General features: G+C 70.8%; 45 protein-coding genes and 1 pseudogene (2 of these 46 running past the window's edge). 20 read left to right on the forward strand and 26 right to left on the reverse strand.

Features of this window, described 5'->3' with window-relative positions; all coding sequences use genetic code 11:
* Positions 1-1156 carry the 5' portion of a xylose isomerase gene (gene xylA, locus HF576_RS11510; protein WP_168912963.1) on the reverse strand. It extends 32 nt beyond the left edge of the window, so the window shows 1156 of its 1188 coding nt (coding positions 1-1156); the start codon lies at positions 1154-1156; its stop codon lies beyond the left edge, outside the window.
* Positions 1157-1323: 167 nt separating this feature from the next.
* Here xylA and HF576_RS11515 point away from each other — a divergent pair, with 167 nt between their 5' ends.
* Positions 1324-3243, forward strand: a complete 1920-nt coding sequence (locus HF576_RS11515; protein WP_168912964.1) for a glycoside hydrolase — start codon at positions 1324-1326, stop codon at positions 3241-3243.
* A 72-nt stretch (positions 3244-3315) separates the two neighbouring features.
* Positions 3316-4428 carry a COG1361 family protein gene (locus HF576_RS11520; protein ID WP_168912965.1) on the forward strand — a complete coding sequence of 371 codons (1113 nt, stop codon included), beginning with the start codon at positions 3316-3318 and terminating at the stop codon, positions 4426-4428.
* A gap of 82 nt (positions 4429-4510) precedes the next feature.
* Here HF576_RS11520 and HF576_RS11525 read toward each other — a convergent pair whose 3' ends face one another.
* A complete protein-coding gene (locus HF576_RS11525; RefSeq protein WP_168912966.1) occupies positions 4511-5521 on the reverse strand; it encodes a substrate-binding domain-containing protein in 1011 nt (336 codons plus the stop codon).
* A gap of 144 nt (positions 5522-5665) precedes the next feature.
* On the opposite strand from HF576_RS11525, the gene uxaC reads away from it, so the two are divergent.
* Genes uxaC through HF576_RS11540 form a run of 3 tightly spaced genes read left to right on the forward strand, consistent with a single transcriptional unit; the run spans position 5666 to position 10386 of the window.
* A complete protein-coding gene (uxaC, locus tag HF576_RS11530; protein WP_168912967.1) occupies positions 5666-7144 on the forward strand; it encodes a glucuronate isomerase in 1479 nt (492 codons plus the stop codon).
* Positions 7141-8385: a D-mannonate dehydratase ManD gene (gene manD, locus HF576_RS11535; RefSeq protein WP_168912968.1), complete on the forward strand. Its 1245-nt coding sequence runs from the start codon at positions 7141-7143 to the stop codon at positions 8383-8385. Before uxaC ends, manD (HF576_RS11535) begins: the two co-directional genes overlap by 4 nt.
* Before the next feature lie 36 nt (positions 8386-8421).
* Positions 8422-10386 carry an alpha-glucuronidase gene (locus HF576_RS11540; protein WP_205835180.1) on the forward strand — a complete coding sequence of 655 codons (1965 nt, stop codon included), beginning with the start codon at positions 8422-8424 and terminating at the stop codon, positions 10384-10386.
* 174 nt (positions 10387-10560) lie between these two features.
* Here HF576_RS11540 and HF576_RS11545 read toward each other — a convergent pair whose 3' ends face one another.
* The 5 genes from HF576_RS11545 to HF576_RS11565 all read right to left on the reverse strand — a co-directional run bounded on the left by HF576_RS11545 (position 10561) and on the right by HF576_RS11565 (position 17166).
* Positions 10561-11349 carry a DUF624 domain-containing protein gene (locus tag HF576_RS11545; RefSeq protein WP_168912970.1) on the reverse strand — a complete coding sequence of 263 codons (789 nt, stop codon included), beginning with the start codon at positions 11347-11349 and terminating at the stop codon, positions 10561-10563.
* Complete coding sequence (locus HF576_RS11550; RefSeq protein WP_240948870.1) at positions 11346-13358, reverse strand: beta-galactosidase; 2013 nt, start codon at positions 13356-13358, stop codon at positions 11346-11348. The genes HF576_RS11545 and HF576_RS11550 overlap by 4 nt, the downstream gene beginning before the upstream one ends.
* A 100-nt stretch (positions 13359-13458) precedes the next feature.
* Positions 13459-15141, reverse strand: coding sequence for an ABC transporter substrate-binding protein (locus HF576_RS11555; RefSeq protein ID WP_240948871.1), 1683 nt, complete (start codon positions 15139-15141; stop codon positions 13459-13461).
* 52 nt (positions 15142-15193) lie between these two features.
* The gene (locus HF576_RS11560; RefSeq protein WP_425522994.1) at positions 15194-16081 is read right to left on the reverse strand and encodes a carbohydrate ABC transporter permease; all 888 of its coding nucleotides are present in this window, start codon (positions 16079-16081) and stop codon (positions 15194-15196) included.
* 56 nt (positions 16082-16137) lie between these two features.
* Positions 16138-17166 (reverse strand): ABC transporter permease, encoded by a 1029-nt coding sequence (locus HF576_RS11565; RefSeq protein WP_168912972.1) that lies wholly within the window; start codon positions 17164-17166, stop codon positions 16138-16140.
* A gap of 192 nt (positions 17167-17358) precedes the next feature.
* On the opposite strand from HF576_RS11565, the gene HF576_RS11570 reads away from it, so the two are divergent.
* From HF576_RS11570 to HF576_RS11590, 5 genes are all read left to right on the forward strand, one after another.
* Positions 17359-18342, forward strand: a complete 984-nt coding sequence (locus tag HF576_RS11570) for an acetylxylan esterase (RefSeq protein WP_343234250.1) — start codon at positions 17359-17361, stop codon at positions 18340-18342.
* Positions 18339-19661, forward strand: a complete 1323-nt coding sequence (locus HF576_RS11575; protein WP_168912974.1) for a mannitol dehydrogenase family protein — start codon at positions 18339-18341, stop codon at positions 19659-19661. The genes HF576_RS11570 and HF576_RS11575 overlap by 4 nt, the downstream gene beginning before the upstream one ends.
* 51 nt (positions 19662-19712) lie before the next feature.
* Positions 19713-20951, forward strand: coding sequence for a D-mannonate dehydratase ManD (gene manD / locus HF576_RS11580; protein ID WP_168912975.1), 1239 nt, complete (start codon positions 19713-19715; stop codon positions 20949-20951).
* Between the two features lie 47 nt (positions 20952-20998).
* Positions 20999-22006 carry a LacI family DNA-binding transcriptional regulator gene (locus tag HF576_RS11585; protein ID WP_168912976.1) on the forward strand — a complete coding sequence of 336 codons (1008 nt, stop codon included), beginning with the start codon at positions 20999-21001 and terminating at the stop codon, positions 22004-22006.
* A gap of 135 nt (positions 22007-22141) precedes the next feature.
* Positions 22142-25507: an endo-1,4-beta-xylanase gene (locus HF576_RS11590; RefSeq protein WP_168912977.1), complete on the forward strand. Its 3366-nt coding sequence runs from the start codon at positions 22142-22144 to the stop codon at positions 25505-25507.
* A 73-nt stretch (positions 25508-25580) separates the two neighbouring features.
* On the opposite strand, the gene HF576_RS11595 is transcribed toward HF576_RS11590, so the two are convergent.
* Genes HF576_RS11595 through HF576_RS11610 form a run of 4 tightly spaced genes read right to left on the reverse strand, consistent with a single transcriptional unit; the run spans position 25581 to position 31181 of the window.
* Positions 25581-27953, reverse strand: coding sequence for a beta-xylosidase/alpha-l-arabinosidase (locus HF576_RS11595; RefSeq protein ID WP_168912978.1), 2373 nt, complete (start codon positions 27951-27953; stop codon positions 25581-25583).
* Positions 27950-28846: a carbohydrate ABC transporter permease gene (locus HF576_RS11600; RefSeq protein ID WP_168912979.1), complete on the reverse strand. Its 897-nt coding sequence runs from the start codon at positions 28844-28846 to the stop codon at positions 27950-27952. The genes HF576_RS11595 and HF576_RS11600 overlap by 4 nt, the downstream gene beginning before the upstream one ends.
* Before the next feature lies 1 nt (position 28847).
* On the reverse strand, positions 28848-29885 hold the full coding sequence (locus HF576_RS11605) for a carbohydrate ABC transporter permease (RefSeq protein ID WP_168912980.1): 1038 nt from the start codon (positions 29883-29885) through the stop codon (positions 28848-28850).
* Between the two features lie 3 nt (positions 29886-29888).
* Positions 29889-31181 carry an ABC transporter substrate-binding protein gene (locus HF576_RS11610; RefSeq protein WP_168912981.1) on the reverse strand — a complete coding sequence of 431 codons (1293 nt, stop codon included), beginning with the start codon at positions 31179-31181 and terminating at the stop codon, positions 29889-29891.
* Positions 31182-31315: 134 nt separating this feature from the next.
* Here HF576_RS11610 and HF576_RS11615 point away from each other — a divergent pair, with 134 nt between their 5' ends.
* Positions 31316-32473, forward strand: coding sequence for an ROK family protein (locus HF576_RS11615; protein ID WP_343234251.1), 1158 nt, complete (start codon positions 31316-31318; stop codon positions 32471-32473).
* A 49-nt stretch (positions 32474-32522) separates the two neighbouring features.
* On the opposite strand, the gene HF576_RS11620 is transcribed toward HF576_RS11615, so the two are convergent.
* Together HF576_RS11620 and HF576_RS11625 are read right to left on the reverse strand one after the other, a co-directional pair.
* Positions 32523-33635, reverse strand: a complete 1113-nt coding sequence (locus tag HF576_RS11620) for a Gfo/Idh/MocA family protein (protein WP_168912983.1) — start codon at positions 33633-33635, stop codon at positions 32523-32525.
* Entirely contained in the window at positions 33614-34312 is a 699-nt protein-coding gene (locus tag HF576_RS11625) for a ThuA domain-containing protein (RefSeq protein ID WP_168912984.1), read from the reverse strand. Before HF576_RS11625 ends, HF576_RS11620 begins: the two co-directional genes overlap by 22 nt.
* 232 nt (positions 34313-34544) lie before the next feature.
* Between HF576_RS11625 and HF576_RS11630 the strand changes: the two genes are divergently transcribed.
* The 3 genes and pseudogenes from HF576_RS11630 to HF576_RS11640 form a co-directional block, all read left to right on the forward strand.
* Positions 34545-35543 (forward strand): LacI family DNA-binding transcriptional regulator, encoded by a 999-nt coding sequence (locus HF576_RS11630; protein ID WP_343234252.1) that lies wholly within the window; start codon positions 34545-34547, stop codon positions 35541-35543.
* A gap of 107 nt (positions 35544-35650) precedes the next feature.
* Entirely contained in the window at positions 35651-37072 is a 1422-nt protein-coding gene (locus tag HF576_RS11635) for an aspartate aminotransferase family protein (protein WP_168912986.1), read from the forward strand.
* A gap of 80 nt (positions 37073-37152) precedes the next feature.
* A pseudogene (locus HF576_RS11640) lies at positions 37153-37452 on the forward strand (DUF7882 family protein); the annotation flags it as partial.
* A gap of 220 nt (positions 37453-37672) precedes the next feature.
* Here HF576_RS11640 and HF576_RS11645 read toward each other — a convergent pair.
* Complete coding sequence (locus HF576_RS11645; RefSeq protein WP_168912987.1) at positions 37673-37990, reverse strand: DUF7882 family protein; 318 nt, start codon at positions 37988-37990, stop codon at positions 37673-37675.
* 9 nt (positions 37991-37999) lie between these two features.
* On the reverse strand, positions 38000-38590 hold the full coding sequence (locus tag HF576_RS11650) for a TetR family transcriptional regulator (protein ID WP_168912988.1): 591 nt from the start codon (positions 38588-38590) through the stop codon (positions 38000-38002).
* A gap of 48 nt (positions 38591-38638) precedes the next feature.
* On the opposite strand from HF576_RS11650, the gene HF576_RS11655 reads away from it, so the two are divergent.
* Entirely contained in the window at positions 38639-39697 is a 1059-nt protein-coding gene (locus HF576_RS11655) for an SDR family NAD(P)-dependent oxidoreductase (RefSeq protein ID WP_168912989.1), read from the forward strand.
* Between the two features lie 104 nt (positions 39698-39801).
* On the opposite strand, the gene HF576_RS11660 is transcribed toward HF576_RS11655, so the two are convergent.
* The 7 genes from HF576_RS11660 to HF576_RS11690 all read right to left on the reverse strand — a co-directional run bounded on the left by HF576_RS11660 (position 39802) and on the right by HF576_RS11690 (position 49661).
* On the reverse strand, positions 39802-41361 hold the full coding sequence (locus HF576_RS11660) for an SLC13 family permease (RefSeq protein WP_168912990.1): 1560 nt from the start codon (positions 41359-41361) through the stop codon (positions 39802-39804).
* A gap of 63 nt (positions 41362-41424) precedes the next feature.
* Positions 41425-43503 carry an oxidoreductase gene (locus tag HF576_RS11665; protein WP_168912991.1) on the reverse strand — a complete coding sequence of 693 codons (2079 nt, stop codon included), beginning with the start codon at positions 43501-43503 and terminating at the stop codon, positions 41425-41427.
* 25 nt (positions 43504-43528) lie between these two features.
* On the reverse strand, positions 43529-44689 hold the full coding sequence (locus HF576_RS11670) for a cystathionine gamma-synthase (protein ID WP_168912992.1): 1161 nt from the start codon (positions 44687-44689) through the stop codon (positions 43529-43531).
* A complete protein-coding gene (locus HF576_RS11675) occupies positions 44686-45711 on the reverse strand; it encodes a pyridoxal-phosphate dependent enzyme (RefSeq protein ID WP_425522992.1) in 1026 nt (341 codons plus the stop codon). Before HF576_RS11675 ends, HF576_RS11670 begins: the two co-directional genes overlap by 4 nt.
* Positions 45712-45985: 274 nt before the next feature.
* Positions 45986-46456 (reverse strand): helix-turn-helix domain-containing protein, encoded by a 471-nt coding sequence (locus HF576_RS11680; RefSeq protein ID WP_168912993.1) that lies wholly within the window; start codon positions 46454-46456, stop codon positions 45986-45988.
* A 130-nt stretch (positions 46457-46586) separates the two neighbouring features.
* Positions 46587-47447: a sulfurtransferase gene (locus HF576_RS11685; RefSeq protein WP_168912994.1), complete on the reverse strand. Its 861-nt coding sequence runs from the start codon at positions 47445-47447 to the stop codon at positions 46587-46589.
* A 111-nt stretch (positions 47448-47558) separates the two neighbouring features.
* Positions 47559-49661 carry a RecQ family ATP-dependent DNA helicase gene (locus HF576_RS11690; RefSeq protein ID WP_168912995.1) on the reverse strand — a complete coding sequence of 701 codons (2103 nt, stop codon included), beginning with the start codon at positions 49659-49661 and terminating at the stop codon, positions 47559-47561.
* 233 nt (positions 49662-49894) lie between these two features.
* Here HF576_RS11690 and HF576_RS11695 point away from each other — a divergent pair, with 233 nt between their 5' ends.
* Both HF576_RS11695 and HF576_RS11700 read left to right on the forward strand, forming a co-directional pair.
* Positions 49895-50287: a PPOX class F420-dependent oxidoreductase gene (locus HF576_RS11695; RefSeq protein WP_168912996.1), complete on the forward strand. Its 393-nt coding sequence runs from the start codon at positions 49895-49897 to the stop codon at positions 50285-50287.
* Positions 50288-50399: 112 nt separating this feature from the next.
* Positions 50400-51509: a YbdK family carboxylate-amine ligase gene (locus tag HF576_RS11700; protein ID WP_168912997.1), complete on the forward strand. Its 1110-nt coding sequence runs from the start codon at positions 50400-50402 to the stop codon at positions 51507-51509.
* A 71-nt stretch (positions 51510-51580) separates the two neighbouring features.
* Here the strand turns inward: HF576_RS11700 and HF576_RS11705 are convergent, their stop codons facing one another.
* Positions 51581-52189, reverse strand: a complete 609-nt coding sequence (locus HF576_RS11705) for a TetR/AcrR family transcriptional regulator (protein ID WP_168912998.1) — start codon at positions 52187-52189, stop codon at positions 51581-51583.
* Positions 52190-52298: 109 nt separating this feature from the next.
* Here HF576_RS11705 and HF576_RS11710 point away from each other — a divergent pair, with 109 nt between their 5' ends.
* Entirely contained in the window at positions 52299-53135 is an 837-nt protein-coding gene (locus HF576_RS11710) for a sugar phosphate isomerase/epimerase family protein (protein WP_168912999.1), read from the forward strand.
* Complete coding sequence (locus HF576_RS11715; protein ID WP_168913000.1) at positions 53135-54265, forward strand: Gfo/Idh/MocA family protein; 1131 nt, start codon at positions 53135-53137, stop codon at positions 54263-54265. The genes HF576_RS11710 and HF576_RS11715 overlap by 1 nt, the downstream gene beginning before the upstream one ends.
* A gap of 134 nt (positions 54266-54399) precedes the next feature.
* Here the strand turns inward: HF576_RS11715 and panB are convergent, their stop codons facing one another.
* From panB to HF576_RS11730, 3 genes are read right to left on the reverse strand one after another with little or no spacing between them, the layout of a single operon-like run.
* Positions 54400-55257, reverse strand: coding sequence for a 3-methyl-2-oxobutanoate hydroxymethyltransferase (gene panB / locus HF576_RS11720; protein WP_168913001.1), 858 nt, complete (start codon positions 55255-55257; stop codon positions 54400-54402).
* Positions 55257-56108, reverse strand: a complete 852-nt coding sequence (gene panC / locus HF576_RS11725) for a pantoate--beta-alanine ligase (RefSeq protein WP_168913002.1) — start codon at positions 56106-56108, stop codon at positions 55257-55259. The genes panB and panC overlap by 1 nt, the downstream gene beginning before the upstream one ends.
* Positions 56105-56860 carry a Rossmann-like and DUF2520 domain-containing protein gene (locus HF576_RS11730; protein WP_168913003.1) on the reverse strand — a complete coding sequence of 252 codons (756 nt, stop codon included), beginning with the start codon at positions 56858-56860 and terminating at the stop codon, positions 56105-56107. The genes panC and HF576_RS11730 overlap by 4 nt, the downstream gene beginning before the upstream one ends.
* 198 nt (positions 56861-57058) lie before the next feature.
* Here HF576_RS11730 and helR point away from each other — a divergent pair, with 198 nt between their 5' ends.
* Positions 57059-57671 carry the start of an RNA polymerase recycling motor ATPase HelR gene (gene helR, locus HF576_RS11735; protein WP_168913004.1) on the forward strand. Its footprint extends 1553 nt past the window's final position, so 613 of the gene's 2166 nt are visible here — the first part of the coding sequence; the start codon lies at positions 57059-57061; the stop codon falls past the right edge of the window.

The following is a 57671-nucleotide window of genomic DNA, read 5'->3' on the forward strand; positions in this document are numbered from 1 at the left end:
GCTGCTGCAGGCGCACGAAGCCGAAGCCCTTGCCGCCGAGGTACGCGTTCGCGTCGAAGTCCTCGTAGGCGGAGCGGTCGGCGAGGAAGTCGTCGTACGACTCACCCGGGTTGAGCGTGGGCACCGAGAGCTCGTCGACCTTCGCGGCGGCGAGCGCCTCCTGGACCTCGGGGTCGGCGCGGAAGGCCGCGGCGCGCTCCTTGAGCAGCAGGTAGGTGCTCATGTTCGCCGCCGCCGACTCCCACACGCCCTTCTCGTCCTCGGTGCGCGAGGGCTTGTAGTCGAAGTGACGCGGGCCCTCGTATGCGGGCACGCCACCGGGGCCGCCGTTCTCGAGCAGGTCGACCAGCGCGAACGCGTTGTGCAGGTCGCCGTGGCCGAACACGAGGTCCTGGTCGTACTTGATGCCGCGCTGGCCGTTCAGATCGATGTGGAAGAGCTTGCCGTGGTACAGCGCCTGCGCGATGCCGGCGGCGAAGTTGAGGCCCGCCATCTGCTCGTGTCCGACCTCGGGGTTCAGGCCGACCAGCTCGGGACGCTCGAGCGAGTCGATGAACGCGATCGCGTGACCCAGGGTCGGCAGCAGGATGTCGCCGCGGGGCTCGTTCGGCTTGGGCTCGATGGCGAAGCGGATGTCGTAGCCCTTGTCGGTGACGTAGTCGCCGAGCAGGTTGACGGCCTCGCGGTAGCGCTCGAGCGCGGCACGGATGTCCTTGGCCGAGTCGTACTCAGCACCCTCGCGGCCACCCCACATGACGAAGGTCTTCGCGCCGAGCTCGGCGCCGAGGTCGAGCTGGCGGAAGACCTTGCGCAGCGCGTAGCGGCGCACGTCACGGTCGTTGGAGGTGAAGCCGCCGTCCTTGAAGACGGGGGCGGAGAAGAGGTTGGTCGTCACCATCGGCACGATCAGGCCGGTGTCGGCCAGCGCGCCCTTCAGGCGATCGATCTGGTTCTGGCGCTCGGCGTCGCTCGAGCCGAACGCGAACAGGTCGTCGTCGTGGAACGTGAGTCCGTAGGCGCCGAGCTCGGCGAGCTTCTCGACGACGTGCACGACGTCGAGAGCGTTGCGGGTCGGCCCGCCGAACGGGTCGGTGCCGTTGTAGCCGACGGTCCAGAGGCCGAACGAGAACTTGTCGGCGGGAGTGGGGGTGGGCATGGCGCTCCTTCGCGGGGAATTGTTGCTGAAGACAACCTATACCACATCGGTCGCTACGGCTACTCCCGGTGCGACCGCTTGACGCTCACGTGGGTTCAGCCCTAGGTTAACGTTTACATCGGCCGCGATAACGTTTACATCGGTCGAGCAGATTCGAGGGAGAAGCTGTGAGAAGAACACTGTCGTTATTCGCGGCCGCGAGTCTGGTGGGTGCCGGCTTCGCCGCCGCACCGGCCGCCGCGGCCACCACCACCGGAATCGATCTGCAGCCTGAGAACACGCAGCAGACGATCGACGGCTTCGGCTACTCCGCGGCCTTTCAGCGCACGCACCGGCTGAACCTGCTGTCGGACGAGAAGAAGGCCGAGGCCACAGAGCTGCTGCTCGGCGACAGCGGCGTCGATCCGTCGATCCTCCGCCTCGGTATCGGCGGTCAGTCGACCCCGCCGTACGACTGGATGCTCTCCATCCAGCCGACCGATCCCGGCGGCCCCGAAGCGGAGCCGAACTACCAGTGGGACGGCTATGACAACGGCCAGGTGTGGTTCGCCCAGGCCGCCGAGGCCGCGGGGGTCGAGTACATCTACGGCAACGCCTGGACTGCGCCGGGCTACATGAAGACGAACAACAGCCCCGCCAACGGCGGCACGCTGTGCGGCCTGTCGGGGACCACGTGCGCCAGCGGCGACTGGACCGACGCATATGCCGATTATCTCGTCGCGTGGGCGGACTTCTACAAGCAGGAGGGCGTCGACATCGACGGGATCGCCTTCGCGAACGAGCCCGATTACACCTCGACGTACGAGTCCATGCGGCTCACGCCCGCGCAGGCGGCGGAATTCACCAAGACGCTCGGGCCGGTGGCGGATGCCGCGGGCTACGACGTGCTGTGCTGCGAGTCGTTCGGCTGGAACCAGGGCAAGAACTACCACAGCGCGATCCTCGAAGACGCCGAAGCCGCCCAGTGGATCGACGTCCTCACCGCGCATTCGTACGCGAGCCGGTCCGATACCCCGTTCGAGACCGACAAGTCCCTGTGGATGTCGGAGTGGGCGGCCTCGGTCGCAGGCCTCACGCAGTTCAATGCGAACTGGGACGGTGCTCCGGCCGCCGGCTCCGACGGCATACGTCTGGTCGATCACATGATGGACTCGCTCACGCTCGGCGGCGCCACGGGCTACCTCTGGTGGCTGGGCGTCAGCCAAGGCGGCTCGGGCTCACTCATGGTCGTGGACGTCGAGAACGACACGTACACCGTGGGTGCCCGGTTGTGGGGCATGGCGGCGTTCAGCAGGTTCGTGCGCCCGGAATCGGTTCGCTTCGACGCCGTCCACGCCCTCGCGGACGTCAAGGTCGCGGCGTTCGACAACGCGGACGGGACGCGGGTCGTACAGCTGCTGAACAACGGCACGACTGCCGTCAGCACCGACATCGACCTCGACAGGCAGCCCACCGCGTACCTCAACGACCAGACGCACCACCTCGAGGCGGTCGACGGAATCGCCACGACCGCCGACGGCGTCACCGCGCTGCAACTGCCCGCGCGCTCGCTGGTCACCCTGGTGCTCGAGCCCGATGCGCCGTCCGGCGAAGGCATCCCGGTCGAAGCCACCGTCCCCGAATCGACCGAGCCGGGTTCGCTCGCGATGACCGTCGCCGATTTCGGCGAGGGAGTGACCCTCGCCGAAGCCGCCAACGCCGGCGACCGGTTGCGCTTCGAGGGCGGCCTGCCCGAGGTGAGCGTGACCGATTCGCGCAACGCCGATCAGGCGGGCGCCGGCGGGTGGGCCGTCTCCGGACAGTCCAGTGACTTCACGGCCGGCGACGTCGTCCTCGGCGCCGAGCACTTGGGCTGGACCCCGAAGGTGCTCGACGCGAGACCGGGCGTGACCGCGGGTGCGAGCGTGTCGACCACGCTCGGCGCCGGGCCGGGCCTCGCGGATCCGGCCTCGCTCGCTTCAGCCGGCAGCGAGGGGCGCTTCGGCTCGACCGCCATGTCGGCGGACCTCTTCCTCGAGGTCCCCGTCGACACGACGCCCGGAACGTACCGGGGAACCGTCACCGTCTCGCTCTTCCCCGTCGACTGAGTCGACCGTGGGGCGTGGCCGCGCACGCGGTCACGCCCCACCATCCCCCACCTTCCCTCCTCCGGAGGCATCATGCCGTCCCCCACTCTCTTCACGGCCGCACTCACGGCTGCGCTCGCATTCGCGGTTCCGCCCGCAGGCGCGGTCGCCGCGGATGCTGCCGGAACGACTCGCGACTCGGCGTACGCCGTGTCTGCGGAGACGGCCGACCCGTCCGCCGGCGCCACGACGTGGACACTCGAACCCGCGTCGGCGGACGGGCCGGACGGCCGGGTCTCACTGCGGCATGTGATCGATCCCGGCTCGATCGTCGAGGATCACGTCACCGTGACGAACTTCAGCGCCGAGCCCGCCGTCTTCGCCCTGTACGCGAGCGACGGCGTCATCTCTCCCACCGGCGACTTCGACCTGCTGCCGCCGGGCGCCATGCCCGTCGACGGGGGCTCGTGGATCTCGATCGGCGCGGTCGAGGGGGCGACGCCACGGGACGGCGGCCTCGCGCTCGAGCTGCCGGCCGGAGGCTCTGCGACCGTTCCACTCACGATCACCGTTCCCGAGGACGCGCTGCCCGGCGATCATCCGGCCGGGGTCGTCGCGGAGCTGACGCAGGATGACGGCGGCGCCGTGCGCCTGACGAGCCGAGTGGGCGTGCGCGCGCACCTCCGGGTCGCGGGCGACGTCGTCGCCTCGCTCCAGCCCGACGAGGTCTCGGCCACCTGGATCCCGTCGTGGAACCCCTTCGCCCCGGGATCGGTCGAGGTGACGTTCTCGATCACCAATGACGGCAACGTGCGACTCGGAGCCGACTCAGCCGTCTCACTCACCGGACCCTTCGGACTGGCGCCCGCCGAAGCCACCACGACCTCGCGAGAAGTACTCCCCCGCCAGGAGATGCTCACGACGGTGACGGTGCCCGCCTGGCCGCTCGTCCTCGGCACGGGATCGGTGGACCTCGCGCCGCTCGTCGTCGGCGAGGACGAGATCACCGCGCCCGCTGCCGCCTCGGCATCGTTCACGGTCTGGACGATCCCGTGGGTCCAGCTCGCTCTGATCATCCTGCTGGTGGGCGGCTTCCTGCTGCTTCGGCTCGCGCGCCGGCGCTCCGCCGCCCGCGTCCAGGCCCGCATCGACGCCGCCGTCGCGGCGGCGCGGACCACGGAACAGCAAGCCGTGGCGGCGAACTGACGGCGCGGTCAGACGGCTGCCCGCCTCCTGCCCCGCGGCTCGGAGTCCGCGCCCGGGCGGACCCGGCCCCGCGGTACCGCCGTCAGCCCCGGTCCGCGTCGGCGGGGGGTGCGGTCGAGTCCCGCACAGCGAGGCGCGGCGTGACCACGCGGTGGAGCCCTGCCTCGGCCGGCTCGTGATGATCGATCCGCTCGAGCAGGAGCTCGACGGCGAGCTCGCCGCACTCGGTGAGATCGGCGCCGACGCTCGTGAGGCGCGGCGACGACAATTCCGCCACGAAGGTGTTGTCGAAGCCCATGAGACTCACGTCGCCGGGGACGCGGATGCCGGTCTCGGACCATCGCGCGAGAAGCCCGAGGGCGACGAGGTCGTTGTAGGCGATGACGGCTGTCGCGCCGCTGTCGCGCGCGGCCGCCGCCGCCGCGCGGCCGCCGTCGACGTCGGGCGCGAAGGATCCCACGTCGATCAGCGTGACGCCGTCGAGCTCGGCCGCGGCCTCGCGGGTGCCGTGGGCACGACGACCCTGCGACCACGAGCGCTCGGGTCCGCCGACGTACGCGATGCGGCGGTGCCCGAGTTCATACAGGTGGCCGACCGCGGTACGAGCGCCCGACCGCTCGTCGATGGTGACCGTGGGTGCGGTCACCCCCAGCTCACTGAGGTCGCGGTTGATCAGGACGCAGGTGGTCGTGCTCATGATCTCGGCGAGCCGATCGTCGGGAAGCCGTGAGGACGCAAGGATGATGCCGTCGATCTGCGAGCGCAGAGCGGCGATCTCTTCGGCCTCGACCTCGGCGAGCTCGGTGGTGTCGACGACGACGAGTCCGTAGCCTCGCTCACGGGATAGACCCTGCGCCCCCTTGGTGAGCGAGGAGAAGTACGGGTTGACGATGTCGGGCACGACCAGGGCGATGACGCCGGTGCGGCCGCGGCGAAGGCTGCTCGCCGCCCGATTCGGCCGGTACCCCAAGTCGCGGACAGCGGCCAGGACTCGATCGCGGGTGTCTTCCGACACGCGATGCGGCTCGCGCAGCGCGCGCGATACGGTCGCGATCGACACGCCGGAGCGAGCGGCGACATCATGTACGGTCACCAACCTGTGCGCCACCTTGCTGCTCGGAGGAGATCATTCTCCCGCAGATCATGTGGAAGAACACCGACGGAAACATGTCGTACCGCCGGAACCACAATAACGTTTACAGTGGAGTAAGAACGTTTACATCGAAGGAGCACGCCGATGACGGTCCCCCCTGCGGTCGAGGTGCCGCGCACCTGGGCGCTGCACCCCGATCGCGCGCTCCCCTCCGACCCGGGGGTACGCGATGTGGCCCGCGAGATCCTGCGAACCACCCAGCATCTCCCGATCGTCTCGATGCACGGGCACGTGGACGCGGCCATGCTCGCCGACGACGAACAGTTCCCCGACCCTGCGGCCCTGCTCGTGACACCCGACCACTACCTGGTGCGGATGCTGGTCTCACAGGCGACGGCACCGGGACCCATCCGCGACGCGGGCGTGCACACGGTCGCCGACCTCGGCGTCGGACCGGGCGCCGAGGCCGACCCACGCGAGATCTGGCGGCGATTCTGCGCCGGCTGGGGGGCGTTCCGCGCCACGCCGACGCGGTTCTGGCTCGAACATGTGCTCATCGACGTGTTCGAGGCGCCCGCGCCGCCGTCGACCGAGACTGCCGACCTGCTGTTCGACCACCTCTCCGAGCGTCTCGCGCAGCCCGAGTACCGGCCGCGCGCCCTGTTCGAGCGCTTCGGCATCGAGGTGCTCGCGACGACCGATCCCGCCACCTCGTCGCTCGACGCCCATGCGCGTCTCGCGGCCGACGGCTGGGCCGGGCGCGTCATCCCGACCTTCCGTCCCGATCCCTTGCTCGAGCCGGCGCGCGCCGACTGGGCGTCCCTGCTGCCGGCACTCGGTGAGTCCAGCGGCGTGGACGCAGGCCACTACGACGGCTTCCTCGACGCGCTGCGCGAGCGCCGGCGAGCCTTCGTCCGCGCCGGCGCGCGGGCGACCGACCACGGCCACCTGCGCCCCGATACGACCCCGCTCGCCGACGCCAACGCGAGGCGCCTGTTCGACGACGCGCGGCGCGGCGAGATCGGCTCGGCCGCGGCGGCCGCGTTCACCGCTCACATGCTGTTCCAGATGGCCGAGATGTCGGCCGAAGACGGCCTCGTGATGCAACTGCACCCGGGCGTCGTCCGCGATCACGACCGCGGGGCGGCAGCGCGCTACGGGCACGACATCGGCTACGACATCCCGATCGCCACGGAATTCACCCGGGCGCTGCGCCCCGCTCTCGAGGCGTTCGGACATCACCCCAACTTCCGCATGGTGGTGTTCACGGTCGACGAGACGGTGTACTCCCGCGAACTCGCCCCGCTGGCCGGTGCGTACCCGGGACTGCGCCTGGGGGCGCCGTGGTGGTTCCTGGACTCGCCCGACGCGATGCGCCGGTTCCGCGAGGCCACGACCGACACGGCCGGCTTCCGCAACACCAGCGGGTTCGTCGACGACACCCGGGCGTTCTGCTCGATTCCGGCGCGACACGATCTGTCGAGGCGAGCGGATGCCGGATACCTCGCGCGCCTCGTGGCCGAACACCGGCTCGAGATGGATGAGGCGCTCGACACCGCGGCGGACCTCGCCTACCGGCTCGCGCGCGACAGCTACCCGGCGCCTGCCGGTGCCGCCGCATGACCGCGCTCACCACCACCGCCACGAGCATCCGGTCGGCCGAGGTGCTGGTCTCGAGCCCGTCGCGCAACTTCGTCACGGTGCGCATCACGACAGAGGACGGCGTCGTCGGGCTCGGCGACGCGACGCTCAACGGTCGTGAGCTGGCGGTGGCGTCGTACCTGCGCGACCACGTCGCCCCGCTCCTCGTCGGCCGCGACGCGCACCGCATCGAAGACACCTGGCAGCTGCTCTACCGCTCGGCGTACTGGCGGCGCGGGCCCGTCACGATGTCGGCCATCGCGGCCGTCGACATGGCCCTGTGGGACATCAAGGCCAGGCTCGCCGGTGTACCGCTCTACCAGCTGCTCGGCGGCGCCTCGCGCAGCGGCGCCCTGGTCTATGCGCACGCGTCGGGCAGCGACCTCGCGTCGCTCGGCGACTCCGTCCGTGCCCGGCTCGAGGAGGGCCACCGAGCCATCCGGCTGCAGGTCGCGGTTCCCGGGATGGGCGCGATGTACGGCGTGGCCGCGGCGGTCGCGGGGCGCTATGCGTACGAGCCGGCGAAGCGGGCCGGGCTCGCGGTCGAGGAGGGCTGGGACTCCGCGCGATACATGCGGCATCTGCCCGGCGTCTTCGAGTGGGCGCGCGCCGAGTTCGGGCCCGAGGTGCTGCTCCTGCACGACGCGCACCACCGGCTGACGCCGATCCAGGCGGCGCGGCTGGGGCGCGATCTCGAGCCGTACGACCTCTTCTGGCTCGAGGACTGCACGCCGGTCGAGAACCAGGAGTCGCTGCGACTCGTCCGCCGGCACACCACCACACCGCTCGCGATCGGCGAGGTGCTGAACTCGGTGTGGGACTTCCGGACGCTGATCCAGGAGCAGCTCATCGATTTCGTCCGCGCGTCGGTCACCCACGCCGGCGGCATCACGGGCCTGCGCCGCATCTTCGACTTCGCCGCGCTCTACGACATCCGCTCCGGCAGCCACGGCCCGACCGACATCTCGCCCGTCGGCATGGCCGCCGCACTCCACCTCGACCTCGCGATCCACAACTTCGGCATCCAGGAGTACATGGAGCACCAGCCGCTCGCCGGCGAGGTGTTCCGCACCTCGTACTCCTTCGCCGACGCGATGCTGCATCCCGGCGATCAGCCGGGACTCGGCGTCGACTACGACGACGTCGCGGCCGAGCGATTCCCCTATGAGCCCGCGTACCTGCCGACGGCGCGGCTCGCCGATGGAACCGTCCATGACTGGTGAGAGATGCCGGCGGACGGCATCCCCGAAGGAGAAGACATGACCGTGCACCCGATGTGGCTCCCCGACGACCTCGCCGACCGCGAGGGCGCGGGCCTCCGTGGCCGTTCGATCGCGATCACCGGCGAGGGCGACCTCTTCGAGACGGTGCGACGGGATGCCGCGGCCCTCGGCCTGCGGCTTGTCGATGTCGCCGGGGCTGACGGCGCCGACGTCGTCGTCGAGCCGGCCGACGCGGCCGACGCACTCGGACCGGAGTCCTTCGCCCTGACGCGAGGAACCGACCGCACGGTCGTCCGCTACGGCGGAGCATCCGGGGCGCTCTACGGATGGTTCCAGCTCCTGCGCGAGGCGGTCCAGGCACAGCCGCACCGCGGCCTCGGAACCACCCGGCACGAGCCCGCGCACGAGCTGCGCATGCTCGACCACTGGGACAACGTCGCCGTGCATCCGGTGATGGGTCAGGTCGAACGCGGGTACGCGGGCGGGTCGATCTTCTACGACGACGGCCGGCTGCGCGACGACCTCACCCGGGTCGAGCGTTACGCGCGACTGCTCGCCTCGATCGGGATCAACCGGGTCGCGATCAACAACGTCAACGTCCACGCGCGCGAGGCGCGGTTGCTCACCGACGATCTGCCCGGAGTCGCTCGGTTGGCCGGCGTCTTCCGGGGCTGGGGAATCCGCACGCATCTGTCGGTGAGCTTCGCTGCGCCCCTGACGCTCGGCGGCCTCGGCACCTCCGACCCTCTCGACGAGGCGGTGCAGGAGTGGTGGGCTGAGACGGCTGATCGCGTATACGCCACGATCCCGGACTTCGGCGGTTTCGTCGTCAAGGCCGATTCGGAAGGGCAGCCCGGTCCCTTCGCCTACGGCCGCAGCCACGCGGAGGGCGCGAACATGCTCGCCCGCGCGCTCGCGCCGCGCGGCGGCATGGTGCACTGGCGAGCGTTCGTCTACAACCACCGGCAGGACTGGCGCGATCGCTCGACCGATCGCGCGCGTGCCGCCTACGACCACTTCGCCCCGCTCGACGGCCATTTCGACGACAACGTCGTCGTGCAGGTGAAGTACGGGCCGCTCGACTTCCAGGCGCGGGAGCCGGTCTCGCCCGTGATCCCGGCGATGCGCGCCACCCGTGTGGCGCTCGAGCTGCAGGTCACGCAGGAGTACACCGGGCATCAGCTCCACGCCGTGTACCTCGCCCCGCAGTGGCGCGAGATCCTCGACTTCCGGCCGTTCGGCGACGACGGGCCACGACTGGCCGAGATCGTCCGCGGCGGGATCGTCGCGGTGTCCAACGTGGGCGACGACGAGTTCTGGACCGGGCATCCGCTCGCCCAGGCGAACCTGTACGCCTACGGCCGTCTCGCGTGGGATCCGTCACTGGATCCCGCGGCGATCCTCGACGAATGGATCGCGCTCACCTTCGGCATGGACGAACGCGTGCGCGACGGCATCCATTCGATCCTCGACGAATCGTGGCGCACGTACGAGTCGTACACCGCGCCGCTCGGCGTCGGCTTCATGGTGTCGCCGCAGGGGCACTACGGTCCCGCGGTCGACGGCTACGAGTACTCGCCGTGGGGCACGTACCACTTCGCCGACCGCGACGGCATCGGAGTCGACCGCACGGTCGCGACGGGCACGGGCTACGCAGGACAGTACCCGTCGCCGTGGCGCGAGTCGTACGAGTCGCTCGAGACCGTGCCCGACGAGCTGCTGCTGTTCTTCCACCATGTGCCGTACACCCATCGCCTCCACAGCGGATCGACGGTCGTCCAGCACATCTACGACACGCACTTCGCCGGTGTCGAGGCCGTCGAGAAGCTCCCCGCCGTGTGGGCCGCACTCGAGGGACGGATGGATGCCGCGCTCCACGCCCGCGTGAGCGACCGACTCGCCGAACAGCGACGGTCGGCCGTCGAGTGGCGCGATCAGATCAACACGTACTTCTGGCGCAAGTCCGGCATCCCGGACGAACGCGGCCGGACGATCTACTGAGCTCGGCGGAGGCTCGCGCCCCCGCCGAGGCATCCGTCATCGCCCTGGTGCGAGAAACCACACGGCGGTTGACAAACCACACGGAGGTTCAGAAACCGTCCCCCGCGTGGTGTCTCAACCTCTCCGTGGTTTCTCAACCTCGCGTCGGGGTCGAGGAGCGGGGGCCATCGAGCGTCAGCTCTCGTCGGGCGCGCTCCCGTCGGGGGCGACGAAGCGCGTGGTGATGTCGGCGATCATCGGCCGCGCGACCACCCGCGCGAATGCGGCGAAGAAGACACCGAGCAGAGCGAGCACCCAGTCCGACGAGAACGCGACGATCGCCGTCGCGAGCACGAGATACGACAGCGTGCCGAGGGTGACGAGGGGCTTGGCGGCCAGGTAGTACAGCGCGAGGCGGGCCGTGTCGCGGGCGCGGAAGCGGAAGTGCGACGCGATGACGACGCCGTTCGCCGACCACAGCGCGACGACCACGAGCAGCACGACCGACGCGCCGATGAAGAACCCGTCGATGCCGGCCACTCCCCCGAAGGCGACGTTCATGCCGAGGATCGTCGCGACGGCGAGCGCGGGGATCCACACGAAGAGCACATCGCGCACGTTGCCGAGGTACGCCCGCCAGAAGCGGGGCCACACCGAGAGCTCTTCGTCGCGCCCGCGTGCCGCCATCGCCGACATCGCCGCCGAGAAGGCCGGCCCCACCGGCAGCAGGCACAGTGCGTAGAGGGGGATGTTCGACGGCGCCCGCTCCAGCAGCAGAATGCCGACGAAGCCCGGCGCGGCGGCGAGGAGGAAGCAGATCTCGACGATCACGTACCAGTAGATGACGCCCGTGACTCGTCCGAACAGCTCCCGGCGCGGGTCGGGCGCGCCCCGATCGCCTGTCATCGGCGCCGGCCGTCGTGCATGTCGTTCGGCATCGAAGTCCATCCTGCCCGGTGCGAGGTCGCGTGTCGCCTTCGTCATCGCGCCTCGACGACCAGCACATCCGCCGGACCGAGCTCGAGCGCGTCCCCCTCGCCGATCGTGCGGCCGGTGAGGATGTCGACGCCCGCGAAGGGGGAATCGACCGCAACAGGCACAGCGGCATGGTTCAGGACGAATTCGTACCGGCGTCCGTCCACCTCGCGAGTGGTGTGCTCGAGGTCGCGCACGTCGGCGAACGGCCCCACCAGTCCGTGGCGCTCGAGCACGCGGCGCACCACCCAGTCCACGCCGTCCTGGTCGAGGCACGTGGCGACGTACCAGCCTTCGCCTTCGCCGAACGCGTTGCGCGTCACGGCGGAAGTTCCGGCATAGAAGTCCTCGGTGTAGGCGCCGACCGCGGTCGCACCCCGCAGCTGCACGACGTCGAACAGGTGGGACGCCGCCACCGTGCGCTCGGCGCCGCCCGGCATCGCCAGCACGACGGGCTGCGAGTGGTCGGGCGGGAGCGAGTCCGTCTCGTCCACGCGGATGCCCGTCAGGTCGCCGAGCGGGCCCGGGACGTCCATGAGGAAGGCGTTGTCGTCCTCGTCGACGCGGCCCGACATGACGGTGGTGAGCACGGTGCCGCCGCGACGTGCGACGTCCTCCAAGCGTGTCGCCGTGTCGCCCTTGAGCATGTGCAGGAAGGGCGCCACCACGACGTCATAGGCCGAGAGGTCCGCGGTGACCGGCACGACATCGACCACCGCTCCCGCCTGCCACAGCGCTTCGTAGTACGACACCACCTGCGCCTCGTACTTGGCGGCACGGCTGAAGCCGTCCGAGATCTCGAGCGCCCACCACGAGTCCCAGTCGAACAGCAGCGCCACCCTCGCGGGCGTCCGTGCGTTCAACAGGCGGTCTCCGACCGTCTCGAGCTCGGCTCCGAGCGCGGCGACCTCGAGGAAGGCGCGCGTGTCGGTGCGCCCCGCGTGATTGAGGATCGCGCCGTGATACTTCTCGGACGCGCCCTTGCTGTGTCGCATCTGGAAGAACAGCACCGAGTCCGAGCCGTGCGCGACGGCCTGCCACGACCACAGCCGCATCACGCCGGGCCGCTTGACCGGGTTGAAGTCACGGGTCGCCGTCATGGTCGGCGTCTGCTCCATGAGCCAGAACGGCTGGCCGTCCTTGAGACCGCGCATGAGCGAGTGACTGAGCGCCATGCGAGAGACCGGAGAGCCGTCGGTGGGGTAGTTGTCCCACGACGCGAAATCCAGGTGCGGAGCCCAGCGGTGATAGTCGAGGTGGCGGTAGATCGCCATCATGTTCGTGGTCGCCGGAAGGTCGGAGTGGGCGCGGATCGCGTCCTTCTCCTCAAGGAAGGTACGCAGGATGTTGTCTGTGTTGAACCGGTGATAATCGAGCGTGATGCCCTGGAACGCGGTGTGGTTGGGGCCGCGCCAGTGCTCCGAGAGCATGTTGGGCGGCACGATCTGCTCCCAATCGGAGAACCGGTGCGACCAGAACGTCGTGTTCCAGGCGTCGTTGAGGCGATCGAGGGTGCCGTACCTCGCCTGCAGCCACAGCCGGAACTCGGCCGCGCAGTTCTCGCAGTAGCAGAGGCCGCCATACTCGTTGTTGATGTGCCATGCGACCACGGCGGGATGGTCTGCGAATCGCTCGGCGATCCGGCCCGCGACGGCCGCCGCCAGGCGCCGGTAGTCCGGCGAGCTCGCGCAGGCGTTGTGGCGCACCCCGAACAGGTGCCGCCTTCCTTCGAAGTCCGTGCGGCAGACATCGGGATGCCGCTGCGCCAGCCACGGCGGAACAGCCGCGGTCCCGGTGGCCAGGCAGACCTTGCGACCTTCGGCGTGTGCGCGATCGAGGATGCGCTGCAGCGTCCCGAAGTCGTAGGTCTCTTCGTCGGGCTGCGTGAGAGCCCACGTGAAGACGCCTACGGTCAGCAGGTCGATCCCGGCGAGATCGAACGCCCGGTAGTCGGCATCCCACACCCCCTCGTCCCACTGCTCGGGGTTGTAATCCCCGCCGAAGGGGATCTTGCTCATCACGGGAAGGGACATCGAAGCTGCTCCAGAAGGGGATCATGACGGATGCCGCAGCCCCGAGCCTCAGGCGGAGACTCGGTGCCGCGGCATCCGTCGGGTGTCAGTTGTTGTTCTCTTCGTACCGCTGGCGGGCCTCATTGACGATGTCGATGTAGGCGCCCATGTTGAGCCCTTCGAGCTCGGCGACGTACGCGTCCCACTCGTCCAGCGAGCGCTGGCCGAGGATGAACTGCGCGGTGTTCTGCCACACGTGGTCCTTCAGGGCCGACTGGTACAGCGAGACCTGCTCCCGCTCGACCTCGCTGAGCGGGGCGGGCGGCGGCAGCTCGAGCACCTCCTTGGTCGACATCTTGTCGAGGAACTCCAGCGTCTCGTCGCGCAGCATCGACCGGTCGAGCTCGAGTGTCGAGCCGTGGGCCAGGGTCCACACGCCGTTGGAGAAGCCGTAGTCGGCCTGCAGGTTCTCGGGTGCGCCGGCGTTCAGCCCCATCGCAGTGATGTTCTCGTTGAGAGTGCGCTTGCCCGAGTCGTCCTTCGTATAGGTCTCACCCTCGACACCCCACTTGGCGAACTCGAGACCCTCGTCCGAGTAGTACAGCCAGTCCAGGAACTGCAGCAGGGCCAGGAAGTTCTCGGACTCGGCGACCTCGCTCGAGAGCATGAACCCGCTGATGAGGCGCTGGCCGTACTGGAAGTTGTCGCCGGCGGGACCGGCGGGCACCCGGATCATGGCCATCTCGGCATCCGTGCCCAGCTCCTCGACCGTCGTGCGGTAGCGGACGATCTCCTGATCGTTCGTGCCGATCGACAGCGCCTGCCCCGAGGCGAACTTCTGGATCGCCTGGTCGTCGTCCTGCGTCACGGCCTCCGGGTCGAGCAGGCCTTCCTCGACGAGCGAGGCGTAGAACTCGACGAGGTCGCGGTACTCGTCAGTCGCACCGGTGTACTCGAACTCACCGTCCTTGTGGGTCAGCCCCTCGCCGAAACCCCATCCGGCCTGTGTGCCGAAGTTGGGCGCCACGAAGGTGAGCGTCCCCTCGAGCGGCCCGTTGGCCGACCAGCGATCGGTCATGGGGTACAGGTCGGGGTAGGCCTCCTTGACGGTGCGCAGCTGCTCGCGGAACTCGTCGAACGTCTCGGGCTCGAGGCTGAGGCCGAGCTCTTCCCAGATGTCGCTGCGGACCGCGAACGAGTACTCCGCGCGAGGCTCCTCGCGGAAACCGGGGAACAGGTAGAACTTGCCGTCTTCCTGGCGGAGCTGGTCGAGGTCGGCCTCCATGTCCCATTTCTCGACCTTGTCCATGAAGTTCGGCATGTACTGCACGAAGTCGCTCGCCGGCAGGATCGCGCCGCCCGAGACGAACGACACCTCCTGGCCGGGATAGGTGACGGAGATGATGTCGGGCGCGTCGCCGGCGCCGATCACGAGCGACTTGCGCTGATCCCACTCCGACAGCGGCGCGCTGACGAAGTCGAAGGTGACATTCTGGTTCGCCTCCAGCTCCTGCAGCATGAGCCAGTCCTCATCGAGGGGATAGTTGGGGTGATCGCGGTAGAAGAGTCCGAACTCGACGGGCTCGGTGGCGCTGAACGTGTCGCCGACCCCGTAGTCCTCCATCGCGCCGACGTCCTTGCCGGTGAAGTCGAACTCGGTCGCCTCGCCTTCGGTCTCGCCGCTCGGCGAGTCGCAGCCGCTGAGGACGAGAGCGCCCGCCGCGAGCAGCGCACCGGCGAGCATCACGCCGCGTCGCGTGCGGCCGATCGCTCGGATCTGCTGTGCCATCAGATTTCCTTTCTTAGGGGGGTCGAGAGGACGCGTCCCGCGGGCCCGCCGGTCATTGCTTGACCGAGCCGAGCATCACGCCGGAGACGAAGTACTTCTGGATGAAGGGGTAGAGGCAGATGATCGGCAGCACCGTGAGGAGCATCGTGACCGCCTTGACGTTCGAGGCGACTTGGGCGGAGTCGCCCGACCCGCTGCCGGCGCCGAGCGCCTCTGTGCCGGTCGCTGCCGCCAGGAGATTCCTCAGGTAGACCGTCACGGGGTACAGCTGCGCGTCGTCCATATAGAGGAACGCGGCGAACCAGGAGTTCCAGAACGAGACCGCGTAGAAGAGCACCATGGTCGCGATCACCGCCTTGCTCAGCGGCAGCACGATCTTCCACAGGATGCCGTAGGTGCTGAGGCCGTCGATCGCGGCCGCTTCTTCGAGGTCTGTCGGGAAGTTCTCGAAGAACGCCTTCATGACCAGCAGGTTGAACACGCTGATCGCGTTCGGGATGACGATGGCCCAGATGGTGTTCTTGAAGCCGAGCGTGTTGATCAGGATGTAGTTGGGGATCAGTCCGCCGTTGAAGAACATCGTGAAGACCGCGACGCCGATGAAGAAGGCGCGCCCCTTGAGGTGCCGCTTCGACAGCGCGTAGGCGAAGGTCGTGGTCAGCACCATCGCGATCGCGGTCGCGACGACCGTGTAGACGACGGTGTTGCCGTAGTTGCGCCAGAACAGCGGATCGCCCATCACGTAGCTGAAGGTCGTGACGTTGAACCCCTGCGGGATCAGGTTGACCTGGCCGGAGCGGATGTACGCCTCGGAGCTGAACGCCTGCGCCACCACGTTGAGGAACGGGTAGAGCGTGATGAAGCAGATGACCACGATGAGCGCCGCGTTGATGGCCCGGAACACCGTGTAGCTGCGGGAGTCGCGGATGCCGCCCTGCATCGCGGGCCGGAAGATGCGGTCGGCAGCCTTCCGGGGCACGGTGCGCATGCTCTCGGTCACCACAGGCTCGTCCCCACGACTCGACGCGAGATCGCGTTCGCACTCAGGATCAGGGTCAGACCGATGACCGCTTCGAAGAGGCCGATCGCGGTCGCATAGGAGAAGTTGCTGGAGATGATGCCCACCCGGTAGAGGTATGTCGAGATGACGTCGGCGGTCGGATACAGGAGCGGGTTGTAGAGCAGCAGGATCTTCTCGAACCCGACCGCCATGAACGTCCCGATGTTGAGGATCAGCAGCACGACCATCGTGGGACGGATGCCCGGAAGCGTGACGTGCCAGATCTGCCGCCACCTGCTGGCACCGTCGATGCGCGCCGCCTCGTAGAGCTGGGGATCGATCGTGGTGAGTGCGGCGAGGTAGAGGATCGTGCCCCAGCCGACGGTCTGCCAGATCTCGGAGCTCACGTAGATCGTGGGGAACCACTGCGGCAACTGCATGAACGGGATCGCCTCGCCGCCGAAGAACTCGATCCCTTGGTTGATCGATCCGCGCAGGGCGGTGAGCTGGAGGACCATTCCCGCGACGATGACGATCGACATGAAATGCGGCAGGTACGAGATCGACTGCACGAGACGCTTGAAGCGGTATGAGCGCAGCTCGTTGAACATCAGCGCCAGGATGATCGGCAGCGGGAAGACGATCACGAGCGCGAGACCGCCGAGGACCAGCGTGTTGGTGAACGCCCGCCAGAACGTCGGGTCGTTGATGAAGAGCTCGACGTAGCGCAGGCCGACCCATTCGTCGCCGAACATGCTGCCGCCCGGCCGGAATCGGCGGAACGCGATCACGTTGCCGGCCATCGGGACGTAGCGGAAGATCAGGAGGAAGACCAGCGGCAGGATGAGCAGGGTGTACAGGCGCCAGTCGCGGCGAAGCGCCTTACGCCACGTCAGCTTGGTCGTCGAGCGCTCTTTGAGCGGCCGCCGCGGTCGACGGCCGCCGGGCCCCGCCCGCCGCTCCTCGTCTTTTTCCGTGCGCAGTTCCACCGCCTCTGCGGTGACGACGCTGTTGTCGATGGACATGCGCTCCCTTGCGTTCTGATGCCTCTGATCCGGCTCGATCTGCGGCCGAAACTTTCGCCTCGGCCCTCGATACGGGTTGACGCTAACTCGCGATTGGGCGAATGTCAACGTTTTCATTGTATCGTTTGAGGCGGTGCGACGCCCACCCATGACGGCGGCGGGCATGACGGCACCGAACGGATGGTGAACTGCGTGGCCCGCTTCGACCTCGCCCCCGCGGCGCTCGAGACGTACCGCCCCGACGTCGACGAGCCCTCGGATTTCGACGCGTTCTGGCAGTCGACGATCGCCCGCGCGCGTGACGTCGACAGCGCCGTCGTGCGCGTCCCCGAGCGTTCCCCGCTCGCACTCGTCGACGTGGACGACGTCACGTTCCCGGGCTTCGCCGGCGACCCCGTCCGCGCGTGGCTCGTCCTGCCACGGCACCTGCCGCGCCCGCTGCCCGCGGTCGTCGAATTCGTCGGATACGGTCGCGGCCGCGGGCTCGCGCTGGAGCGCCTGCACTGGCCTGCCGCGGGCTTCGCGCAGCTCATCGTCGACACGCGCGGGCAGGGCGGTCAGTGGGGAACCGGTGGCGACACCCCTGACCCGCACGGGGCCGGGCCGGCGGCATCCGGATTCCTCACCCGCGGCATCGAGGACCCCGCCGCGTACTACTACCGGCGGGTGTTCACCGACGCCGTCCGCGCCGTGGACGCGATCCGCTCGTTCCCCGAGGTGGACCCCGACCGGGTCGCCGTCACGGGCAACAGTCAGGGCGGGGCGATCGCGATCGCCGCCGCGGGACTGTCGCAAGGGCTGATCGGCGCCCTGCCTTCCGCGCCCATCCTGTGCCACGTGCGCCGGGCCATCGGCCTGACCGACGCCGACCCCCACTCCGAGGTGACGCGGTATCTGTCCGTGCACCGTGGCGCCGAGCGCCGGGTCTTCGAGACCCTGTCGTACTTCGACGGGGTCAACTTCGCCAGGCGTGCGGCCGCACCGGCCCTGTTCGGCGCGGGGCACATGGACACGATCTCGCCGCCGTCGACCGTGTACGCCGCGGCCAACCACTGGGCGGGAGGCGCCGAGACGGCCGCCTATCCGTGGAACGGCCACGAAGGCGGCGAGGGCCGCCACCAGCTGCGGCAGCTGGAGTGGCTCGCCGCCCGCGTACAGGGAACGGTGCCGTCGTGACTCTGCAGACCGTTCCCCGCCTGACGCGCGCCGAGCTCGCGCGCGCCGGACGCATGACTGCCGCACCGCCGGTGCGCATCGTCCACCTCGGCGCCGGCGCCTTCCACCGCTCCCACCAGGCCTGGTTCACCGCCCACGCGACGGATGCCGCGGACTGGGGCATCGCTGCGTTCACCGGCCGGCGCGATACCGTCTCGCGGCAGCTCGCTCCCCAGGACGGCCTGTTCACCCTCATCGAGCGGGGTCCCGAGGCCGACCGCTTCGAGGTGATCCCGGCGATCGCCGAGGTGCGGCCGGCATCGGACTCCGCCCGGTTCGCGGCCCTCATGACCGCCGCCGCGACGGCGGTGGTCACCCTCACCGTCACCGAGGCCGGCTACCACCAGCGCCCCGACGGCGCACTGGATCTGGAGCATCCGGCCGTCATCGACGACATTCACGCGCTGCGTCACGGCCAGCCGGTCGGGACCCGCACCCCGACGGGCCGGCTGCTGGCCGGCCTGTCCGCCCGCGCACGCGCGGGGGCGCCGCCGCTGACCGTCGTGCCGTGCGACAACGTGCCCGCCAACGGCGAACGGCTGCGGGCCGCGCTTCACACGCTCGCGCAGCGCACCGGTCACGAGGCCGCGGTGGCGGCAACCGCGTTCGTGACGACGAGTGTCGACCGCATCACACCCCATACGACCGATGAGGATCGCCGCGCCGTCGCCGACGCGACGGGCTGGCGCGACGAGGGCGTCGTCGTCGCCGAGCCTTTCGCCGACTGGACGCTGTGCGGAGACTTCGCCGGCGAGCGGCCGGCGTGGGAGAGCGCCGGCGCACGATTCGTCTCCGACATCGAGCCGTACGAGCGACGCAAGCTGCTGCTGCTCAACGGCGGACACCTCGTCCTGGCGTTCGGGGGTCTGCTGCGGGGGCATGCGACCGTCGCCCAGGCGATGGCCGACGACCGGTGCCGCCGCGAGCTCGACGCGTTCTGGGACGAGGCCGCCCGCGCCGCCGGCCCGGTCGACACCCGCGACTACCGGACCGCCCTCGTGCGCCGCTTCGAGAACGGCCGCATCGAGCACCGGCTGACGCAGATCGCCGTCGACACCGTGACGAAGATCCGCATGCGCATCCTGCCCGTCCTCGCCCACGAGCGCACCGAGGGCCGGTCGGGTTCCGGCGCGCTGGCGGTGGTGCGCGCGTGGGCCGACAGCATCCGTTCCGCCCGCATCGATGGCGAGACGGATGCCGCAGCCGCGCTGGCACGGCTGCTCGACGGCGCCGACCCGGCCCTCGCGGCCGACATCGGCACGACGGCCATTCACCACTGACAGAGACGAGCCGGGGATCGATCCGCCGGCGCCCGACAACCGAGGAGAGCGATGCACATCGACAAGGCGGAAGTGATCGTCACGAGCCCGGACCGCAATTTCGTGACGCTCAGACTGACGACCGATGACGGGGTGACGGGGTTGGGTGATGCGACGCTGAATGGCCGGGAGTTGGCGGTGGTGTCGTATCTGCGGGACCATGTGGTGCCGTTGCTGATCGGGCGTGATGCGCACCGTATCGAGGACACCTGGCAGTTCCTGTATCGCAGTGCGTATTGGCGGCGTGGGCCGGTCACGATGGCCGCGATCGCGGCGGTGGACATGGCGCTGTGGGACATCAAGGGCAAGGCGGCCGGGATGCCGGTGTACCAGTTGCTGGGCGGCGCGTCCCGCAACGGTCTGCTCGCGTACGGGCATGCGTCGGGCCGTGATCTTCCCGAGCTGTTCGACAGCATCCGCTCGCACCAGGAGCAGGGGTATCGTGCCATCCGGGTGCAGACGGGGGTGCCGGGACTCACGTCGATCTACGGCATCGCGTCCAACGCGACCTACGAGGCCAACGCCGGTGTGCGGTACGACCACGAGCCCGCCCAGCGCGGCGCGCGTCCGGCGGAGGAGGACTGGGACACCCGGTCGTACCTGCGCCATGTCCCGACGGTGTTCGAGGCGGTCCGTGCCGAGTTCGGTCCCGAGATCCCGCTGCTGCACGACGCCCATCACCGGCTGACACCGATCCAGGCCGCGCAGCTGGGCAAGTCCGTCGAGCCGTTCGACCTGTTCTGGCTCGAGGACGTCACCCCGGCCGAGAACCAGGAGGCGTTGCGGCTGGTGCGCCAGCACACCACCACACCGCTGGCCATCGGCGAGATCTTCAACACGGTGTGGGACTACCAGCAGATCATCCGCGAGCAGCTCATCGACTACGTCCGCTCCGCGGTCACCCACACCGGCGGCATCTCGCACCTGAAGAAGGTGCTCGACTACGCCTCGCAGTACCAGATCAAATCCGGAATGCACGGCCCGACCGACATCTCGCCGGTGGGGATGGCCGCCGCGATGCACCTGGGACTGTCGATCCACAACTTCGGCATCCAGGAGTACATGCGCCACGGCGCCAAGACCGACGAGGTGTTCGAGCAGTCCTTCACCTGGCAGGACGGCTTCCTCCACCCCGGCGACCAACCCGGCCTCGGCGTCGAGCTGAACACCGACGAGGCCGGCCGGTATCCCTACGTGCAGGCTTACCTCCCCTACAACCGGCTCGCCGACGGCACTATCCACGATTGGTGACCACCCGCTGCGACCTCCGATAGTTTCGAGGATCTAGGATCGGCTCCATGGCAGACGGACAGCGGATCACGCTCGCCGAGATCGCGGCGGAGGCGGGCGTGTCGCTCGCCACGATGTCGAAGGTGCTCAACGGCCGCACGGACGTCGCCCCTGCGACGCGCGCCCGCCTCGAGGACCACCTCGCCCGCCACGGCTACAAGCGGCGCAACGTGGCGCAGCGCAGCGACTTCGTCGAGCTCGTCTTCCACGAGCTCGAGCCCAGCTGGTCGATGGAGGTCATCGAGGGCGTCGAGGAGGTCGCGCATGCCGCCGGCCTGTCGGTCGTCCTGACGGTGAGCGGGGACCGCCACGCTCCCTCGGCGGACTGGATCGACGGCGTCCTGCGCCGGCGACCCGTCGGCGTCGTGCTGGTCTTCTCCGACATCGAGCCGCGCTATCGCGAGAAGCTGCGGTCGCGCGGCATCCCGTTCGTCATCGTGGACCCCGCCGGCGACCCCTCACCGGATGTACCCTCGGTCGGGTCGGCGAACTGGTCGGGCGGACTCATGGCCACGCGTCACCTCATCGAGCTCGGCCACCGGCGCATCGCCGCCATCACCGGCCCCGAAGACATGATGTGCTCGCTCGCCCGCGTCGACGGCTACCGCTCGGCGATGAACGCCGCGGGGCTGCCGATCGATCCCGCACTCATCCGCTTCGGCGACTTCCATCCCGGAGGTGGCGAGCGTCGCGCCCGCGAGCTGCTGGCGCTCTCGGATCCGCCGACGGCGATCTTCGCCGGCAGTGATCTGCAGGCGCTCGGCGCGATCGCGGCCGGCGCGGCGGCGGGGCTGCGCGTGCCCGACGACCTGTCGGTCGTGGGGTACGACGACATCGCCCTGTCGCGCTGGATGAGCCCCCAGCTGACGACGATTCACCAGCCGCTGCGGCGCATGGGCGAGGAAGCCACGCGCCTCGCGCTGCGCCTCGCCGACGGTGCGACCGTCGAAACCCTGCGCATGGATCTTGCGACGCATCTGGTGGTGCGCGGCAGCACCGCTCCGCTCGCCGGCTGAGCAGCGGAGGCCATCTCGGGAGATCGTCCGAAACTTGCGGCTCAGTTTCGTAACGTTTCCGTAACGGAGCGCTCCATACGCGCGCTCACAGGATTAGTTTGCGAGCACCACAAATGGAGCGCAAAGGAGCGCGTTGTGACTCGAAGCCGTGTCCGCCTGTCCGTCACCGCGGCGGTCGCCACCGCCGCCCTGCTGATCGGTCCCGTTCTCCCCACCGCGGCGACCGCGGCCGAGCCCCTCGTCGTCCTCTCGAGCGACTTCGAGACGACGGCCGATCCGTGGAGCGGCCGCGGGGCGACCGTGGCGATGACGGATGCCGCCGCCCACGGCGGCGCGCAGAGCCTCGCCATCACCGGTCGCACCAGCAGCTGGAACGGCGCCGCGATCGACGGCGCGCTGTTCCAGCCCGGCGTCGAGTACACGGTGTCGGCGTGGGTGCGCCTGCTCGACCCGGCCGGGGCGGCGACCGGCGTCAACCTCGGCATCAACCAGCCGGGTGCGGCGAACGAGTACCCCTGGGTGGGATCGCGGCTGACCGTCGGTGCCGACTGGGTGCAGCTGACCGGAACATTCGTCAACGACGCCGCGCATCCCGTCGCGCAGCTGTACCTCGAGGCCGAGTCCGCGACGGCCGAACTGCTCCTGGACGACCTGCTCATCACGGCACCCGATTCGCCGGGCCCGGGCGGACCCGAGCCCGGCACGATCGTGCTGGGCACCGACTTCGAGGCCGGTCTGGCGGGCTGGGCGCCGCGTGACGGCGGGCCGGGCGCGCCCACCGTGGCGTTGTCGACCACCGCACACGGCGGTGCACAGTCGGCCCTCGTCACCGATCGCGTGAACCAGGGCGCCGGCATCGGGCACGACATGCTGGGCCTCCTCGAGGCCGGCGTCACCTACGAGGTGTCGGCGTGGGTGCGCTTCGCCGAACCCTCGCCAGGAGGCGAGCTGTGGTTGAGCCTGCAGCGCGATGCGAACTTCGCGACGCTCGGACAGTTCACGGGGATCACGGCGGACGGCTGGACGCAGATCACCGCGACGTTCACCATGGGCGCCGCCGAGACGACCTCGCTGCTGTACTTCGAGACGCCGTGGGAGGGAGAGGGGGTCGCGGGCGACACGAGCGACTTCCTCGTCGACGACGTGGTGGTGCGGGTGCCCGAACCCGCCGTGATCGAGGACCTGACGCCCATCAAGGACACTCAGCCCTATCCGGTGGGCGTGGCGATCGACAGCCGTGAGACGTCGGGTTCGGCATCCGATCTGCTCCTGCGTCACTTCGACCAGATCACGGCTGAGAACCATATGAAGCCCGAGGCCTGGTACGACGAGGCGGGCGTCTTCCGTGCTCACCCCGACGCCGACGCGCTCATGCAGTTCGCGGTCGACAACGACCTGCGTGTCTACGGCCACGTGCTGGTGTGGCACAGCCAGACGCCGGCGTGGTTCTTCCAGAACGACGCGGGCGAGCCGCTGGGAACGACGGATGCCGACAAGCAGGCGCTGCGCGACCGCCTGCACGAGCACATCTTCGCCATCGCCGAAGACCTCAGCACGAAGTACGGTCTTTTCGGCGACGGCAACCCGCTGGTGGCGTTCGACGTGGTCAACGAGGTCATCTCCGACAGCGCCGACTTCGCCGACGGACTGCGACGCAGCGAGTGGTACCGGATCCTCGGCGAGGAGTTCATCGATCTGGCCTTCCGGTACGCCGACGAGGCGTTCAACCAGACCTACGCCGCCGCGGGAGCCGACCGCCCCGTGACGCTCTTCATCAACGACTACAACACCGAGCAGAGCGGCAAGCAGCTGCGCTACAAGGCGCTCGTCGAGCGGCTGCTGGCGCGCGGCGTGCCCGTGGACGGCGTCGGCCATCAGTTCCACGTCAACCTCGCGATGCCGATCTCGGCGCTCGAGCAGGCGATCACGGCATTCGGCGACCTGCCGGTGACCCAGGCCGTCACCGAGTTCGACGTGCCTACCGGAACGCCGGTGACCGAGGCGCTGCTCGTCGAGCAGGGGTACTACTTCCGCGACGCGTTCCGCGTGTTCCGCGCGCACGCCGAGGACCTGTTCCACGTCACGGTGTGGGGGCTGACCGACGGCCGCAGCTGGCGGTCGTCCAACGGCGCACCGCTCGTCTTCGACGACGGCTACCAGGCCAAGCCGGCGTATCACGGCATCGTCGACGGCGAGCTCCCCGAGCGACTGCGCACCGCGAACGTCTTCCAGGGCGACGTGCCCCTGGACGACGCCGCTCCCGACGCCCTCGCGTGGCGGCAGCTGCCGCTGCACGACATCGATGGCACCGCCGGGTTCCAGCTGCGCTGGCAGCCCGATCACCTGACGGCGTACGTGACGGTGACGGATGCCACGGCCGACGCCGTCGACACGGTGACCTTCACGCTCGGAGAGTCCGTCTACACCATCGCACGCGACGGCGGCGGCGACGTGCCCGCGATCATGCGGCCCACCGCGGAGGGATACGACCTGGTCGCTCATCTGCCGCTCGAGGCCGCGGCATCCGGCGACGCCCTCGCCTTCGATGTGTCGATCGCCGACGGCGCCACCACGTGGGGCTGGAACTCGCCCGGCGCGGTCGGGACGCTCACCCTGATCGAGCCGCTGTCGTACCTCGAGGTCGCCGAGACTGCGACGGCGCCCACCCTCGACGGGACGGTCGACGCGGCGTGGGCGCAGGCCGCGGCGGTCGCGACCGGCACGCAGGTGCAGGGCGCCGAGACCGCGAGCGCGCAGGTGCGCACGCTGTGGCAGGAGGGCACGCTCTACGTCCTCGCCGAGGTCGCCGATCCCGTGATCGACGTGAGCGGCTCGGATCCGTGGACCCAGGACTCCGTGGAGCTCTACGTCGATCCCGGCAACGCCAAGAACGGCTCGTACCGCTACGACGACATGCAGGTGCGGATCAGCGCCGAGAACGTGGTGTCGTTCGGGACGGGGGACGAGGCGTTCCAGCGGGCTCGCGTCCAGAGCGCGACCGCGACCGTCGACGGCGGGTACGTCGTCGAGGCGGCCATCGACCTGCTGGAGTACGGCGGCGCGGCGACCTTCCACGGCCTGGACTTCCAGGTGAACGACGCCGCGGACGGCGCCCGGCTCGGCATCCGCAACTGGGCCGACCCCACGGGGACCGGCTATCAGTCCACCGCTCGGTGGGGCGTCGGACAGCTCGTCGCCGCTCCCCCCGTCGACCAGCGCGTCGAGTCGGCCGTGATCGGGCTGCCCCACTCCCTGATCGCGCGGCAGAACAAGCGCATCACCTACACCGCGCTCGTGCTGGCCGCCGAGACGCCCACTGGCGAGGTGACCGTGTACGACGGCGACACCGCCGTGGCCACCGCCACGCTGGACCGCCGAGGCACGGCACGCCTGCAGTTGCCGCCGCTGTCCCGCGGCGTGCACCGCCTGTGGGTCCAGTACCACGGCTCCGATCGCGTAAAGGAGTCCGCTTCGGTGCGGATCCCGGTGCTCATCCTCTGACCCCCCGGACCAAGGGCCGGACGGCGCTCTCCATGAGAGTGCACGGACACCGGCCCTCGGTCTGTGCGACGGTTCAGGGCTCGGGGGTGACCATGACCTCGGCGTGCAGCGCCCGGCCGAACCCGACGTGGCGGGGTCCGCCCGTGATCCGCACCGAGCGGGTCGCGACGATGTCGGCGCTGGAGCGTCCGAACCCGAGCACGATCTCGCCAGGCTCGACCACGCGTCGCCCGTCGGGTCCGGTGAAGGCCGTGAGATCCGCGGGAACCTGGAACGACACGCGCACGCGCTCGCCCGCCTCGAGAGGCACACGTGCGTACGCGACAAGCCGCTGCACCGGGCGCACCACCGAGGCCACGGGATCATGCAGGTACAGTTGCACGATCTCGACGCCGGCGCGGTCGCTCGCGTTGCCGATGTGGATCGACACGGTGACCGAGCCGTCGGTGGCCAGCTCCGGCGCCGAGGCGACGGGATCGGACCACACCGACAGCGCGTATCCGAGCCCGTGGCCGAACGCGTACGCCGGCGACGGGTCGATGTTCGAGACGCCGTTCGGGCGCGCGAGGGGCGAGGCGAGGTAGGTCGAGGGCTGTGCGCCGGGGTCGCGCGGGACGCTCACCGGCAACCGGCCGCTGGGGTTGACGCGGCCGCTCAGCACGCCGGCGATCGCGCCGGTGCCCTCCTCGCCTGCGAAGAACGTCTGCACGATGGCGGCGGCGCGTTCGGGCGCCGAGCCGAGCGCGTAGGGGCGGCCGGCCAGCAGGGTCACCACCGTCGACGCACCGGTGTCGAGCACGGCATCCAGCAGCGCCTGCTGCGCGCCGGGCAGCGTGAGGTCGGCGGCATCGCAGCCCTCGCCGCTCGTGCCGCGGCCGAAGAGCCCGGCCCGATCGCCGAGCGCCAGCACCACGACATCCGCGTCACGGGCGGCGGCGAGCGCCTCGTCGAAGCCGTCCGTCTCTCCGCCGTCGATCGTCGTCCCGGCCACGTGCACGATCTCGGCGTGCGGGAACTCCGCCGCGAGCGCCTCGCGCAGGGTGGGCAGCGAGATGCCGATGGGGAATTCCGGATGCCGCACGCCCACGTGCGACGGGAACGAATAGCACCCCAGCACCGCGTACGGGTCGTCCGCGGCGGGGCCGACGACCGCGATGCGGGCGGGGTGGGCGAGCGGCAGGACGCCGTCGTTGCGGAGCAGGACGACCGCCTCTTCGGCGATGCGGCGCGCCAGTGCGCGGTTGGCCGGAGGGTCCAGGTCGACGCGCCCGCGGACCCCGTCGGCTGACGGGTCGGGAATGTCCGCGAGCACGTCGGGCACCGGCGACCAGTCGGGGTCGAGCAGGCCGAGTTCGGCCTTCTGGCGCAGGACGCGGTGCAGCGCCCGGTCCACGAGCGCCTCGTCGACCTGGCCGGCCTCGACCGCGCGCACGAACTCGGCGCCGAAGGTCTTCACGGTGGGCAGCTCGACGTCGATGCCCGCCGCGAGGGCTGCGGCCGCGGCATCCGTCCACGTCTCGGCGACGCCGTGCAGCTGGCGCAGGAACGCGATCGAGAAGTAGTCGGCGACGACCGTGCCCTCGAAGCCCCACTCGTCGCGGAGCAGCGCGGTCAGCAGACGGGCGTCGGCGGCGGTCGGGATGCCGTCCAGATCGGTATAGGAGTTCATGACCGAGCGCACGCCGCTCTCGCGGATCGCCATCTCGAACGGGGGCAGCAGCACATCGGCGAGCTCGCGCGGACCCACCGAGACCGGCGCGAGGTTGCGCCCGCCCTTGGACGCCGAGTATCCGACGAAGTGCTTGAGCGTCGCCACGACGCCGGCCGACTCGACACCCTGGATGTACGCGGTCGCGACCGTGCCGACGAGGTACGGGTCCTCGCCGATGGTCTCTTCCACACGCCCCCAGCGGGCATCGCGCACGACGTCGAGCACCGGGGCGAGCCCCTGATGCACCCCGACCGAGCGCATGTCGGAGCCGATCCGCTCCCCCATCTCGCGTACCAGCGAGGGGTCGAACGTCGCACCCCAGCTGAGCGGCACCGGGTAGGCGGTGGCACTCCACGTCGCGAAGCCCGCGAGGCACTCCTCGTGTGCGAGCGCCGGGATGCCGAACCGGTTCGCGGCCACGATGCGCTGCTGCGCGCGCTGCAGCGACAGCGCGCCCGTCGCCGGATCGACCGGCGCGGTGCCGAAGGGACGGGTCAGCTGGCCGAGGCCCGACGGCAGGATCGCGTCGAGATCGATGTGGTCGTCCATGTCGTGCTGGTGCGGCGCGACGTCTTCGCCGTCGTCGGATGCCCCGACCCACACGCCGTACAGCTGCGCGACCTTCTCGGCCACCGTCATCTCGGCCACGAGCGCGTCCACGCGCTCGTCGACGGGCAGCGCCGTGTCGTTCCACGGACCGCGCGTGCCGGTCGTGGCCTGATCGTTCAGGGTCATCCCTTCACCGCTCCTGTCAGTCCACCCACGATGCGCTTCTCGGCGAGGAGGAAGAACGCGAGGGCGGGGATCATCGCCAATGAGGTGTAGGCCAGGATCGCACCGGTGTTCTGCGAGTACTGGCTGGAGAACTGCGTCACCCCGAGTGGAAGCGGCCACAGCTCCTGCGGGAGACTGCCGGTGCTGATCACGAGCAGCGGCAGGAGGTAGCCGTTCCAGCTGGCGACGAACGCCAGGATGCCGACGGTGATGAGGCCGGGCTTGGACAGCGGCAGCATGATGCGCCAGAAGAACCCGATGCGCGTGGCCCCGTCGATCATCGCCGCCTCTTCGAGCTCGGCGGGGATCGCGCGCAGGAACGGCACCAGGATGATGATCGTGGTCGGCAGCGCGAACGCGATGCCCGGGATGATCACGCCTAGATACGTTCCGTGCAGGCCGAGCGTCCGCAGCAGCAGGGTCAGCGGCAGCGCGGCGACGGTCAGCGGGAACATGAGGCCCGCGGCGAAGAGGGTGTAGAGCCCCTGCCGCCCGCGGAAGTCGTAGCGTGCCAGCACGAAGGCGGCCATGAGGCCGGCGACGACGACACCGATGGTCGTGGCGACCGCCAGCACGGTGCTGGCGAAGACGTTGCCCCAGAAGCGCGGGGCGCCGAGCACCTCGGCCCAGTTCTGCAGCGTCCACGGGTCGGGGAAGCCCGCCGGGTTCGCGTTGAGGTCGGCGGTGGTGCGCAGACCGCCCATGAAGACGTACAGGACAGGACCGACGGCGATCGCCGCGATCACGAGCGCCACGAGGTAGACGAACGGCTGACCCCAGTCGAACCCGCGTCGGACGGGCTGGACGTCGCGCGGCTCGGTGCCGCCGGTCACGATGGTGGTGGTGGCCGACATGTCAACGCACCTTTCGCTTGTGGCGGACGCCGGCCTCACGCCCGCGGCGGGCACCGGCTCCTGTGATCGATCCCGCGAGGTCGCGGCGCAGCGCGAAGCGCTGATACACGAGGGCGATGACCAGCGAGATGACGAACAGGATCACGGCGATGGCGCTGCCGTAGCCCGGCTGCCCGGCGAACTGACCCTGCTGCACCATGTAGGTCGCCATGGACTCGGTGCCGATCCGTCTCACTGCGGGCGAGACGGTGACCCAGATCATGTCGAAGACCTGCAGCGAGCCGATGATCGACAGGAAAGCCCAGATGCGGATCGTGGGGCCGAGGAGCGGCAGCGTGACGTACCGCTGGATCTGCCACCAGCTGGCTCCGTCGATCGCCGCGGCCTCGGCCAGCTCGTCGGGCACTCCTTGGAGCCCGGCGAGCATGAGCAGGATCGCGAATCCGATGTACTTCCAGGTGAGGATGAAGAAGATGGTCCACAGCGCGAGCGTGGGATCAGCGAGCCAGTTCTTGGCCAGGGCGCCGAGTCCGATCGACTCGAGGGTGGCGTTGAGCGCGCCGGAGGGCTGCAGGATGAGGCGCCACGACAGACCCGCGATGACCTCGGCGAGCACGTACGGCACGAAGATCAGCAGTCGGAACACGCTGCGACCGCGCAGGCGCCTGTTCAGCAGCAGCGCGATGGCGATCGCGATGGGGCCCTGCACGAGCAGCGACATGAACAGGATGAAGAACGTGTTGCCGATGGCGCGCTGGAACTCGGGTGTCGTCAGCGCGCGCACGTAGTTGTCGAGGCCGATGAACCGGCCGGAGTCGGCGAGATGCGACCACTGGAACGCGGGCGGCAGGTTGTAGAGGCTGTAGACCGCCGCGAGGATCACCGGCAGGATCACGAAGCCGAGGAACAGCACGAGGGCGGGAGTGACGAAGAAGAAGATCTCGAGGCGCTTGCGCCCCTCGCCGCGCCGCTTCCGGCGCACGGGTGCAGGGCCCGGGCCCGCGGTGACCGCGGGCCCGGGTGTGGTGAGAGTGGTCATGGCCTACAGAGTCGCTGCCGCGTCCTGCATGCGCTTGACGACGTCTTCGGGCGAACCGTTGCCGGCGAACAGGTTGACGATTCCCTCGTTCATGGCGTTGCCGACGGTGGTGCCGAACGCCGTGTCGAACCAGAGCTGGACGAAGGATGCCTCGGCGAGCCCCGCCGCGACGGCCTGGAGGTTCTCGTCCTCGATCGCGTCCTGTGCCGCGGGCACCGTCGGGATGCCGGAGCCGCTCTCGGCGAAGCGCCGCTGCACGTCTTCGCTCATGATGTACGCGAGCAGGTCGGCGCACTCCGGCGGGGCCTCGGCCGCACAGCCGAAGCCGTCGCCGCCGCCCAGTGCGGCCGTCGGGTCGCCGGCCGCCCCCTCGATGCCGGGCATCGGGAACCAGCCGAGGAACGGCGGAACCTGCTCGTCGGGAGTGAGCCCGCCGATGGTGCCGACGTTCCAGTGACCCATGAGCTCCATGGCCGCCTGGCCGTTGGCGATCATGCCCGCCGAGCTGCCTGCGCCCTCCTGCGGGACCGTGCCCAGGAAGCCGTCCTGGAACGGCTCGAGGCCGATGAACTCCTGCAGCTGCTCGCCGGCCTCGACCCAGCACGGATCGCTGAAGTCGAACTCGGCCTCTGCCGCCGCGAGCGTCTCGGGGGAGCAGGACTTGAGCGCGAACTGGTACCACCAGTGCGCGGCGGGCCAGCCAGCACCGGCGCCGACTGCGATCGGCACCACGCCGGACTCGCGGAGCGCGCCGACGGCGTCGACGAGCTCATCGAAGGTCTCGGGCACCTCGACGCCGGCCTCGTCGAACATGTCGGTGTTGTACCAGAAGCCCTCGATGCCGAACGTGAAGGGGATGGCGTAGGTCTCGCCGCCGACCTGCCACGGGCCGACGGTGGCGCCGACGCTCTCGATGGTCTCGGGGATGGCGTCGTCGAGCGGCATGAGGTAGCCGTTCTCGACCTGGTCGCGCAGCTCGCCGCCCGGCCACACCTGGAAGAGGTCCGGCGGGTCGCCGGCCGCGAGCGCGTTGGGGATGAGGGTGCGCTGAAGCTCCTCGTTCTGGTAGCCGGTCTGCTCGACATTGACGCCCGGGTTGGCCTCCTCGAACTCGGTCGCCACTTCCTCCCAGACGTCGGGGAGCGGTCCGTTGGTGGCGTTGTGCCACCACGTGATCGTGACGTCGCCGTCGTCTCCGCCGTCGCCGTCGCCTGCGGCGCATCCGGCGAGCGCTCCGGCCGCGATCCCTGTGGCGGCGACTGCGGCGAAGACGCGCATTTTGCTGCGTGTGTTCATCTTCGAACCTCTCGAAAGTTTCGACGTCAACGTCGAAAGTGATGTGGACCCGGCAAGAGTACGACGGAATCAGATTTGAGGTCAAGGCCAACAAATACCGATTCGGCAACGGCCCAGCCCCTACAGTGAGGATCGTGAGTGATCCGACACCGGCGGAGGGCGTCCGTCAGCGCAATCTCGCCCGCCTCCTGCGTCTGGTCCACCTGGAAGGACCGCTCTCGCGCGCAGCGCTCACGGAGTCGACCGGATTGAACCGCTCGACCATCGCCGACCTCGTCGCCGAGCTCGCCCGCGAAGGGCTGGTGGTCGAGCGTGCGCCCGACCCGTCGCGCCGCGTCGGCCGCCCCTCCCCGGTCGTCGCCGCCGATCCCCGCGTCGTCGCGGTCGCCGCGAACCCCGAGGTCGACGCGCTCACGATCTCGGCCGTAGGCCTTGACCGTGGCATCCGTCTGCGCGAACGCATCGAGGTCGACCACCTCCTCACCCCCGACGAGACGGCGCAGCTCATCGCCGACCGCATCGCCCTCTGGCGCGACGGTGCGCTGGCCGGGTCACGCGTGGTCGCCGTGGGCGTCGCTGTTCCGGGTCTCGTGCGCGCCGCGGACGGGCTCGTGCGCAACGCTCCGCACCTGCGCTGGACCGAAGCGCCCGTGCGCGACCTCGTCGCGGACGCGACCGGACTTCCGACCGCGGTCGACAATGACGCGACGCTCGGAGCACTGGCCGAGCATCTCTTCGGCGCCGCGCGCGGCATCGACCACGTGGTCTACCTCAACGGCGGCGCGAGCGGCATCGGCGGCGGGCTCATCGTGCACGGGATGCCGGTGGCCGGCGCCGGCGGCTACGCGGGCGAGTTCGGCCAGAACCGGCCCGGGATCGCGTCCGACGCCGACCGCCGCGCCGATCACGGCGTGCTGGAGGACGAGGTCAGCCGCACGCGGCTGCTCGCCGCAGTCGGCCTGCCGTCCGCCGACGAGCCGACGCTGGCGCGCGCGGTCGCCCAGGCCGGAGCCGCCGCGGCCGACGAGGTCGCGAGGCAGCGCCGCATCCTCTCCACCGCCCTGTCGAACGCGGTCAACGTGCTCAATCCATCGGTGGTCGTGCTGGGCGGCTTCCTCGCCACGATCGCCGAGGTCGACATCCCGGGGCTCACCGCGCTGGTGCGCGAGCAGGCGATGGCGGCGAACGGCGACGACCTCGAGATCCGTGTCGCCTCGCTCGCGGAGGACCGACTGCTGATCGGCGCGGCCGAGGCCGCATTCGCCGAGCTGCTGCGCGATCCGACCTCCTGACGCGCGTTTCGTCTCGCTCGCTTCGCTCCCTCGCTCAACGACCGGTGGCTCAGCCGCGTTGCGGTCGTCGCCAGTCCGAGGCGGGCGTGAGCGGCACGAGATCCGGGCGCGAGACGGTGGTCGTGAGCGTCTCGCGGGCGCCCGAGGCCGCCGAGGCCTGCAGCAGCGTCATGATCTCGAGCACGTGCAGCGCCATGTCACCGCTCGCGCGTCCGTCGCCGGCGACGAAGTCGATCAGGCCGACACCGCGGCCGGCGTCGACGAATCCCGCCGACGGCTCGAGCGTCTGCCATTCCCCACGGCCGCCTCGCGCGGGGGCAGCGTGCACGCGCACGTCGCCGGCGAACTGGTTGGGGTCGGGAACGATCAGCGATCCGTCCACGCCGTGGACCTCTATCGGCGCAGTCGTGGACGCGACGCCGTCGAAGCTCATGGTGACGGTCGAGAGGGCTCCGGATTCGTGATGCAGGATGCCGGTGAGATGCGTGTCGACCTCGACGACGATGCTCTCGCCCGCGCGTGGCCCTGACGCGATCACGCGCTGGGCGCGCGAGCGCGACGCGGCGCCCGAGACCGAGGTGACGGCACCGAGCAGCTGCACCAGCGACGTGACGTAGTAGGGGCCCATGTCGAGCAGCGGCCCGCCGCCCTCGAGGTAGTAGAAGTCGGGATGCGGATGCCACGACTCATGGCCCGCCGAGATCCAGGTCGCCGCCGCCGACACCGGCCGGCCGATCCGTCCCGCGTCGATCGCCGCGCGGGCCGTCTGCACTCCGGTGCCCAGCACCGTATCGGGCGCAGAACCCAGGCGTGTGCCGGCGGTGGCCGCGGCATCCGTCATGCGACGCGCGTCGCCCAGTGTCGCCGCCAGCGGCTTCTCGCCATAGACGTCCTTGCCGTTCGCGATCGCGGCCAGGGCGATCTCGGCGTGCGCTCCGGGGACGGTGAGGTTGAGGACCGTCCGGATGCCGGGGTCCGCGAGCAGCTCGGCGGGGCTCAGGGCGCGGCAGCCGGGGATCGCCTCTGCGGCGGCGGCTGCCCGCGCCGGATCGAGGTCGGCGACGGCGGCGATGCGCACCGCGTCGGCGTCCCGCAGCGTGTCGAGGTACTGCTTCGAGATGACGCCGAGGCCGACGATGCCTACCGGGTGCGCGCTGCCCACAGCATCCCCCTCTCGATGATCGTGCGCACGTTGGCGTCCTGCAGGACGTCGGGGCTGTGACCCGGCGTGGCCACGAAGACGCGGCCACGACCCCAGTCGCGCGTCCATACGGCCGGCGAGACGATCGGCCGGTGCCACGGGTGGTACGGCTGCACCGGGTGCGTCGTGGTGGCGAGCACGTCGTTCAGGTCGTCGTGCAGCACCCAGTACTGCTCGGTGTGGAGCGCGAAGTCGTCGATGCCGGCCATGATCTCGTGGCCCCGGCCGAGGTCGGTGAGCTCCACGGTGTAGTCGAGGTAGTTGTCGGACTGGTCGCCGTGCACCTCGTCGGGATGCTTCGAGGGATGCGTGGCGAACTGGCCGCCGACGAGCTGCAGGTAGTCCGAGCTCGCGCGGTACGAATCGGCGATGCCGCCGTGCCAGCCCGCGAGTCCGGTGCCGGCGGCGACCGCATCTCGAAGGCCGCGGACGGCCTCCTGCGAGATCTCGGACATCGTGACGCTCTGCACGATCAGATCGGTCGCCGCCATGCGGTCGGCATCGGCATAGGTCTGGGGATCCGTCTCGATCGCGACGTCGAACCCGCTCTCGCGCAGGAAGGGCACGAACAGGTCGGTCGCCTCGACCGGGTGGTGGCCGTCCCATCCACCGCGGACGACGAGTGCGGCGCGGGTCATGCGGTGGTCTCCGCGAGCGTCGGCGCTGTGAGGGCGGAGGCGCGCACTCTTTCCGCGACGGGAGTGTCGTGCTGCGGGCGGGATGTCTTCGACGTCATTGGCAGGGCCTTTCCAGCCTTCGACCATGCCACGGGCACTCGTGAGCGTCGAGCGGTTTGCGCAAAACCGCCGTCGTGCGCGAGGGTGTCCCCATGAAGGTCCCCGCATCGGCAACCGGGCCCCTGGAGGCGTGGTGACCGGGCGGGTGACGCTCACGACCGTCGCCGCGCACGCGGGGGTCAGCGTCGGGACCGCGTCGCGGGCTCTGTCGGGCCGGGGCGATCTCGCCCCCGCGACACGGCGACGCGTCCTCGCGTCAGCGCGCACGCTGGGATTCACGCGCGATCCGGCCGCCGGAGGGCGACCGCCGAGCTCGGCCCGCCTGCTCGATCTGGTGCTCGGTGGATTCCACAACGCCTACTCCGACGAAGTCACGGCCGGTGCCCGCAGCGCCGCCGCGGCGGCGGGCTACGACCTCGTGCTCACCGAGGAACGCGACGCCCCGGACGACGACTGGCCGATGCGCATCCGCCGGCGCGGCTCGGCCGGCGTCGTGCTCGGCCTCATCGCGCCGACCGGGCCGCAGTTGGCGACGCTGACGGATGCCGACATCCCGGTCGTCCTGATGGATCCGCAGGCCGAGACATCCCGCGGTCTCACGAGCGTGCGCACCACCGACCGGGAGGGCGGTGTCGCCGCGGCGGTGCACCTGGCGGAGCGTGGCGCCACGCGGTTCGCGATCGTGGTCGGCGTGCCGGCATATCGCTACGGACGCGCGCGGCTGGAGGGCTTCCGTTCCGGACTGAGCGCGGCGCACCCCGGGGCCGAGCCCGCCGTCATCACGGCGGACTGGGGTGCGGTCGCCGCGCGCGAGGGCCTCGTGCCCCTGATGCGCGACCTCGGCGCGGGTGAGCGCCTGGGCGTGTTCGCGTGCACCGACGAGATGGCGTCGGGCGCCTTCGCCGCCGCGGCCGCCACCGGCCGCAGCATCCCCGGCGACGTCCTCGTCGTCGGCTTCGACGACCTGCGCGGTGCGCGCTGGCTCACACCTCCCCTCACGACGGTGCGGCAGCCGATCCGCGAGATGGCAGCGGCCGCGGTGACCGCCCTCGCGGCTGCCGCTGGCGGCGCGCCGCTGCCGCCGTCGCCGATCGTGCTGCCGACCCGTCTGATCGAGCGCGGCTCGACCTGATCGTCCGGACGGACCGGTGGCGACGGCATCCGAACCGGACGAACCGTCCCCCCATCACGCATGGGTCACGCGAGTAGCGTGGGACCACGTCAGACGGAAGGCCAGCCATGTCGACAGCGACCGAACGCCCCACCCGCACCGAACGCCCCGCCAGGACTGAAGCAGAGCTGCAGCAGATGGCCAAGGACCACCTGTGGATGCACTTCGCCCGGCAGTCGGTGATGACCGAGGGTCCCGGCGTGCCGATCATCGTGAAGGGCGAGGGCCACCACATCTGGGACTCGCAGGGCAAGCGCTACATCGACGGGCTCGCCGGGCTCTTCGTCGTGGCGGCCGGGCACGGGCGCAAGCGCCTCGCCGAGGTCGCCGCGAAGCAGGCGGAGGAGCTCGCGTTCTTCCCGATCTGGTCGTACGCCCACCCGGCCGCCATCGAGCTCGCCGACCGGCTCGCCGATTACGCGCCGGGCGACCTCAACAAGGTGTTCTTCTCCACCGGCGGCGGCGAGGCCGTCGAGACCGCGTTCAAGCTCGCCAAGTACTACTGGAAGCTGCAGGGCCGGCCCTCCAAGCACAAGGTGATCTCACGCGCCGTCGCCTACCACGGCACACCGCAGGGCGCGCTCGCGATCACCGGCATCCCGGCGATGAAGGAGATGTTCGAGCCGGTGACGCCCGGCGGGTTCCGCGTGCCCAACACCAACTTCTACCGCGCCGGCGACATGGGCGCCCCGACCGGCAGCCTCGAGGAGTTCGGGGTGTGGGCCGCCGACCGCATCGAGGAGATGATCCAGTTCGAGGGACCCGAGACCGTCGCGGCGGTCTTCCTCGAGCCGGTGCAGAACTCGGGCGGATGCTTCCCGCCCCCGCCCGGCTATTTCCAGCGGGTGCGCGAGATCTGCGACAAGTACGACGTGCTGCTCGTGTCCGACGAGGTCATCTGCGCGTTCGGCCGCATCGGGCACATGTTCGCGTGCGACGCCTACGGGTACCAGCCCGACATGATCACCTTCGCCAAGGCGGTCACGAGCGGCTACTCACCGCTGGGCGGAACCATCGTGTCGGACCGCATCTACGAGCCCTTCGCACACGGCGACACCGCGTTCTACCACGGCTACACGTTCGGCGGCCACCCGGTCTCGGCGGCGGTCGCGCTCGAGAACCTCGACATCTTCGAGGAGGAGGGGCTGCCCGAGCACGTACGCGAGAACTCGCCGATCTTCCGTCGCACCCTCGAGAAGCTCACCGATCTGCCGATCGTCGGCGACGTGCGGGGCGACGGCTACTTCTTCGGCATCGAGCTCGTGAAAGACAAGGCGACGAAGGAGACCTTCGACGACGACGAGTCCGAGCGGCTGCTGCGCGGGTTCCTGTCCAAGGCGCTGTTCGATGCCGGCCTGTACTGCCGCGCCGACGATCGCGGCGATCCCGTCATCCAGCTCGCACCGCCGCTCACGATCGGGCCGAGTGAGTTCGACGAGATCGAGCAGATCCTCCGGGGAGTGCTCGCCGAGGCCTGGACGCGGCTGTGAGCGGCGGCCCATCGACGAGGCGTCCGGCGGCCGGGGCGACCGATGGATACAAACCCGCGCGCGGGCGTTAGGGTGGGGCCGTGGGCACCATCTACTACGGCGGATCGGCCATGCCGATCGACATCGAGGACCGCGCTCTCGCACATCTGAAGGTCGTCATCGCGACCAAACTGCGGCGCGATGAGAGTTTCACCGTCTCGTGGCGCCATCCCGATGATCAGCCGCGCGGGCGGAGCACCATCTGGCTGCACCCGTCGATTCCGCTGCGGTTCGTCTTCGACGATCCCGAGCCCGCAGAGCTCAGCCGGGAATGGATCGAAGAGCTCGCCAATTCGGCGAACTCGACGGGCGGCATCATGCTCGTCGCCGAGCACTTCGACACCGGCGAGGTGCACACGCTCCCCCGCGAGGGCGAGAGCGTGACGGGCGACGGCGAGACCGAGAGCGACGCCCACGTCTCCCTCGGTGTCGTCGAGGTCGACCGGCTCGAGATCGACACGCTGAAGGTCTCGGGCGACGAGATCAACGGCGGCAGGCTCACGAGCGCCTGACGAGCGACCCGATCGGCGAACCGGCCCGCGGGCACGGCTCGCCGCGGCGTCAGCCGACCTCTGGTTCGCCCTCGTCGGCGGGCTCGGGAAGGATCGTCAGTCCGACCGGTCCGCTGGCCGCCAGCATGAGCTCTTCGACCCACGCGCGGTTGATGCGGGGCTGGCGGCTGCCGAAGAAGTGGAACTGCAGCGGCACCGCCGGCGCGATCCAGAAGCTGCGCCGTCCGCTGCCGTCGCCCACCTCGACGTCGAACATGAACGGCTCCGAACGGCGAAGCTTGTTCATCATGACGATGCGAAGGTGCGCGAGGGTGCGGTCGTCGATGTCGATCGAGTTGCCGCTCGTGTCGTAGATGAACCTGCCCATGCCAGGAGCTTAGTCGGCCGACCGCGGCGCGAACGCAGCGACGAAGAGTGCTTTCGCGCGCGCGCCGACCTCGGGGCGCGCGGACGCCTCGGTGCGAGCCAGTTCGGTGGCCAGCATCCCGGCCGCCATCGTCACGTCCGCGGCGTCGATGTGCGCGCCGATCCGGCCCGCGGAGCGGTCTCGTTCGACCAGCTGGGTGACGAGCGCGTTGAACCGCGCCCCGAGCGCGGCGACGCGCGGATCGCTCATGTCCGCCGTGATCAGCTCGATGAACGCGGTCGACACGACAGCCTGCGCGACGACGCGGTCGAGCAGATCGTCGATGGTGCGCTCCGGGGGTGCGACGTACTCCTCGAGTTCGCGGACGTTGTCTTCGAACACGGCCGCGGCGAGCGCCGTGCGATCGGGGAAGTGCCGGTAGAGACTGCCCTGCCCGACGCCGGCACGCTTGGCGACGGCGCTGAACGGCGAATTCAAGCCGCCCTCGGCGTAGACCTCGCGCGCCGCGGTGATCAGCGCGCGCCGGTTCTCGGCCGCTGCGGCGGGGCCGCGGTTGGGGCGAGAGGGGGAATTCGCCCGGGAGGACGCGGTGCTCGACACGGGTGTAGCCTATTACCGGACACAGTTGTCCGGTAGAAAGGACGCACCATGAGCACCAGCATCCCGCCGCTGAACGGCGACTGCTCCATCGCAACCTGGCTCGACCACCCGGTCGGCGGTGCGATCCTGCGCGAACTCCTGGCCCAAGGCGGCCAGACCGCCGACGCCTTCGCGCCCGTCCGCACCCTGCCGCTGAAGCGGCTCGTCGAGCTGAGCCGAGGCGCCTTCACGCAGGAGACGCTCGACGAGGTCGTGCGTCGCGCCGACGCCGGCGAGGTGCCCGAGGGCGCACCGCCCGCGACCGAGGCGCCCCCGCAGGCGTCCGCTCCCGCCGTTCCGCTGCGCGAATGGACCGAGCGCATCGACCAGGGTCGCTTCACGGGACGGACGGTGATCGTCACCGGTGCCGGCTCCGGCATCGGGCGGGCGACAGCATCGCGTGTCGCACGCGAGGGCGGCCGCGTCATCGCTGTCGACGTGAGCCAGGATCGCCTCGACGACCTCGTGTCGTCGCACGGCGGTGCCGACATCGTGCCGCTCGTCGCCGACATCACCGACGACGAGGGCGTCGCGCGGATTGTGGCCGCCGCGGGCGAGACGATCGACGCGCTGGCCAACATCGCCGGAATCATGGACGACATGACCCCGGTGGCGGAGGTGACGGATGCCGTGTGGCAGCGCGTCTTCCGCGTCAACGTCGACGGCACCATGAAGCTCATGCGCGCGGTGATCCCGGCCATGCTGGCGCAGGGCGGCGGCTCGATCGTGAACACCGCCTCAGAGGCAGCGCTGCGCGGGTCGGCTGCCGGCGCCGCGTACACCGCGTCGAAGCACGCGGTCGTGGGCCTGACGAAGTCGAGTGCCTTCATGTACGGTCCGAGCGGCATCCGCGTCAACGCCGTGGCTCCCGGGCCCACCATCACGAACATCGAGGCGTCCTTCGCCTCGCCGCTCGGGGCCGAGCGCGTGCGGACCGGCATGGCGGTCATGCCGCCGCCGGTGGACGCGGATGCACTGGCCGCCTCGATCACGTTCCTGCTGAGCGACGACGGCGTCAACGTGAACGGCGTGGTCCTGGCCAGCGACGGCGGGTGGTCGGCCGCCTGAGCCGCTCCCGAACTCCAGACCCGCGACGCCCCGACGGACCCGAACCGCCGGGGCGTCGTGCTGCGCCGGCCGTGCTGGTGACGCTGCCCTCCCGGCGGCTCGGGTCAGAACGGCCAGATCAGCGGCACGTAGAGCACCGACATCGCGAGGAAGAACACGGCCAGCGGCAGCCCGAGTCGCCAGTAGTCGCCGAACCGATAGCCGCCAGGCTCCATCACCATGAGGTTCGCCGGCGTCGCGATCGGCGTGAGGAACGCCGCCGCGCCGATCACCGTGAGCGCCATCATGAACGGCTGCACCGACAACTGAAGCGAGTGCGCGACGGCGATCGCGATCGGCGCGACGATGAGGACGGTCGCGGTGTTGCTGATCAGCTGGCCGAGCACGAGCGCCAGCGTGCACAGCGCGAGCAGCGCCACGTGGGGGCCCGCGTCGCCCAGGGCCGACAGCATCCATCCCGCCACCAGGTCGGCGGTGCCGGTCGCGATGAACGCGGTCGAAAGCGGGATCATGCCCGCGATGAGCACGACCGTGGTCCACGAGATCGACTGGTAGGCCTGCGTCACGGTCACGGTTCGCGTCAGCACGAGCGCGCAGGCGGCCAGGAGCGCGGCGACGGCGGGCGGGACGAGTCCTGTCGCCAGCAGCAGGATCATCGCGAGCAGGATGCCGATCGCGCGCCTGGCGCCCGGGCCGAGCGGGATCGAGCGGCGCAGGCGCTGCGGGTCGTCGACCACCAGCACGCCGGGCTCGTTCGATCGCCGCGAGAGGTCGTCCCACGCCCCCTGCAGGAGCAGGGCGTCACCGGCCTGCACGAGGAACTCGGTGCCCTTCAGCAGCTGGTCGCCGCGTCGCGCCGCCAGCACCACGAGATCGCCGTCGGGAGTGGTCATGCCGGCGCAGATGTGCGTGCCGATGAGCGGCGAGCGGGGCGCCACGACGACCTCGGTGACGCCCGTGACGGGGCCGAGGATCGTGCCCGTGTCGAGCGAGAGAGAGTACTGCTGGCGCAGCAGGCGCGCGTGCCGCACCAGGTCCAGCGGCATGCGCGCGGCAGGCCTCTCGGGAACCAGACGGCCGCCGAGCAGCAGGATGACGATGGTCCCGGCGAGGACGGGGATGCCGACGAGGGCGAACTCGAAGAACCCGAAGGGCCGGCCTCCTGCGGCCGCGGCGAAGTCCGACACGAGGATGTTGACCGGCGTGCCCGTGAGCAGCAGCAGCGAGCCCGCCGACGCCGCGAAGGCGAGCGGCATCAGCAGCTTCGACGAGGCGATGCCGGCACGGGCCGCGACGACGACCACGAGCGGCAGCAGCGCGGCGACCGCGCCGTTGATGCTGATGAGCGCGGTGAGACCGGCCACGAGCAGGGCGACTACGAGCAGCAGCCGACGACGGGTCGCGTCGGCGCGGCCGATCACCATCTGCCCGGCCCACGCGGTGACCCCGGTCGCGTCGAGCGACTCGCTCACCACGAAGAGCGCCGCGATGAAGAGCACCGTGGGGTCGCCGAAGCCGGCGAGGGCCTCCGGGAGCGTGAGCACGCCGGTGAAGAACAGGGCCAGCGCGACCCCGATCGCGACCACTCCGATCGGCACGCGGTTGCTGACGAAGGCGATGACCGCGAGAAGGAGGATGACGAGAGTGGCGAGGACGGGGTCCACGGTGCCCAGCGTAGCCACTGGCAACGCGAGCGCCGCGTGGCGTCCGCCGGAGCGGGCCGCGTCTCAGCCGCGCAGTGCGGCCAGTCCCGCGACGTCGTAGGCGAGCTCGACGGCGTCGAAGATCGCGGCGTCGATCGTGCGCGGCGCGAACGCGTCGCCGATCGTCACCACGCGCGGGGCGACGGAGGCGACGGATGCCGGGGGTGCGGCGATCCCGGGGGCGACAGCATCCGTCATGCCCGTGATGGCGACCGACGCACGCGGCTCGATCGCCACCACCGCGTCGAGCCCGCCGAGGATCGTGGTCTCACCGCCGAGGGTGTCGGCGACCGTGACGGCACCGGGCTCGATCGTGCGGACGCGGTGCGCGGCGCGGCGCCGGAACCCGGGATGCGCGCCGAGCCGCTCGAGCAGCAGCGGGCGGTCGTATCCGGCCCCGATGTGCGGGAACGCCGTCTCGAACGGGGTCACGAGCTCGAGCTCGTCGACGTGCGGAAGCAGCGACAGCACGATGCCGGTGGCGTAGGCCGTGCCGTCGGCATCGATCACCGCGATGCGGCGCCCGAGCGACCCTGGATGGGATGCCGCGGTGACCGCGTCGATCGTCCCTTCGGGCGGCACTCCCCCGTCGTACGCGCCCCCGAGGGCGAGAGAGGTCGTCGCGGGGGCGACGGCGCCGGTCGCGATCACGATGCCGTCCGCTCGCTCCGTGCGGAGCGACGGCGCCGTGGCCTCGACGCCGAACCGCACGTCGACCCCGGCGATCGCGAGGTCCCGCACGAGATCCTCGACGAGCAGCCCGATGCTCTCGCGGCCGGGGACCCGGCGTGCGAGGCGCAGCTGCCCGCCCGGCTCGGTCCCGCGTTCGAGCAGCGTGACCGAGTGGCCGTCCGTCGCGAGCTCGACCGCCGCGCGCATGCCGGCCGGTCCCGCGCCCACGACGATCCACCGCTGCGGGCGTGCGGCCCGCGGCCTCTCGCCCCGCTCGCGCTCTCGCCCGGCCAGCGGATTGACCGTGCACGACATCGGCAGCCCGCGGCTGCCGCGGCCCAGGCACCCCTGATTGAGGCGGATGCAATGACGGATGCCGCTCGCTGCGCCGCCCGCGGCGCCGGCGCCCTCGGTGCCGCCGAGCAGCTTGAGGCCGAGGTCGGGGTCGGCGATCTGCGCACGCGTCAGCGCGACCATGTCCGCGAGGCCGTCGCGGACGACTTCCTCGGCCTCTTCGACCGACAGGGCGGCTCCGACGCCGAACACCGCGATGTCGGGGTTGGCAGCCTTCACCGCCGCGACGTCGTCGCGCAGCCACGCGAACGGCATCGGCGACGAAGGGAAGACGTAGTGCACGTTGTGGTACCCGCCGGCGGCGAGATCGAGGAAGTCGATGCGCGCCTCGGCCCGCAGCAGCGCGATGATCTCGCGCATGGCCGCGCCGTCCAGCCCGTCGGCGTGGAACTCGTTCGCGACGATCCGGATTCCGACGGTGAAGTCTTCGCCGACGCGGGCGCGCACCGCGCGCAGCACTTCACGCGGGAACCGGGTGCGGCCCTCGAGGTCGCCACCGTAGCCGTCGGTGCGCGCGTTGTACAGCGGCGAGAGGAACTGGTGCAGCAGGTACCCGTGAGCCATATGGATCTCGACACCGTCGAAGCCCGCGTCGCGGGCGTGCGCCGCCGAGGTCGCCCATCCCTCTGCGAAGGCCGCGATGTCCGCCCGATCCATCTCCCGGGTGGCGTGAGCGGTCGACGGAGACAATATGCGCGACGGGGCATACACCGCGCGCGGACCGTCGGGTCCGTCCGGCTGAGCCTGCGCGCCGTGGTGGTTGAGCTGCACCAGGATCTTCGCGCCGGTGTCGTGCACGGCATCCGTCATCTTCTTCGCCGCGGGCACCGACTCGGGCCGGAAGGCGTCCTGGAAACCACGGATCGACCCGGACGGGTGCACGAAGTGGTTGCCCGCGACGAAGAGCCCGCAGCCCCCGCGAGCCCGGCGCACGTAGTACGCGGTCTCGCGGTCGGACTCGACGCGGTCGGAGTACTGCTTGGAGTGCGCCGTCTGCATGATGCGGTTCGGCACCGTCATCGCGCCGATGCGCAACGGCTGCGCCAGCGGGGAGCGGATGCCGGTGCTCGCGGTCATATCCCGAGCCTACGGCCGGCACCCGTCAGAGGCGGGCGAGGGCCTCGTCGAGGTCGGCGATGAGATCGGCCGCGGTCTCGATCCCGACCGAGAGGCGCACCACCTCGGGCGGGACAGCCAGCTCGGTGCCGCGCACCGACGCGTGGGTCATCTCGTCGGGGTAGTTCATGAGGGACTCGACGCCGCCCAGCGACTCGGCGAGCTGGAACAGCCGGGTCGACTCGGCGAAGCGGCGGGCGGATGCCGCATCCGCGAGCGCGACCGAGACGATCCCCCCGAACCCGCTCATCTGCGTGGCCGCGAGCTCGTGACCCGGGTGCGAGGCCAGACCCGGGTAGTACACCCGCGCGACGGCGGCGTGACCTTCGAGGAAGGATGCCACGGCCTGTGCGTTCTCGCTGTGCCGCTGCATCCGCAGCGCGAGCGTCTTGATGCCGCGAGTCGTGAGCCACGCGTCCAGCGGGCCCGACACCGCACCGACGGCGAACTGGAGGAACTTCACCTGCTCGAAGAGCGCGTCGTCGTTCAGCACGAGGGCGCCCCCGACGACGTCGGAGTGCCCGCCGAGATACTTCGTGGTCGAGTGCACCACGACATCGGCGCCGAGTGCGAGCGGCTGCTGCAGAGCGGGCGACGCGAACGTGTTGTCGACGACGACGAGCGCGCCGGCCTCGTGGCCGAGCCGGGCCAGACCGGCGATGTCGGTGATGCGCAGCAGCGGGTTGCTCGGCGTCTCGACCCACACGATCCGGGCAGGGCGCTCCTCGAGCGCGGCGCGCACGGCTTCGAGGTCGCTCATGTCGACCACGCGCACACCGATCCCCCACCCGCCGAGCACCCGTGCGATGAGCCGGTACGTTCCGCCGTAGACGTCGTTGCCGAGGAGCACCTCGTCGCCGGGCTTCAGTGCGGCGCGAAGCAGCGCGTCCTCCGCGGCGAGGCCGGACGCGAACGACAGAGCGTGCGCGCCGCCCTCGAGCGCGGCGAGCTGCGTCTCGAGCGCGGTCCGCGTCGGGTTGCCGCTGCGGCCGTACTCGTACCCCTCGCGCAACCCGCCGATGCCGTCCTGCGCGTACGTGGTCGAGAAGTGCACCGGCGGGATCACCGCGCCCGTCGTGGGGTCGAACGCCTGGCCGGCGTGCACCGCGCGTGTCTCGAAGCCGCGGTCGGTGGTGGGCTCGGTCATTCGGGTGCTCCTTCGGTGGTGGTGACGGATGCCGCGCCTTCGGCGCCGCGCGGCGGCGGAGGCGTCGCGGGGTCGAACCCGTGGTCGCGCATCCACGCGTCGTCGTAGAAGCGGTTGAGGTACCCGCGACCGTGGTCGGGCAGCAGTACCACGACGACCGCGTCGGCGGGAAGCTCGCGCGCCTCGCGCAGCGCGGCGACGACGGCCATGCCGCTCGAGCCGCCGACGAGCAGCCCTTCCTCACGGGCGAGACGGCGGGTCATCGCGAACGACTCGGCGTCGGGGATGCGGTGGATGTGGTCGGGAACCGACGGGTCGTACGATCCCGGCCAGAAGTCTTCGCCCACCCCCTCGACGAGGTAGCCGTGGATCGGCCCGCCGGAGTAGATCGACCCCTCGGGGTCTGCGCCGATCACGCGGACGGCTCCGTCCGACACCTCGTGCAGGTACCGGCCGGTGCCGGTGATCGTGCCGCCGGTGCCGATGCCTGCGACGAAGTGCGTGACGCGGCCGTCGGTGTCGCGCCAGATCTCGGGTCCGGTGGTCTCGTAGTGGCTGAGCGGTCCGTTCGGGTTGGCGAACTGGTTCGGCTTGAAGGCGCCGGGAATCTCGCTCACCAGCCGGTCCGACACGCTGTAGTACGAGCGCGGGTCCTCCGGTGGCACGCTCGTGTCGGTGACCACGACCTCGGCGCCGTACGCTCGCAGCACATCGACCTTGGCTCCCTCGAACTTGTCGGGCACCACGAAGATCATCCGGTAGCCGCGCTCGAGGGCGACCAGTGCGAGCCCCACACCGGTGTTGCCGCTGGTCGGCTCGACGATCGTGCCGCCCGGTTTCAGTTGGCCGTCGCGTTCGGCGGCGTCGATGATGCGGCGGGCGATGCGGTCCTTCGCGGAGCCGCCGGGATTGAAGTACTCGACCTTGGCGAGAACCGTCGCGGCGATGCCGTCGGTGACGCGGGTCAGCTGGACGAGAGGGGTGTTGCCGACGAGGTCGGCCACGCTCTTGGCGTAACGCACGGATGAGTCCTGACGTGTTGCCGCGCTCGTGCGCGGGTGGATCTGACGGGGGTCGCGAGAGAGAGGTGAAGCGGACGCTTCAACAACAGGGGCGACAACACCGACAGGTCAACACGCGGGCCAGTCTAGACGCGCGCGACGAAGACGTCGAGGACGGATGCCGCGATCGCCCACAGGTCAACCGGCGTTCCACAGGACGTCGACGCATGAAAACCTCCTGTTGGGGCGCGGTTGACCTGTTGGCGTCGGTCGACAGGAGGTTGCGGCCGCAGCCTCACGCGACCCGCACGGGCTGCTGCGCGCGCATCTCGGCGACGCACGGCGGGCAGTCGTTGCGGGCCGCCCGCAGCGCCTGCTCGAGCACGGCGATCGTCGTGACTCCGCCACGGCCGGGCGCCCCGGCGAAGACGGGCAGCCTCAGCAGGTCGTAGAGGAACGCCCGCCGCAGCCCGAAGAACCGCTCGAGGTCGTCCATCGCCACCAGCCGCGGCAGGGCGGCGGTGAGTTCTCGGACCATGTCGTCGGCCGCCTCGTGCTGCAGCATCCATGATCGACGGCGAAGGTGGCGGCGGAACTCGCGCTCGGGCACGAACCAGCGCCGGCCCAGCTGGTAGCCGGGCAGCTCTCCGTTCGCGAGCCTGCGGTGCAGCGACGTCGAGCTCAGCCCGGCGATCCGCGCCGCCGCCGCAACGCTCAGGAATGGCGTGGGTCCGGCACTGCGGCGGGAGGGAGTCTCGGGGGTCACACCTTGCATGACGCGGGGCGCGGCGTTTCATGACGCCGCGCCTCCGAAATCACCGGATGGCGCCCGTCGTCGCGTGCCGACGTCCTTCGATGAGCGGCTCGGTCATACCCGCAGCGTCAAACCGGCACCATCAGACCGGCACGACGTCCAGCGACGGTGCCGGCCCCACCGCTCCCAGCCGCCCGCGCGTGCGCGACCACTGACTCCAGGATCCGGGATACACCACGACGTCGATGCCGGCCAGCGTCCCCGCGAGCGCCGTGTGGGTGGCGGCGATGCCGGAACCGCAGTAGGCGGCGACCGAGACGCCCTCGCCGATGCCGGCGGCCGCGAACTCGGCGCGGATCTCCTCCGGCGGGCGGAACCGGCCCGCCGCGAGGTGAACGGTCGTCGGCAGGTTCACCGCTCCGGGGATGTGGCCGCCGACCGGATCGTGCGGCTCGACGTCGCCGCGATATCGGTCTCGCGCACGCACGTCCAGGAGAACCCCGTGATCGGGCCATTCCTCCACCGCGTCGATGTCGACCACGCCCTCCGTGATGTCCTGCAGCACGACGTCCCCCGGCGGCCTGGGCAGGACGTCGCCGGTCTCGAGCGGGAGTCGCTCGGCGAGCCAGCCGCGCAGGCCGCCGTCGAGCACCCGCACATCGGAGAGCCCGGATCGTGTCAGGACCCACCAGGCGCGTGCCGCCGCGACCGAGTGCACGTCGTCATACGCGACGACGGTGTCGCCGGCCCGGATGCCCCAGCGCCGCGCCGCGGCCTGCAGCTGCGCGCGGGGCGGCAGCGGATGACGCCCGTGACGCGGGTCGTCACGGCGGGCGAGCTCGTGGTCGAGGTCGACGTAGACGGCACCGGGGAGATGCCCGTCGAGATAGGCGGGCCGCCCTTCGGGCTGGTCGAGCCGCCAGCGCACGTCGAGCAGACGCGGCGGGGTGCCGGCCCGGAGGAGGTCGGCGAGCTCGATCGGCGAGATGAGTGGGGAAGGCATGGCGTCATGCTGGTCCGACCGCTGCGCCGGCGAAACGGTATGACGACACACGACGCGACATGCCGCAACGTGGCGTCATGCCGCGTCATCGAGGAATATGCGCGCCGACGATCAGCCGCGCAGCGCGAGGGCGAAGGGCAGGACGGCGGATGCTCCGGCCCGGCGTAGTTCGCGGGCGGCGACGGCCAGCGTCCACCGGCTGTCGACGACGTCGTCGACGAGCAGCACGGGCCCGGCGGGTACGTCGAGCGCGCCGGCCGAGAGTCGACCCCACACTCCGGCGAGCCGGAAGGCGCTGTTGCCTCCCGGCTGGCCGGTCGGGCCCCCGTCGACGAGGTCGAGCGCCCCGAGGTACGGCCGGCGACCGACCTCCGAGATGCCGCGGGCGAGCGAGTCCACCAGCTGCGGCCGCGAGCGGGACGGCATCGCGACGATCGCCACCGGACGCTCGGCCCAGCCCCATTCAGCGAGCACGCGCACGCACGCCGACAGCAGGTTGGGCGGCAGCGCCTGGTCGGGGGCGCCTGCGGCGAACAGCTCGCGCAGCGTTCCGCCCCAGCCGAGATCTGTCAGGCGCGCGAGCGCACGCCCTTCGGCCGCCTGCTCCTCCGCCGAGATGCGGCCTTTGACGGGCACGCCGAGCCGGTCGGCGCCGGTGGGCCATTGCCGCCGCGGCTCGATCGGCACCCCGACGCGGTCGAGGGCTGTCGCCGCGGCATCCGTCGCCTCCGCGCCCACCGCCGACGGATACCAGGCCCCCGCGCAGTTGTCGCACCGGCCGCACGGGGCGGCGGAGTCATCGTCGAGTGAGCGCTGCAGGAACTCCATGCGGCACGCCGACGTCTCTTCGTACTCGATCATGTGCTGCTGCTCGGCGACCCGCTCGGCCGCGATGCGGCGATAGCGCTCCTCGTCGTACACCCACGGCGAGCCGGTCGCGATCCAGCCGCCCTGCACGCGTGCGACCGCGCCGTCGACGTCGAGCACCTTCAAGAGCAGCTCGAGCGGCGTGCGGCGGATGTCGACCGTCGCCTCGAGCGCCGGCGTCGACATCGGGCCGGACGACGCCGAGAGTGCACTGAGAACCCGCTCGGCGCGGTCGCGGTCGGGCATCGACGCCGTCGCGAAGTAGTGCCAGATGTCGCGGTCCTCGGCTCCCGGGAGCAGCAGCACGTCAGCGGATGCCGTGGCGCGGCCGGCGCGACCGACCTGCTGGTAGTACGACACCGGCGACGACGGCGCACCGAGATGCACGACGAACCCGAGGTCGGGCTTGTCGAAGCCCATGCCGAGCGCGCTCGTGGCGACGAGGGCCTTGACGCGATTCTCTTTGAGCAGCGTCTCGGACTCTTCGCGCTCGTCGGTGTCGGTCTGCCCCGTGTACGCACGCACGTCGTAGCCGTGCTCGCGCAGCAGCCGGGCCGTGTCGTTCGCCGCCGCGACGGTGAGCGTGTAGATGATGCCCGAGCCCGGCAGCTCGCGCAGGTGGCTGAGCAGCCACGCCAGCCGGCTCGGCGCGTTCGCCAGGCGCAGCACTCCGAGCCGCAACGACGTGCGCGCGAGCGGGCCGCGGATCGTCAGCACGTCCGCTCCCCCGGCGCCCAGCTGCTCGGCGACGTCGGCGACGACGCGGCTGTTGGCCGTGGCGGTGGTGGCGAGGACGGGCACGCCCTCCGGCATCCGTCCGATCAGATCGCGGAGCCGCCGGTAGTCGGGCCGGAAGTCGTGGCCCCAGTCGCTGATGCAGTGCGCCTCGTCGACGACGAGCAGGCCGATGCGCGGAACCAGCTGCGGCAGCTGCTCATCGCGGAACGACGGATTGTTGAGTCGCTCGGGCGAGACCAGCAGCACGTCGACCTCGTCGTTGTCGAGCTGCGCGATCACGTCGCGCCACTCGTGCGCGTTGGTGGAGTTGATGGCGACCGCCCGCACACCGGCACGCGCCGCGGCGGCGATCTGGTCGCGCATGAGTGCCAGGAGCGGCGACACGAGCACTGTCGGACCGGCACCGCGCCGCCGCAGGAGCAGCGTCGCCACGAAGTACACCGCGGACTTGCCCCACCCCGTGCGCTGAACGACCAGCGCGCGGCGCCGTTCGTCGACCAGGGCCTCGATCGCCTCGAACTGACCGTCGTGGAAGTCGGCGTCGTCGCGGCCGACGAGAGCTCGCAGAACGTCGAGCGCCTCGGCGCGGGTCGTGGTCGTCGCTGTCACGCCCTCCACCCTGCCTCATCCCCCTGACAAAGGCGGATGCCGTGGGCCGGTGACGGCGGCGCCAGCCCGCACGCTGTGAGGTTGAGAAACCGTATGTCGGTTGGGACACCACGCCGCACGGGGTTTCTCAACCTATGCATGGTTTCTCAAGGTGCACGTGGTTTCTCAACCCGCGCGCCACACCGGACGCACCGACACACCGCGCCGCCGCGCCCGTGCGGGAGGATGGACGGATGCGCAGTCTCCAGTCCCTGACGGCCGACGGGCTCGCGTTCGTCGCGGATCGGCACCTCGCGACCCTGTCGACAATGGCGCGCGACGGGTCGATCCACGTCGTCGCGGTCGGGTTCACCGTCGAGGACGGCGTCGTGCGCGTGATCACGTCGGGCGAGAGCCAGAAGGTGCGCAACGTCGAGCGGGACGCGCGGGCGACGGTGGCGCAGGTCGCCGGCGCGCGCTGGCTGAGCATCGCCGGGCACGCCTCGATCGAGCGGGACGCCGACGCTGTGGCCCACGCCGAGGCGCTCTACACGGCGCGCTACCGCCCGCCCCGCGTGAATCCGCGACGCGTCGTGATCCGGATCGAGCCGACGCACGTCATGGCCTCGGCCGGCCTGCTGACCTGAGCCGGCCCGCCGGCAGCACCAGCCTCAGGCCCGCACGCCGCTGTCAAGCCCGTTCCGCCGTCCGATGGGTCCTGGCAGAGTCAGCAGCGACGCCGACGGACGGAGGGCCCAGGTGCAACGGACGTTCGGGATCGAGGAGGAGTTCGTCCTGCTCGATCCGCACACCCTCACCGCGGTGGATCGGGCGCCGGAGGCCATCGCGGCGCTGAGCGGTGCGCGCGGCGCGGTCGGCAAGGAGTTCTTCCCGTCGCAGATCGAGTACGCCTCGCCGATCTTCACGTCCGCGGACGACGCGCTGGACGCGGTGTGGGCGTTCCGGCGCTCGCTGGCAGCCTGGGCGGGAGCGGCGGGGCTCGTCGCCGCCGGCACCGGTACACCGTTCCGCACCGGGCCGCGGCCCGAGATCAGCGCCGACGTCCGCTACGCCCATATCGCGGACGACATCGCGGGAGTCACGCCGGATCACCAGATCAACGGGCTGCACGTGCATGTCGGCATCCCCGACGCCGAGTCGGGCGTGCGTGCGTCGAACACGCTGCGGGTGTGGCTGCCGACGCTCCTCGCGCTGTCGTCGAATTCGCCGTACTGGCACGGCGAAGACACCGGATTCGACAGCTGGCGGGCGATCCACAGCCGCCGCTGGACCACCTACGGCGCACCGCCGTTCTTTCGCGACGCCGCCGAGCACGAAGAGGCGCGACGGGCGCTGAGGGGCATCGGCGCGACGTCCGATCCGGGCACGATCAACTGGAACGTGCGCCTGTCGGCCCGCTATCCGACCGTCGAGGTGCGCGTGTTCGATGCGCAGCTCGATCCACGCTCGAGCGTGGCTCTGGCGGCGATCACGCGTGCCCTCGTGGCATCCGCCGATCTCTCGACGGATCCGCAGGCCCGAGAGCGGCCATCCGAGGCGATGGATCTGACGGATGCCGCGCTCTGGCACGCTGCCCGCTTCGGGGTGGGCGCAACCCTCGTCCACCCGTTCTCCGGGCGGGTGCTGCCCGCACGCGAGGTGCTGCAGGTGCTGGGCGAGCGCATCCGCCCGCAGCTGGTCGATCGCACGGAGCGGGAGCTGGTCGACGAGCTCCTGCGCAGAGCCGGCCGCGACGGCTCCGGCGCCGCCCGTCAGCGCCGTGCGGGCGCGTCCGGGCTGGGAGCGCTCGCGCGGCTGTATCGCCACGAGCTCGCCGATGCGGGTAACGTCACCGGGTTGTCGGCCTGAAACGCGGTTTCGAATCGCGCACTTGGCGCCGATTCGGGGCTCCGGAGTGAAAAGTGCGCGATTCGAAAGCGTCAGGCGTCGCCGGGCGCCGACAGCAGAACCTCGAGGAGAGCGAGGGCGGCGTCCTGCGGCGCGTCAGGGTCGAGCAGCCACTGCGTCTGCAGGCCGTCGGATGCCGCGATCACGAGCGCCGCGACCGCGAGGGGATCCACGTCTGGGCGGATGCGGCCGGCGCGCTGATTGCGCCGGACGCGCTCGGCGAGGTCGGCGCGGGTCCGTGCGAAGCGCTCGGTCGCGAACTCCCGGGCCGCGGGATGCCCCTCTTCGAGCGCCGTCGCCACCAGAGTCGAGTACAGCTGCACGAGCCCCTGCACCTCGCGGTTGGACTCCGTCCAGTCGCGCATCAGCTCGACGGGCGTGGCTTCGGGGTCGTCATGGTCGTCGGCGCCGCCGCGGGTCTCGGACTCGCGGTACACCGCGACGAGCAGCTCCTCGAGCGAGCCGAAGTAGTGCCGCAGCGCGGCGTGGGTGACACCGACCTCCTCGGCGATCGCGCGGAGACTCGTGCGGTCCGAGCCGCGCCGCGCGAAGACCTCGATGGCGCGGTCGAGGATCTCCTGCCGGCGTGCCACCCCTTTCGCGTAGGACCCGCGCGGGGTGGGGGCGGGCTCATCGGGCATGGCGACATCCTATCCGCGCAAAACCTCCACATGGAGGTTTTGCGTGCTACGTTGTCGGAGCGCGGATGAGACGCCGCGCGTCACCGCCGACCACGAAGGAGCGCGACCGATGCCGGTCCAGACGTCCATCCAGCTGTTCACCGTCAATGCGGCACTCGAGGCCGACCTCGACGGAACCCTCGCCGCCGTCGCGGCACGCGGGTTCACGGCGGTGGAGCCGTACGACTTCGTGCGGCGCGCCGCACCCCTCGCGGCCGCGCTCTCCTCCCACGGACTGATCGCCCCGACCGGGCACGCGTTCCTCGCGTCGACCTCGTTCGTGAACCCCGACGGCAGCGGCACCACCCTCCCCGTACCCGCGCCCGATGTCGTCTTCGACGCGGCGCAGACCCTGGGCATGACCACCGTCATCGACCCCTACACCGAGCCCGCGCGCTGGGAGCGCATCGAGCAGATCGAAGAGACCGCGCGCCTGCTCAACGCCGCCGCCGAGATCGGCGCCGGACGCGGCATCCGTGTCGGCTACCACAACCACGCCCACGAGCTCGAGGTCACGTTCGACGGCAAGACCGGTCTCGAGGTGCTCGCCGACCTGCTCGACCCGCGCGTCGTGCTCGAGGTCGACCTGTACTGGGTCGCCCGCGCGGGCGTCGACCCCGTGTCCCTGCTGCGCACGCTCGGCGACCGCGTGATCGCCGTCCATGTCAAGGACGGGACGCTCGACCCCGAGGCCATCGCCGCGTATCCGCCGGCCGACCAGGTGCCCGCCGGGCAGGGCGTCGTGCCGCTGCGCGAGGCGCTGGCCGCGGCATCCGCCCTCGAAGTCGCCATCGTCGAGTTCGACCACTTCCCCGGCGACCTCTACGACGCGGTCGAGCAGAGCCGGGCGTTCCTGGACGGCCTCAGCCTCGATGGCGACGCCGACCGTGACGGGGCGGCCGCCTGATGGCCGCGCCCGTCGGCGTCGGCCTCATCGGCGCGGGGAACATCAGCGATCAGTACCTCCGAAACCTGACCGGCTTTCCCGACGTGCGCGTGCTCGCGGTCGGCGACCTGCTCGAGGACCGCGCCCGCGCGCAGGCGGCGAAGTACGACGTGCCACGCGCCGGGGGCGTGGACGTCGTGCTCGACGACCCCGACATCGACATCGTCGTGAACCTCACGATCCCGGCGGTGCACGTCGAGGTGTCGGAGGCGATCCTCGCCGCCGGCAAGCACGTGTGGACCGAGAAGCCGATCGGCATCGACCGCGACGAGTCACAGCGCCTGCTGTCGAAGGCGGATGCCGCGGGCCTGCGCGTCGGCGTCGCGCCCGACACAGTGCTGGGTCCGGGTGTGCAGACCGCGAAGCGCGCCATCGCTCGCGGCGACATCGGGCGGCCGCTGTTCGCGCAGACGACGTTCCAGTGGCAGGGTCCCGAGCTCTTCCACCCGAACCCGGGGTTCCTGTACGCCAAGGGCGGCGGACCGCTGCTGGACATGGGCCCGTACTACGTCTCGGCGCTCGTGCACGTCTTCGGACCGGTCGCCGCGGTGGCGGCGCTCGGGCTGCAGGGCACGCCGACGCGGCGCGTGCAGGTCGGCGAGCTCGCGGGACAGGAGTTCGCGGTGGAGATCCCCTCGACGCTGTCGGTGCTCATGGACTTCGAGCACGGCGCGCAGGCGCAGAGCCTCTACAGCACCGACTCGCCCCTCTACCGGCACGGCATCGTCGAGATCACCGGCACCGAGGGCACCCTCGTGATCCCCGACCCCAACACCTTCGGCGGGCCGATCACGATCACACGGCCGCTGACGAAGATGGTCGTGCCGCCCGAGCCGGTGGTGCAGGACGTGTTCGCCGTGCCACAGGAGGGCGTGCTCGTCGGGCGGGGCCTCGGCGTGCTCGACATGGCCCGCGCGATCCGCGACGACCGCCCGCATGTGGCGACCGGCCGGTTCGGCTATCACGTGCTCGACACGCTGCTGTCGATCGAGGAGGCCGCCGAGACCCGCACCTTCGTGAACGTCGAGAGCACGATCGACGAGGTCGGGGCCCTGCCCGCCGACTTCGATCCGCACGCCGCCACGCTCTGACGCGAGGAATCCCGGATCCGGAAACCGGAGATCTCGCCTATTTCCGGAGTGCAGGGGCGCCCGAACTCCGGGAACAGTGCGAAAGTCCGGTTTCCGGATCCGATTTTCGTGCGACGAGCCCCGCGCCGCAGCCGTCAGGCCGAGCGCTGTGCGAGCGCGGCGCGCGCCGCCTCGACCGCCTCCGGCGTCGCGGGGTACCCGTGCTCCGCGGCCGGGAAGGCCCCCGCCCGCACCTCGCGGGCGTAGGCGGCGACGCCGTCGACCATCGCGTCGCCAACCTCCGCGTAGCGCTTGACGAAGGCCGGCGCCTTGCCCTCGGTGATGCCCAGCACGTCATGCATGACCAGCACCTGACCGTCGGCGCGGCCGGCCCCGATCCCGATCACGGGGATCCGCAGCTCGGGCAGCACCGCGTCGGCCACCTCGGCCGGCACCGCCTCGATCACGAGGATGCTCGCCCCCGCCTCCTGCACGGCGAGAGCCTCGCGCACGAGCCGTTCCGCGGATTCGGCCGTGCGCCCCTGCGCGCGCATCCCGCCGAGGGCCGTCGCCGTCTGCGGAGTGAGTCCGACGTGCGCGACCACGGGGATGCCGGCCGCGACGACCGCGCGGATCCGCGCGAGGCGTGAAGGTCCGCCGCCCTCGAGCTTGACGGCATCCGCCCCCGCCTCCTTCACGAAGCGCACCGCCGTCTGAACCGCCTGCTCGTCCGAGACCTCCGTCGACCCGAACGGCAGGTCGCACACGACGAACGCCGAGCTCACACCGCGACGCACCGCCCGGGCGAGGACGAGCATCTCGTCGACCGTGACCGCCACCGTCGAGTCGTGGCCCAGCACGACCTGCGCACCCGAGTCGCCGACGAGGACCATATCGACCTCGGCCTGCTCGGCGACCCTCGCGGTCGGGTAGTCGTAGGCCGTGACCATGACGATCGGCTCGCGGGCGGCCTTCATCTCGGCGAGGCGCCGGAGGGTGGTCTGGGGACGCATCACGGGCCTCCGGGGGTGAGAAGCGTGTTGTCGATCAGGCGCGTGCGGCCGACACGGGCGGCGATCGCCACGAGCGCCTGGCCGTCGACGGCCGCGACCGGCTCGAACGAGACCGGGTCGACGATCGCGATGTACTCCAGCTCGATGAGGGCTTCGGCCAGGACGTCCAGTGCGCGGCCGCGCAAGACCTCGGGATCGCGGATGCCGGAGGCCGAGGCATCCGCCACCTCCTGCAGCGCGCGGGGAATGGCCAGGGCGCGCGCACGCTCGTCGGCGCCGAGCCGGGCGTTGCGGCTGGAACGGGCGAGGCCGTCGTCATCGCGCGAGGTCGGGCACACCACGAGCTGCACCGGGATGTTGAGGTCGGCGACCAGGCGCCGCAGCACGCCGACCTGCTGCGCGTCCTTCGCGCCGAAGTACGCGGCGTCGGGCAGCACCGCGAGCAGCAGCTTGGTGACGACGGTCGCCACGCCGTCGAAGTGCGCGCGGCCCCGCTGCGCGCCCTCGAGGGTCTCGGCGACCGGTCCTGTGACGCTCACCGTCGTCGCGAAGCCGGCGGGATACATCTCGCCCGCCGACGGGGCGAAGACGACGTCCACGCCCTCGGCCGCCGCGAGCGCGAGATCGGCCTCCTCGGTGCGGGGATAGGCGGCAAGGTCGGCCTGCTCGTCGAACTGCGTCGGGTTGACGAAGATCGACATGACCACGGTGTCGCTGTCGGCGCGGGCCGCCCGCAGCAGTGAGGCGTGCCCCTCGTGCAGCGCGCCCATCGTCGCGACGAACCCGATGCGGCCGGCGCGTGACTCGCGCAGGGCTGTGCGCAGGTCCGCGACGGTGCGCACGACGATCACGAGGCGGCCCCCCGCCGGCCGGCGAGTGCGCGCGTCGCGTCGGTCAGCGCGTCGAACAGCGCCAGGCGCTCCGGCAGCCGCTCGGCCACGGCCGTGCGCTGACGGGCGACGGTGCCGTCGTCGCCGCGCGTGATCGGCCCGGTGAGCGCTCGGGCGGGGCCGTGGTCGCTCCAGTTCTGCACGGTCGCGCGAACCAGCGGCACGAGGGCGTCGCGGTCGACACCGGCGGTCGCCGCGAGGTCTTCGGCGAACGCCTCGAGCGTCACGAGGAAGTTCGACGCGATCGAGGCGGCCGCGTGGTACGCGGCCCGATCGGCTTCCTCGACCCGGAACGGGTGCATGCCCAGGGTCGTCGCGAGCGCCTCGGCCGCGGTCGCGGCGTGCGGCGTCGATCCGGCGATCGCGGCCGGGACGCCCAAGAACGAGGCCTCGGGTCCCGTGATCGCGAGGAGCGGATGGATGCTGAACGCCTCGTGCGGCGCGAGGGGCTCGAGCGACGTCGCCCCCGAGAAATGCCCGACGAGGGATCCTGGCGCCAGGGCCGCAGCAGCCGCGCGGATCTCGGCATCCGGCACCGCCAGCAGCACGACGGCGGCATCGGGCGCCGTCGCACCGCGGCCCAGCGGACCGTTCACCTCGGCGCCGGCAGCTCGCAATGCCGCGGCGACCGCGCCGCCGACCCGGCCCGCGCCGATGACCGCGATCGGCCCGTCGAGCACCGGACGTGCGGGAGCCAGGGGACGGTCGGGCATCGTCGTCGCCTCCCGTCGTACGCGGCCCGGGCTGGACCACGTACAAAAATACCCCGCGCTCCGGGCGCGGGGTCACGGCATCTCCTGCCACTACCAGGATAACGGCACAGGGGGGCCTTGCGGCAAGGGCCCCTCGGGGGCGCATACTTGTCGGTCGCGACGCGTCACCGTCGCGCCTGCGCCCCGGGAGTCGATGCCATGAACCCTGCCCTCACCAGTCCTTTCCAGCTTCCCGCCCGTCTCGCCGCCAAGGCCGATCCCGCACTGATCGCCGACGACGAGCAGCACTTCGCCGCCGTCTCCGAGAGCCTCGAGCGCTCCATCGCCGAGCTGTCCGACCGCCTCGACTCCGTACGCCGGCTGCCCGGCGGCGGCGGGCAGGCGGCGCTCGAGCGCGACCTCGAGATCCACCGGCTGTCGGGTCGCCTGCGGACCCTGCGCCGTTTCACCCTCGATGCATGCCTGGGTCGCATCGTGCCCGCTGCCGGTGAGCCGGTCTACATCGGACGGTTCGGGCTCACGGACACAGGAGGCCGTCGCCTGCTCGTGGACTGGCGCACGCCCGCGGCCGAGCCCTTCTTCGGCGCGACGCATGCCCAGCCGATGGGCCTCATCAGCCGCCGGCGCTACCGGTGGACCGGCGGGCGCGTCACCGACTACTGGGACGAGGTCTTCACGCCCGAGGGGCTCGAGCAGAGTGCCCTCCATCACAGCGCCGCACTGGACGACCAGTCCGCCTTCATCGCGAGCCTCGGCGCGAGCCGGTCGCCGCATATGCGCGATGTGCTCGGCACCATCCAGGCCGACCAGG

This window comes from Microbacterium salsuginis (assembly GCF_012524205.1).
In the GTDB taxonomy this organism is placed as follows: Bacteria; Actinomycetota; Actinomycetes; order Actinomycetales; family Microbacteriaceae; genus Microbacterium; species Microbacterium salsuginis.

Bases quoted from the DNA above. Each gene is read 5' to 3' on its own strand.
- HF576_RS11520 (WP_168912965.1), top strand. From the start codon at position 3,316: ATGCCGTCCCCCACTCTCTTCACGGCCGCACTCACGGCTGCGCTCGCA.
- uxaC (WP_168912967.1), top strand. From the start codon at position 5,666: ATGACGGTCCCCCCTGCGGTCGAGGTGCCGCGCACCTGGGCGCTGCAC.
- manD (WP_168912968.1), top strand. From the start codon at position 7,141: ATGACCGCGCTCACCACCACCGCCACGAGCATCCGGTCGGCCGAGGTG.
- HF576_RS11540 (WP_205835180.1), top strand. From the start codon at position 8,422: ATGACCGTGCACCCGATGTGGCTCCCCGACGACCTCGCCGACCGCGAG.
- HF576_RS11545 (WP_168912970.1), bottom strand. From the start codon at position 11,349: ATGACGAAGGCGACACGCGACCTCGCACCGGGCAGGATGGACTTCGAT.
- HF576_RS11550 (WP_240948870.1), bottom strand. From the start codon at position 13,358: ATGAGCAAGATCCCCTTCGGCGGGGATTACAACCCCGAGCAGTGGGAC.
- HF576_RS11555 (WP_240948871.1), bottom strand. From the start codon at position 15,141: ATGGCACAGCAGATCCGAGCGATCGGCCGCACGCGACGCGGCGTGATG.
- HF576_RS11560 (WP_425522994.1), bottom strand. From the start codon at position 16,081: ATGCAGGGCGGCATCCGCGACTCCCGCAGCTACACGGTGTTCCGGGCC.
- HF576_RS11565 (WP_168912972.1), bottom strand. From the start codon at position 17,166: ATGTCCATCGACAACAGCGTCGTCACCGCAGAGGCGGTGGAACTGCGC.
- manD (WP_168912975.1), top strand. From the start codon at position 19,713: ATGCACATCGACAAGGCGGAAGTGATCGTCACGAGCCCGGACCGCAAT.
- HF576_RS11585 (WP_168912976.1), top strand. From the start codon at position 20,999: ATGGCAGACGGACAGCGGATCACGCTCGCCGAGATCGCGGCGGAGGCG.
- HF576_RS11595 (WP_168912978.1), bottom strand. From the start codon at position 27,953: ATGACCCTGAACGATCAGGCCACGACCGGCACGCGCGGTCCGTGGAAC.
- HF576_RS11600 (WP_168912979.1), bottom strand. From the start codon at position 28,846: ATGTCGGCCACCACCACCATCGTGACCGGCGGCACCGAGCCGCGCGAC.
- HF576_RS11605 (WP_168912980.1), bottom strand. From the start codon at position 29,885: ATGACCACTCTCACCACACCCGGGCCCGCGGTCACCGCGGGCCCGGGC.
- HF576_RS11610 (WP_168912981.1), bottom strand. From the start codon at position 31,181: ATGAACACACGCAGCAAAATGCGCGTCTTCGCCGCAGTCGCCGCCACA.
- HF576_RS11625 (WP_168912984.1), bottom strand. From the start codon at position 34,312: ATGACCCGCGCCGCACTCGTCGTCCGCGGTGGATGGGACGGCCACCAC.
- HF576_RS11635 (WP_168912986.1), top strand. From the start codon at position 35,651: ATGTCGACAGCGACCGAACGCCCCACCCGCACCGAACGCCCCGCCAGG.
- HF576_RS11645 (WP_168912987.1), bottom strand. From the start codon at position 37,990: ATGGGCAGGTTCATCTACGACACGAGCGGCAACTCGATCGACATCGAC.
- HF576_RS11655 (WP_168912989.1), top strand. From the start codon at position 38,639: ATGAGCACCAGCATCCCGCCGCTGAACGGCGACTGCTCCATCGCAACC.
- HF576_RS11665 (WP_168912991.1), bottom strand. From the start codon at position 43,503: ATGACCGCGAGCACCGGCATCCGCTCCCCGCTGGCGCAGCCGTTGCGC.
- HF576_RS11670 (WP_168912992.1), bottom strand. From the start codon at position 44,689: ATGACCGAGCCCACCACCGACCGCGGCTTCGAGACACGCGCGGTGCAC.
- HF576_RS11685 (WP_168912994.1), bottom strand. From the start codon at position 47,447: ATGCCTTCCCCACTCATCTCGCCGATCGAGCTCGCCGACCTCCTCCGG.
- HF576_RS11695 (WP_168912996.1), top strand. From the start codon at position 49,895: ATGCGCAGTCTCCAGTCCCTGACGGCCGACGGGCTCGCGTTCGTCGCG.
- HF576_RS11705 (WP_168912998.1), bottom strand. From the start codon at position 52,189: ATGCCCGATGAGCCCGCCCCCACCCCGCGCGGGTCCTACGCGAAAGGG.
- HF576_RS11710 (WP_168912999.1), top strand. From the start codon at position 52,299: ATGCCGGTCCAGACGTCCATCCAGCTGTTCACCGTCAATGCGGCACTC.
- HF576_RS11715 (WP_168913000.1), top strand. From the start codon at position 53,135: ATGGCCGCGCCCGTCGGCGTCGGCCTCATCGGCGCGGGGAACATCAGC.
- panB (WP_168913001.1), bottom strand. From the start codon at position 55,257: ATGCGTCCCCAGACCACCCTCCGGCGCCTCGCCGAGATGAAGGCCGCC.
- HF576_RS11730 (WP_168913003.1), bottom strand. From the start codon at position 56,860: ATGCCCGACCGTCCCCTGGCTCCCGCACGTCCGGTGCTCGACGGGCCG.